Source organism: Mesorhizobium sp. LMG17149 (assembly GCF_024518695.1).
Lineage (GTDB): Bacteria > Pseudomonadota > Alphaproteobacteria > Rhizobiales > Rhizobiaceae > Mesorhizobium.
This window is the reverse complement of record NZ_JANIFL010000002.1, coordinates 559,772-616,500: the sequence shown is the minus strand read 5'-3', so window position 1 is coordinate 616,500 and position 56,729 is coordinate 559,772. Positions and strand designations below refer to the sequence as shown.

The following is a 56,729-nucleotide window of genomic DNA, read 5'->3' as shown; positions in this document are numbered from 1 at the left end:
GGCCGTCCGCTTCGATCTCGGCGCGCGCGCCACCGGTCAGCGAGACCGCGATTTTCCTGACGCCATCCTTGCCGCCATCGACCCCGCTGACGGAACCATGCAGCACCGGGAAGCCACCCTTGGAGGCCAGCGAACGATGCGCCGGCGACACTTCGGACCGTGCGTCGATGACCGCCGCGATCTGCAGGCCGGCCCCGAGTGCCGTCTCGACCGTACGCCAGCCATCCTCATTGTTGGTGAACAGCGCGAGGCGCTTTGCCGGTGTCGCCGCATAGCGCGCGACATAGGTGCGCATGGCGGACGCCATCATAACACCGGGCGTGTCGTTGCCGGCAAAGACGATCGGCCGTTCGATGGCGCCGGCCGCGACAACGCAGCGCTTCGCCACGATCCGCCACAGCCGCTGGCGCACCTGATGCTGAGGCGGCGAGGGCAGGTGGTCGTTGACCCGCTCGATCGCGCCATAGGTACCGCCATCATAGACCCCGAACAATGTCGTGCGGGTCATGATGCGGACATCGGGCATATCGGCCAATTCAGCCAGCGTCCGCGACAGCCATTCGGCTGCCGGCACACCATCGATCGTGCCGCCATCCGACAGCAGGCGGCCGCCGGGGACAACATCCTCTTCGCACAGGATGACGCGGGCGCCAGCGCGGCCGGCTGCCAATGCCGCGGCCAAACCGGCCGGACCTGAACCGGCGATCAGCACATCGCAATGCGCCCATGCCTTGTCGTAGTGATCGGGATCGGCGATGCCTGAGGCACGGCCGAGGCCGGCGGCGCGGCGGATCGCCGGCTCGTAGATCGCTTCCCAGAATTTCGCCGGCCACATGAAAGTCTTGTAGTAGAAGCCGGCAACGAAGATCGGCGCGAACAGCTGGTTCACCGACATCAAATCGTGGCGCAGCGACGGCCAACGGTTCTGGCTGGCGGCCTCGAGCCCGTCATAGAGTTCGGCTGTCGTCGCCTTGGTGTTCGGCTCGCGCCGTGCGCCGGTGCGCAGCTCGACCAGCGCGTTGGGTTCTTCCGAACCAGCGGTGAGAATACCGCGCGGGCGATGGTATTTGAATGAGCGGCCGACCAGCTTGACGCCGTTGGCGATCAGCGCGGAGGCGAGCGTATCGCCCTGGAAGCCGGAGAAAGCCTTGCCGTCGAAACGGAAGTTCAGTGGCACCGAGCGGTCGATGAGACCGCCGGAGGTGAGACGGTGGGATTGGGAGGATTTCACGATTGCCGGCCCCCACGCAGGAGCGCCGCGCTGCCCCTCATCGCCCTGCCGGGCACTTCTCCCCGTATAGTGACGGGGAGAAGGACGCTTTCATCCACGATTCCGCCAATCATCAACTTTGCAGGAATAGCGGTCAGGTTGCGGCCAGCCCCCCTCTCCCCGTCACTATACGGGGAGAGGATGCCGGCAGGCAGGTGAGGGGCGGCGCTGACTTGCACGAGAAAATTCATTTCGCGACCTGCCTCGCACCCACGCCAGCCGCCGGCTCAACGGCGGAAATCTCATGCGTCAGCGTGTTGCGGGTGACCTTCAGCCAGGCCCGGCAACCGCCGCCATGGTACCAGTATTCGCTGGTCGCGCCGGCGACATTGTCGCGCAGATAGACATAGTCGAAGACCTCGTCTTCCGAGGCGCCGGCCTCGGGCCGCACAGGTTTGGCATCGCCGAGATAGGTGAACTCGCCGAGTTCGCGTTCGCCGCAGAAGGGACAGACAATGCGCATGCTGTTCTACACCGCCTTCAATGCAGGTTCGGTTGGGCGCCCTGGCCCTTTTCGTCGATCATGGCGCCAGTCCGGAACCGGTCGAGGCGGAACCGTGCAGCCTCTTCGTGCGATTCGTCGCGAGCCAGGAGGTGTGCAAAGACGAAGCCGGAGCCTGGTGTCGCCTTGAAGCCGCCATAGCACCAGCCGGCGTTGAGATAGAGCCCGTCGACCGGCGTCTTGTCGATGATCGGCGAACCGTCCATCGACATGTCCATGATGCCGCCCCACTGGCGCAGCAGGCGCACGCGGCCGATCATCGGCATCAGCGCCATGCCGCCCTCGCAGACGTCCTCCATGACAGGCATGTTGCCGCGCTGGGCGTAGGAATTGTAGCCGTCTATATCGCCGCCGAAGACGAGGCCGCCCTTGTCGGACTGGCTGACGTAGAAATGGCCGGCGCCGAAGGTCATGACGCCAGGGATGAGCGGCTTGATCGCTTCGGAGACGAAGGCCTGCAGCACATGGCTCTCAATCGGCAGGCGCAGGCCGGCCATCGCCGCGACGCGCGACGAACTTCCGGCAACAGCCATGCCGACCTTGCCGGCGCCGATCTTGCCGCGCGACGTCTCGACACCAGTCACCTTGCCGTTGGCATCCCTGACGAAGCCGGTGACTTCGCAATTCTGGATAATGTCGACGCCGAGTTCGCTCGCGGCATGGGCATAGCCCCAGACCACCGCATCGTGCCGCGCCGTGCCGCCGCGCCGCTGCAGCAGCCCGCCTTGCACGGGAAAGCGCGCATTGTCGAAGTTCAGGAACGGTATCATCTTCCTGACCGCGGCGAGGTCGAGCAGTTCGGCGTCGATGCCGTTGATGCGCATGGTGTTGCCGCGCCGCGCATAGGCGTCGCGCTGTGCGTCGGAGTGGTAGAGGTTGATGACGCCGCGCTGGCTGACCATCGCATTGTAGTTGAGGTCCTGCTCCATCCGCTCCCACAGCTTCATCGACAATTCGTAGAAGCCGGTGTTGCCGGGCAGGCCGTAATTGGAGCGGATGATGGTGGTGTTGCGGCCGGCATTGCCGGAGCCGATCCAGCCTTTTTCGAGCACGGCGACATTCTTGATGCCGTACTCGCTGGCGAGGAACCAAGCGGTGGCAAGCCCGTGGCCGCCGCCGCCGATGATCACCACGTCGTAGCGGTCCTTCGGCGTGGCGTCGCGCCAGGTGCGCTGCCAGTTCTTGTGGCCGGACAGGGCGGCGCGGGCGAGCGAGAAGATAGAATATTTCATCAGTTCATTCCGAGGTCGCTCGCGTCACGCTGGATCTTCCTCGACGCATCGGATTCGTCCGAAAACCGCTACGCACTTTTCGGTCCGATGCTCTAGATATCCAGCGTGTGGTCGCGCTCCCATTGCGTGAAGTGCGAAGCATAGGAATTCCATTCCTGGTGCTTCAGCTTTAGGTAGGCCGACGAGAATTCCTCACCCAGCGCCGCCTTGAGCGATTTGTCCTTGTCGAACTCGCGCAACGCGTCGAGCAGGTTGAGCGGCAACTTCGGCGCGCCCTTCACCGTGTGCCCATGCTGGTACATGTCGATGTCGTAGCGCTTGCCGGGATCGGCCTTCGAGCGGATGCCGTCGAGGCCGGCGGCGATGATGACAGCCTGCAGGAGATAGGGGTTGGCCGCACCATCCGGCAGGCGCAGCTCGAAGCGGCCGGGGCCGGGCACGCGCACCATGTGGGTGCGGTTGTTGCCGGTCCAGGTCACTGTGTTCGGCGCCCATGTCGCGCCCGAAATGGTGCGTGGCGCGTTGATGCGCTTGTAGGAATTCACCGTCGGGTTGGTGATCGCGGCAAGCGCGGAAGCATGCTTCATGATGCCGCCGAGGAAATTCCGGCCCTTGGCCGACAGGCCGAGCTCCATCGCTTTGTCGGCGAAAACGTTGGTCTTGCCCGATTTGTCCCAGACCGAGATATGGGCATGGCAGCCATTGCCGGTCAGGCCCTGGAAGGGTTTGGGCATGAAAGTCGCGCGCAGGCCGTGCTTCTCGGCGATCGACTTGACCATGAACTTGAAGAACGAGTGCTTGTCGGCGGTCGCCAGCGCGTCGTCGAAGGCCCAGTTCATCTCGAATTGGCCGTTGGCATCCTCGTGGTCGTTCTGGTAGGCGCCCCAGCCGAGCGCCAGCATGTGGTCGCAGATCTCGGCGATGACGTCATAGCGGCGCATCACCGCTTGCTGGTCGTAGCAGGGCTTTGAGGCCGTGTCGTATTCGTCGGAAATCGTCTTGCCATCCGGCGAGATCAGGAAGAACTCGGCCTCGACGCCGGTCTTGACGTGCATGCCGTCGCTGGCGGCCTCTGCGATCAGCCGCTTCAGCGTGTTGCGCGGCGCCTGGTCGACCTCCTTGTCGTCCATGATGCAGTTGGCCGCGACCCAGGCGACCTCAGGCTTCCACGGCAGCTGGATCACCGAATCCGGATCCGGCACCGCCAGCATGTCGGGATGTGCCGGCGTCAGGTCCAGCCAGGTGGCGAACCCGGCAAAGCCGGCGCCGTCCTTCTGCATGTCGGCGATTGCCTGCGCCGGCACCAGCTTGGCACGCTGGCCACTGAACAGGTCAGTGTAGGAAATCATGAAATATTTGACGTTTTTCGCCCTTGCGAATTCTGCAAGATCAGTTGCCACGCTAGTTCCCCATTTTTATCGATTGTTGTTCCCGAGTATGCGGGAGTCGGCCCTTCGTTGATCAGAAGCCGTTCTTCCCCGGTATCCAGTTGGTGCCGGCCAGCGGCACGCCGGCCATGGCGGCTGCCTCGATCGTCAGCGCGACGAGGTCCTCGGGTTCGAGATTGTGCAGGCTGTTCTTGCCGCAGGCACGCGCGATGGTCTGCGCTTCCAGCGTCATCACCTTGAGGTAGTTCGCCAGCCGGCGTCCCGCGGCGATCGGGTCGACCCGCTTCATCAATTCGGGATCCTGCGTGGTGATGCCGGCGGGGTCGCGCCCCTCGTGCCAGTCGTCATAGGCGCCGGCCGTGGTGCCGAGCTCGTTATACTCCGCCTCCCAGCGGGGATCGTTGTCGCCGAGCGCGACAAGGGCAGCCGTACCGATCGAGACCGCGTCGACGCCGAGCGCCAGCGCTTTGGCGACATCGGCGCCGTTGCGGATACCACCGGAGACGATCAGCTGCACTTTGCGGTGCATGCCCAGATCCTGCAGCGCCTGCACCGCCGGCCTGATGCAGGCAAGCGTCGGCATACCGACATTTTCGATGAACACTTCCTGGGTGGCGGCGGTGCCGCCCTGCATGCCGTCGACGACAACGACATCGGCGCCGGCCTTCACGGCAAGCGCGGTGTCGTAGTAGGGCCGGGCGCCGCCGACCTTGACGTAGATCGGCTTTTCCCAGTCGGTGATTTCGCGCAGTTCGAGGATCTTGATCTCGAGATCGTCGGGTCCGGTCCAGTCGGGATGGCGCGAGGCCGAGCGCTGGTCGATGCCCTTGGGCAGCGTGCGCATCTCGGCGACGCGGTCGGAAATCTTCTGGCCAAGCAGCATGCCGCCGCCGCCCGGCTTGGCGCCCTGGCCGACGACGACTTCGATCGCATCGGCGCGGCGCAAATCGCGCGGGTTCATGCCGTAGCGCGACGGCAGATATTGATAGACCAGCTGCTTTGAATGGCCGCGCTCTTCCTCGGTCATGCCGCCGTCGCCCGTCGTGGTCGAGGTGCCCGACAGGGTCGCGCCGCGCCCGAGTGCCTCCTTGGCGGGGCCTGACAGTGAGCCGAAGCTCATGCCGGCGATGGTGATCGGGATCTTTAGCTCGATCGGCTTCTTGGCATGGCGAGAGCCGAGCACGACCGATGTGTCGCAGCGCTCGCGATAGCCTTCGAGCGGATAGCGCGAGATCGATGCGCCGAGGAACAAGAGGTCGTCGAAATGCGGCAGCTTGCGCTTGGCGCCGGCGCCGCGGATGTCATAGATGCCGGTCGCCGCGGCACGGCGGATTTCGGAAAGCGTATAGTCGTCGAAGGTCGCGGATTTGCGCGGCGTCGTCGGCGGGTTCCTGTAGGTCATGCTGCCTCAATACGCGTCGGCGTTGTCGATATTGAAATTGTAGAGGGTGCGCGCCGAGCCGTAGCGCTTGAACTCCGACGGCTTGACGCCGGTGACGCCGGCGCGGTCGAGCAGGCCTTGCAGCAATTCCAGATGCTCAGCCCGCATCTCCTTGGCGATGCAGTCGGCACCCAGGCTGTCGACCTTGCCGCGCACGAAGAGCCGCGCCTCGTAGATGGAGTCGCCCAGCGCGTCGCCGGCATCGCCCAGCACCACCAGATTGCCCGACTGCGCCATGAAGGCCGACATGTGGCCGATATTGCCGTGCACGACGATGTCAATGCCCTTCATCGAGATGCCGCAGCGCGACGAGGCATTGCCTTCGATGACCAGCAGGCCGCCCTTGCCGGTGGCGCCGGCATACTGGCTGGCGTCGCCTTTGATGGTGATCGAGCCCGACATCATGTTCTCGCCGACGCCGGGACCCGCCGAGCCATGCACGGTGATGGTGCTGCCGGAATTCATGCCGCCGCAATAATAGCCGACGCTGCCACGCACATCGATGGCAACAGGCTGGTCGACGCCAACGGCGACCGAATGGCTGCCTTTCGGGTTCAGCACTTCCCAGGCCGTTTCATTCGAGCCGGGCGACAGATTGTGCAGCGCCTGGTTGAGTTCGCGCAGCGACGATTGGTCAAGATCGAAGACCCGAGGGTCATGTGCTGCGGTCTTTGAAAGCGTGGTTGCCGGCATGAATTCAATGCTCCCAGAAATAGACGGTTGCGGGCTCGGGTTCCCAGACCCTCGCATTGTCTATGCCGGGTAGTTTGGTCAGCGCGCGATATTCCGAGCCGAAGGCGACATACTGGTCGGTTTCGGCCATCACGGCAGGCTTGCAGGCGATCGGATCGCGCACCACGCCAAAACCGTTCTTGGTGCCGACGACGAAGGTGAAGAAGCCGTCGAGGTCGGAGAGCGTGCCTTCCAGCGCCTCGCCGAGATTCTTGCCATGCGCCATCTGCGACGAAAGATAGGCGGCGGCCACTTCAGTGTCGTTCTCGGTCTCGAAGGTCATGCCTTCACGGATCAGCTCGCGGCGGACGTTGTTGTGGTTCGACAGCGAGCCATTGTGCACCAGGCACTGGTCGGCGCCGGTCGAGAACGGATGCGCGCCCATCGTCGTCACCGCCGATTCCGTTGCCATGCGGGTATGGCCGATGCCATGCGTGCCGGTCATCTTGCGGACGTCGAAGCGATCGACGACGGCCTCCGGCAGGCCGACTTCCTTGTAGATCTCGACAACGTCGCCGGCGCCCATGATGCGGATGTCGGGGCGCAGCGCCTGGATGGTTTCGCGCGCTTCATCGATCTTGGCCGGCGTGGTCCTGACGACCGCATGGGTGGATTTCACCGCGATCGTCACCGGCGTGCCGATGGCCTTGGCGAGCTCCGCCTCGAGGCCGCGGAAATCGCGGTCGGGCTTGGCGGACTGGATGGTGATCTTGGCCTCATTCTTGGAAGGCGCGCCATAGATGGCGATACCGGCGCTGTCGGGACCGCGATCGCTGAGGGAGATCAGCATCTGCGACAGCATCGCACCAAGCTGGGGTTCCAGCGACTTGTCCTTCAAAAACAGTCCGACAATTCCACACATGTCAGCCTCCCGATGTTTGTAGCTAAGAGATCGTTTGTAGCTAAGAGAGGATGTACCGAATGAGCCGCACAAATTCAATCGTATGAAAAAAATATTCCTCTAGTTACCTATGCGGCTCAATGCCGCTCTGCGCACTGTCGCCGTCTCGCCGGGCATTGTGAACCCATTTGGCGGTGCGGATGCGGGCGAGCTTGTAGGCGTCGAGAATCGACAAGGCATAGATCAGGAAGCCGCCGGCGTGACGGCCGACAAAGCTGGCATCCGACGGTGCGATCTTGGCCGTCGCCCATGCCAGGATCACCATGAAGAAAAGGAACTGAAGGCCGCGCACCGGCACGCCGAGAATGACGTGCCCGCTTCCCGGCAGCACGATTGCGGCGCCGAGAACCAGATAGGGATTGGTGGGTGCCGTGGTGGGACTGGTCATGCGGCTTGCCGTTCGCTTTTGTTGATGGCGTCGCGAAGCGCCGACACCGACACCAGCAGTCTTTCGATCAGCGCGGGATCGAGTGTGGCGTCGCCAAACTCGGCCTGCCGGAACACACCGTAGCGCGCCCGTTCGGCTTCGGCCAGCAGCCACACGATGCGTACCCCTTTCGGGGTGATCAGCAGTTCCTTGGCGCGCCCTTCGGAAAAAATCCCGAGGTGGCCGGCGATGGTCTCCAGTGGGAAGTGGACGCCCCTGCGATCCGTCCGCAACACGGCCTCGGCCGGAAATGCCGAACTCTTCGGCAGCGTGTGGTCGAGATGATCGAAATTGGAGAAGGTCGTCGGCGACCCCGGCCGCATCATCATGTCGAAGGTGCCGGGCACGGCCACCGGCTCGGTGATCGAAACACTGAGCCAGCGCGCCGGCAGTTTCCGCGTCGCCAGTGTGTCGACGATGGTGCGCACCTGGACACGTTTGCTGTTCCAGGACCCTTCCCAGGTGATGACACCGGCGGTGCCGTCCGAGACATTGGCTGCGTCGGCGATGGCTGTGCGGATGCGGTCCTGCTCGACGGCAAGCGCCATCGATGCCCTGTTGCGGCTGGCACGCGCCTGCCAGGCAAGGTGGAGAACGATAGCCAGGACAACGGCTCCGGCCAGCAGTGCTGATGTCAGCTCGGACATTTTCTCATGCCACGCCCATCCAGGATGCGGACGGGCCTACTCCCATCAATAACCCTGCGGCTTTGGCCACGGCATGGTGAACTGATCGCCGCGCCGCACGAATTTGTAGCGATAGAAATGGAACCACAGCGAGATCAGGAAATAGAAGGCGACCATGGCGATCAACTGCGAGCCGAAGCCGAGGAAGATGGCGAAGAAGGTCACCACGCACAGGCAAAACAGCACGATGGCCGGGATCGGATGGAAGGGGTGCGTGTAGCCGCGCCGGATCGAGCCGAGTGGCCACTTCTTGCGGAACATGATGATGTTGATGCTCATGAACGTGTATTGCAGCACGCCCGACAGGATCGAGAAGGTGATCGCCTGGTTGAGGTCGGCGATGAAGGCGAAGGCCAGCGCGATCGGCAGCAGGAACAGGATCGAACGATAGGGCGTGCGATATCTCGGATGCACGGCCGAGAACCATGTCGGCAGATAGCGGTCGCGGCCGAGCGAGAACCAGGCGCGCGCCGCATCGTTGATGCAGCCATTGGCGGAGGCCATTGCAGCAAGCAGCGTGGCGACGAACAACAGGTTCTCGAGCAGCGGGCTGCCAGTCAGCTTGCCGGCGTCCCACAGTGGATAATAGGTGATGCCGAGATATTCCCATGGCATCATCGAGGCGCAGACATACCAGGTCATGGCGGCGGCGATCAAAAGCGTGATCATGCCGGCCATGGTGCCGTAAGGCAGCGAGCGGGCCGGCGAGCGCACTTCCTCGGCGGCCTGTGTGGTGCCCTCGATCCCGAGATAGTACCAGATGCCGAACTGGAAGGCGGCGATGACGCCGATCCAGCCATAGGGGAGTGCATTGCCTGGCGTGACCAGCTCGTTCAGCTTCAGCACGGCGCCTTGCGTCCACGGGCTGACCGAAAAGAACAGGATGACGATCGAGATATAGGCGACCGCTGTGATGACGAAGTTGACATTGAGCGTCATCAGCACGCCGCGATAGTTCAGCCACGCCAGCACGACGATGGTCGCGGCGATGAAGGAATTGTGGGTGAGCCCTTCGACGCCGGCCTTGGCGACGATGGTGTCGCCGAGCAGGATGGCGTCGGATACTTCGAGCATGGTGTAGGCAAAGACCAGGAACAGCGCGACGTTGAACGCCATCAGCGGTCCGACGATGTGCTTTGCCTGCGCATACTGGCCGCCGGCGGCGGCCACGGTCGATGTCACCTCGGAATCGATCATGGCGACCGAGGTGTAGAGCAATCCCACGACCCAGCAGACGATCAGCGCAGCCAGTGCGCCACCCTTGTCCGCCGAGAAATTCCAGCCGGTGAATTCGCCGACCAGGACGATGCCGACGCCGAGCGCCCAGACATGGGCCGGTCCGAGCACGCGCAGGAGTGAAACTCTGTCCCCTTGGGCAGCCGGGGCAGCCGGTTCAAGTGCGATCGTCATTGTTCAATCCTCACTCAGATCCGGTGTTTTTCGGAAGTGGCTTCCAGTTCGCCCTCGCGCGAGGAGGTCAGCACCTCTTCGGAGAAAGTCGTGTCAACCTTGAACCAGTCGTAGAGCATCCACAAAGCGAGCACGATCGAGATGCCCCAGCATGCGTAAGAGAGTGCCACCCACATGATCGTGTCCCCCGAATTAAATCGTCCTCAGAACTCTTACTTGTCGTCGAATTTTTCGTTGATGACGTCGCGATATTCGCGGTCTGATGCACGAAACAGGAAGACGAAATAACCGATCAGCACCGCCGCCATGATGATCAGCGTCGGCCAGTCGATGACATAGTGGAAGCGGTTCTGGATGATGTCGTGCGCGGTCTCGGGCGTATAGCCGAGCTTTTCCCAGATAGACGCCATGGTCGGGTTCTGGCCTAGCGCTTCCCAGGTCTTGGCGTCGAGCGCGTCGATGGATTTCGCCGCGCCGGCGAGGCCCAGCTTGAGCGGTAGCCACAGTGCCACGAAAATGGCGACGACGACGACGGCGATGTCGAAAACCTGCCCGGCCTTGCTTTGTTCCGGCGGCGTGTAGCGGGACATCTCTTCTACCCCTCAGGACTTGCGGTTGCGGAACGCGTCGGCGTTCTTGATATCGAGCCCGTAGATGAATTCCTTGTCTTCCTTGTAGTGCTTGACCATCGCCAGGATGGCGGCCGTGTTGAAGATCAGCACGGCGGCGGCGGCGATCGCGACCACGGCCTTGATGCCGCTGTGCGGGATGTAGGGCCATGTCATGAGGAGGACGAAGAGGATCGTCGCCCACAGGCAGACGATCAGGAGCGCGGCTCCGCGCACGTCGGAACGGTACAGCGCTTCGATGCGCTGCTGCATGTCTGACATCGGTTTCTCCCCTTTTTCCGCCGTCCGGTTCCGAATCTCCCGTCCGCCGTCCTCTTTCAACAGAGTGAAATTTTTTTCATAAGTTCTGTCTGAATCCCGCAATTGTCAAGCGCGATCTACGTGGGGTTAACCGTTTGGTTTGCGCGGCGGATTTTGCCTGACAATGAAATTAATTGCTTATGGGTATTGCGGCGCCCGGAGGTTTGCGATCAATATTCGGCCAAAGCTCCCGCCGCTGCGCAGGGGGCAGGGAACAGCAGAGCATTATCGAAACGGAGGACGAGCGGATGACGGCATCCTGGAGATTTTCGACCCTGGCGGATCGCCACCGAGCGCTCGGTTCGAAGCTCGAAGACTGGAGCGGCATGGGAACCGCCTGGACCTACGACAAGGATGCCGACGAGGAGTACATCGCCATCCGCACCAAGGCTGGTCTGATGGATGTCTCCGGTCTCAAGAAGGTCCACATATCAGGGCCGCACGCCTCGCATCTCATCGACCTCGCCACCACACGCGATGTCGAAAAGATCTATCCCGGCAAGTCGGCCTATGCCTGCATGCTGAATGAGGCGGGCAAATTCACCGACGATTGCATCCTCTACCGCACCGGCCCCAACGCTTGGATGGTCGTGCATGGTTCGGGCACCGGCCATGAGGAGTTGCAGCGGGCAGCTATGGGCCGTGACGTCTCGCTGCGCTTCGACGACAATCTGCACGATCTGTCGCTGCAGGGCCCGACAGCAGTCGATTATCTGGCCAAGCATGTGCCGGGCATTCGCGACCTCAACTATTTCCATCACATGCAGACGCAGCTGTTCGGCTTGCCCGTCATGATTTCGCGCACCGGCTATACCGGCGAGCGCGGCTACGAGATCTTCTGCCGCGGCCAAGATGCCGGCACGATCTGGGACAGGATCCTCGACGAGGGCAAGAGCGCCGGCATCATTCCGTGCCGCTTCACCACGCTCGACATGCTGCGCGTCGAAAGTTATCTGCTCTTCTACCCCTACGACAATTCGCAGAAGTATCCGTTTGAGAACGAAGGTCCGGGCGACACGCTGTGGGAACTCGGCCTCGACTTCACCGTCAGCCCCGGCAAGACCGGCTTTCGCGGCGCCGAGGAGCACTATCGCCTGAAGGGCAAGGAGCGCTTCAAGATCTATGGCGTGCTGCTCGACGGCAAGGAGCCGGCCGATGAAGGAGCGCCGGTCTATCGCGACGGCAAAAAGGTCGGCGTGGTGACCTGCGCCATGTATTCGCCGCTGGTCGAGAAATCGATGGGCATCGCCCGGCTCGACGTCGACTGCGCGGTCAAGGACACCAAGCTCGAAATCCGCAACAAGAGCGGTGCCATCAAGGCCACCGCCCAGCCATTGCCATTCGACGATCCCAAGAAGACCAAGCGCACGGCGAAAGGTTGAGGCATAGTCAACACCGAGGGGTTCGAGCAATTCCAGGAAAAGTGTGAAACGGTTTTCCGTCCGGAATTGCGTCAAAGCAAAGAGATAGAGCGGTCCGCCGTTTCTATGAAACGGTGAAGCGCTCGAAGGCACGAAGACATAAATGGCAGCCAAAAGCATCATCAGCCGGCCCGTTTACGGAACCTTGTCTCCGCAACCCGGCAAGCATCATCTTTTCATCGCGGATGCAGAAGGGGCGCTGGCGATAGCGGAGATGGCCGGGAGGGCGCCGCCCGGGTTTTTCGACGACGCCGAAATCGTCTTCATTCCCGGGCTTGACGGCAAACATGCCGTCGCGCTCGAAGCGTTGAAGCCGGCGCAGCTCCATCTGGCGCCGTCCTTCGCCAGCCTGCTGCCACGGCTCCGGCAGACACTGGCCAACGCGCATATGGGCTTGCGCCTCTACCTCGCTGGCACCGAGGGTCTGATCGGCCAGGCCATGCAGGTGGCGCTTGAAGCCGGCATCGACCACACTTCGATCCAGACCGAGCACCGCGGCTCGCTGGCGCGGCGCATGCAATGTGTCCATTGCAAGGGCATCACCGAGAATGTGACGACGCAGCCGGCGACCTGCGCGCATTGCGGCCTGCTGCTTCTGGTGCGCGACCATTATTCCAGGCGCATCGCAGCCTTCCAGGGCGTCTGCATCAATGCGGAAGATCGCTCGGAGATTCCTCCGATGGAGGAGATTTTTCGATGAGCACCGGAACAACAAAACTCGATGTCGTTGTCAGCGACGTCGTCCCGGTCAACGACCTCGTCACCCGCTTCCATTTTCGCCGGCGCGACGGGCAGCTTTTGCCGACTTTTTCCGGCGGCGCCCATGTCGTGGTCGAGATGCGCGACGGCGAACGCACCAGGCTCAATCCCTATTCGCTGATGGGCTCGCCGCTCGATACGCGCGAATACACGATCTCGGTGCGGCGCGACGATGTCGGCCGTGGCGGCTCGCTGTTCATGCACCGGAGCGTCAAGCCGGGCATGGAGATGGTGGTCAGCTACCCCGTCAACCTGTTCTCGCTCGACCTGCGCGCCAAAAAGCATCTGATGCTGGCCGGCGGCATCGGCATCACGCCGTTCATGGCGCAGACCGCTCAGCTTGCGGCGGAAGGCGGCAATTTCGAACTGCACTACACCTGCCGCACCGCATCGCTCGGCACCTATGCCGATGTGCTGCGCGAGCGCTACGACCGCCGGGTCAGGCTCTATCATGACGACCTCGACGAGCGCATCGAACTCGACCGCTTGCTGTCGACGCAGCCGCTCGGCACGCATCTCTATGTCTGCGGCCCGGCCGGCATGATCAACTGGGTGCGCGATCGCGCGGCAAGCCTCGGCTGGCCGGCGGAAACCGTGCATTTCGAGCATTTCGCGGCACCCCAGCCCGGACTGCCTTTCGACGTGACGCTTGCCGTCAGCGGCAAGTCGATCCGCGTCGACGAACAGCAGAGCCTCTTGGAAGCGATTGAGGCGGCCGGCGTCGATCCGCCCTATCTCTGCCGCGGCGGCGTCTGCGGCCAGTGCGAGACCAACGTCATTTCTTGCGACGGCAAGTTCATTCACAACGACCACTGGCTGAGCGAGGAAGAGCACCGTTCGGGCAAGAAGATCATGCCGTGCGTGTCGCGCTTCGAAGGCCGTTCGCTGGTCCTGGAACGGTAGAGCATTTTGCAGCCAAGTGGATACACTTGGCGTCGCAGAAATGCGGCTAAAACAAAGAGATAGAGCGGGCAGCCCGCTCTAGGAGAAAATCATGGGCATCACCTTTCGCAAGGAAACGTTCCGCGACGACTTCACCTTCAAGAACAGCCCTGAGCACATCAGGCGCTTCCCGTTCCCGTTCCACGAAGACGCCTACATGTATGCGGTCAACATCGAGCCGCATGTCGTCGGACCCAGGGGCAGCGTGCTGGAAAACCTGATCGACGTCGATGAGCACTATGTCGCCGAGATGCAGGACCGCGCACTGGTGCTGGCCGAGGATCCGCTGCGCTGCCAGTCGCTGCCGCACATGACGCTGGCCGGCTGGGATCTGCTCGAGCTTTTGATGGAGCAGCAGGCGCTGGGCTATCCCGAGCATTTCACGCTGACCCGCGACGGCGATCGCTGGCGCTGGGTCAACCGGCCGCTTGGCATCGACGACACCTTCACTTTCGGCGACACCTCGACGCTGCCTTACGGGCCGATGGAGTACATCACGCGGCAGAGCCAGGGCGATTTCTGCATCCTCGACCAGCGCGACGGCAATCTGTGGATGGATGCCGGCATGGTCACCACCCAGGCCGACTGGTCGCTCGATTTCGACATCGGCATGAACTTCTTCGAATGGCACGCTCCGGTGCCGCTGGCGCATGAGAAGGGGATTTTCGTCAGGGCGCTGAAATTCCTCACCAACATCCAGCAAGGCAAGCCGGCTCGACGCCTGAACTGGACGATGACCATCAATCCGCGCCTCGACACCAGCCCCGAGAACTACCACAAATGGGGGCCGGACCGGGCGACGGTGACGCCGGAGAATGTCGGCGACAAGGTGCATCTGCGGGTCGAACTGCAGAGCTTCTGGCGGCTGCCGCGCTCCAACGGCATCGTCTTCCCGATCCGCTGCTATCTGATCAAAATGGATGAACTGGTGACGCAGCCAAAATGGGCCCGGCGCCTGCACCGCGTCATCCGCGACCTGCCTGACGAACTCGCCAACTACAAGGGCCTGACACGCTATCGCCCGGCGTTGGTCGAGTGGCTGTCGAAGCTGGACGATGGGAGCGCGACGAGCCCAGGGTTTGGGCCGGATTGAATAGCTGATGTTGGCGCTGCCCCCAAAGCAGCCAATCTCCCCCCAAGAGGGGGAGATGCCCGGCAGGGCAGAGGGGGGCGCCGTGGAGCGCCTGCCTTGCCCAATCTCCACCTCCGCGCTTACGACGCGTCGCCCAGCCCAGCCACAATCACGACATGCTGGCAGACATTGTCGATATCGCGAATGACATCGTCGTTCCAGAAGCGCAGGACCGTCCAGCCCAGCGCTTCGAATTTGGCGGTTCTTGCAGCGTCCGATTCCGACGTTTCGGCCCGGCCATGCTGGGAACCATCAAGCTCGACGATCAGCTTTTTGTCCGGGCATGCAAAATCGACGATATGGCCGGCGATAGGCATCTGGCGCCGAAACCCCAGTCCCATCAGCCTGTGTGCCCTGATCTCATTCCAAAGCTTGAGTTCGGCATCGGTCATCACCTTGCGCATCGTGCGCGCATTGCGGCGGCTGTTGGCGGATACCAGATTGTGCGTCATCGCGGTTCGCCCCCCTCTGTCCTGCCGGACATCTCCCCCTCCAGGGGGGAGATCGAATGTCACTTCAGCTTTCGCCAATCACCAGTGCAAAAGAGGAGCCGTCGCGAAGCCGATCTCCTCACGAGAGACCAAGGGGAGATCGAGTCCCGCTTAACCCGCGCTCTGCGGATAGCAAATAATCGACAGATAGCGCATCGGCAGTTTCGTCAGTTGCTCCGGCCCGTGCGGCGCGTCGGCGTCGAAGAACAGGCTGTCGCCGGGCTTCATCGGGTAGAGGTTGCTGCCGTGCCGGTAAACGACCTCGCCTTCGAGCATGTAGAGGAACTCCATGCCCTCATGCTGGAAGGTCGGGAACACATCGGAATCCTCGGTCAGCGTGATCAGATAGGGCTCGACGACGACGCCGCTGGTGTTGGATCCGATATGGCCGAGCAGGTTGTACTGATGACCGGCACGGGTGCCGCGGCGCTCGACATCGAGACCTTGGCCGGCCTTGACGAAGACGGCGCTGCGCTCTTCCTCGAAGCGGCGGAAGAAGGCGGTGACCGGAACGCCGAGCGCGCGCGACAGCGCCTGCAAAGTGGTCAGCGACGGCGAGGTGATGCCGTTCTCGATCTTCGACAGCATGCCGAGCGAAATGTCGGTGGCGACCGCGAGATCGGCGACAGTGATGCCGAGCTTCTTGCGGAAGGCGCGCACCTCGCGGCCGATCGCCACCTCCAGCACTTTCTCGCGCGTGTCGCGAATGGCATGCGGGTTCTGCGTCAGCGGCGCGCGGATGGTCTTGCCATCGGCCGAAACCTTTGGCGCCGGCTTGGCCTTTGCATCGCCGGGACCAGCCTTGGAATCGGAAACCTTCTTCGCCATGTCGCCCCCGGCACTCCTGCGGATTTATTTCACTCTAGGTGAACATGTCAGGTGCCGATACAGCAGCGCAACTGCGACGGCAAGTCGCCTGAAAGCGCATGCGCGCGATCCGGCGTTTGGCCGCGTCCGGTTTTTCTCAGGAAATCCACCGCGGCGGAACCCAGTTTCAGCACCGGACTGTTGACAGCACGAAAGGGCCAATTACTGTCCCTGTGAGTGAAATTTGTTTCGTAAGAGCAATTCCGGGAAAAGCGCATAGCCCCTTGGGAATTGCGTCAAGACAAAAGTCGAAACCAGATCGGGAGGCCTGCCATGAAAAGTCGCGTTGCCGTCATCGGAGCCGGCCCGTCCGGCCTGGCACAGCTCAGGGCCTTCAAGTCGGCGGCCGACAAGGGCGCCGACATTCCCGAAATCGTCTGCTTCGAAAAGCAGTCGGACTGGGGCGGCCTGTGGAATTACACCTGGCGCACCGGTCTCGACGAGCATGGCGATCCGGTGCATGGCTCGATGTACCGCTACCTCTGGTCGAACGGACCGAAGGAGTGCCTGGAATTCGCCGACTACACCTTCGAGGAGCATTTCGGCCGGCCGATCGGCTCCTATCCGCCGCGCGCCGTGCTGTGGGACTACATCAAGGGCCGCGTCGAAAAATCCGGTCTTCGCAAATGGGTGCGCTTCAACAGCCCGGTGCGCATGGTCACCTTTTCCGACGCGACGAAGAAATTCACTGTCACCGCGCATGACCGCACCAACGACGTCACCTATTCCGAAGAGTTCGACAATGTCGTCGTTGCCTCCGGCCACTTCTCGGTGCCCAACGTACCCTATTTCGAGGGCTTTTCGACCTTCAACGGCCGCATCCTGCACAGCCATGATTTCCGCGACGCGATGGAGTTCAAGGGCAAGGACATATTGATCATCGGCCGCTCCTATTCGGCCGAGGACATCGGCTCGCAATGCTACAAATATGGCGCCAAATCCATCACCTCCAGCTACCGCTCGAAGCCGATGGGCTTCAAATGGCCGGAGAATTGGCAGGAAGTGCCGCTGCTGCAGAAGGTCGTAGGCAAGACAGCCCACTTCAAGGACGGCACCACTAGGGATGTCGACGCCATCATCCTGTGCACCGGCTATCTGCATTCCTTCCCCTTCCTCACCGACGATCTGAAGCTCAAGACCGCCAACCGCATGTGGCCTCTCGATCTCTATGAAGGCGTCGTCTGGGAGAAGAACCCGCAGCTTTCCTATATCGGCATGCAGGACCAGTTCTACACCTTCAACATGTTCGACGCGCAGGCCTGGTTCGCCCGCGACGTCATCATGGGCCGCATCGAACTGCCCTCGGCCGAGGCGATGGCTGCGCACGGCGCGAAATGGCGCGCACGCGAGGAAACGCTCGAAGACGCCGAGCAGATGATCTGGTTCCAGGGCGACTACACCAAGGAATTGATGGACCAGACCGACTATCCGGGCTTCGACGTCGAGGCGGTCAACCAGACCTTCATGGAATGGGAACACCACAAGGCGGAGAACATCATGGGCTTCCGCGACCACGCCTACCGCTCGCTGATGACCGGCACCATGGCGCCGCTGCATCATACGCCGTGGCTGCAGGCGCTGGACGATTCGATGGAGAGCTATCTCGAGGTGAAGGGCGTCGCGGCGGAGTAGGGCGGCGCCTGCTACCCCAGCCTTGCCCTGGCCTTCGCCGTCCAGGCGCCGAACAGCCGGTCGGCGACAATGCCGATGAAGGCGATGGCCAGACCCGCGACGATGCCGCGACCGGAATCGGCCTTGGACAGCGCGATGAACACTTCCTGGCCGAGATCGCGCGTGCCGACCATGGCGCAGATGATGATCATCGCCAGCGCCATCAGGATCGTCTGGTTGACGCCCAGCATGATTTCGGGAAGCGCCAGCGGCAGTTGCACGCGAAAGAAGGTCTGGCGCGGCGTGCAGCCCGAAACCTTCGCCGCCTCGATCAGCGCCGGCGGCACCTGCCTGATGCCGTGATTGGTGTAGCGGATGGCAGGCACCACGGCGAAGGCTATCGTTGCGATCATCGCCGTGACGTCGCCGACCCGAAACAGCATCACCACCGGGATGATGAAGCAGAAGGACGGCAGCACCTGCAGCGTGTCGATGACCGGCGTGACGATCTTCTCGAAGCGGTCGCTGCGCGAAGCCATCAGCCCGATCGGGATGCCGACCAGGCAGGCGATGAAGGCCGAGATACCGCAGAGATAGACGGTTGCCATGGTCTTTTCCCACAGGCCGGTGATGGCGCAGAAGGCAGTCAGCGCTGCCACCAGCGCGGCCAGCCGCAGGCCGGAGAGCTGATAGCCGGCAAGGCCGAGCAGGAACACCGCGCCCAGCCAGGGAAACCCTTCGCAAAAGGCACGCAGCGGGTTCAGCAGATTAAGGATCAGCGTCACGCGGAACGCTTCGATCGTGTCGAAGAAATTGATCGTCACCCAGTTCACCGCTGCTTTCCACAGCGGCGCGGTGGTGAAGGTGATCGCTTTTGGCACTCCCGCGAAGGCTGGCACGAACAGACCGAGCAGCGTTGTCACGACAAGGATGGCGATGGCCAGCGTCAGATTGGGGTAGCGCCGCCAGAGGCTCGGGCGCATCTCCTGATGGACATGGCCCTCTGCCTGCTTGTGCGCGATGGCCTGGCTCAGCCGGTCGAGCGCGATGGCGAGCGCCACGATGGCAAGGCCGGCTTCCATCGCCTCGCCAACCTTCAGCGCGCGCAGTGCCAGGAGCACGTCGTAGCCGAGGCCGCCGGCGCCGATCATCGAGGCTATGATCACCATGTTCAGCGCCAGCATGATCACCTGGTTGACGCCGACCATCAGTGTCGGCCGTGCCGAGGGCAGCAGCACTCGCCACAGTTTCTGCCGCGCCGTGCAGCCTGCCATCTCGCTGAAATCGTCGATTTCCGATGGTACCCGCGACAGGCCCAGCATCGTCGCCCGCACCATCGGCGGGGTGGCGAAAATGGCGGTCGCGATCATCGCCGAGACCGGGCTGTTGCCGAACAGCAGCAGCATCGGGATGAGATAGGCGAAGGTCGGAATCGTCTGCATCAGGTCGAGGGCAGGGGAGACGATAAGCCTTTCGGCCCATGGCCTGCGCCACGCCCAGATGCCGGCGAACAGCCCGGTGACGATACAGAACGGCACGGCGATGGAGATCAGCGCCAGCGTCAGCATGGCGCTGGTCCATTGGCCGAACAGGGCGATGTAGAGGAAGCAGCCGCCGACCAGCAGGCTGAGTTTTCTGCCGCCAGCGGCATGACCGGCGAGGAAGGCGGCGGCGCAGACGCCGACCCAGGACAGGCGCGGCAGGATATAGGCGTCAGCGCCGTGGCCGATCTTGAAATTCTTGGCCAGTAGATTGAGCGCGAAATCGAGGGGAACGCCGAGCACAGCGGTGATCGAGCGGGTCAACCAGGACAGGTTCGACTTGATCCAGCGCATCAGCGCGCTGACCCAATCGGCGACCGGCACGACGGCGCTTGCCGGATAGTTGACGGCCCAGGGCAGGCGGTCCTGCAGCAAGAACACGACAAGCACGGCGGCAAGCGCGAACACCCAGACCAGCAGCCAGACCTGAATCGGTCGCGACCGCGTCTCGCTGGCGCTTGCTGTCACCGTCATGCGCCGACCCTTGAGCGATCGATGCCGGCCAGCAAATCAATCACCGCTTGCGGCGTCACCTCGCCGATCGGCTTGCCGGTGCCGTTGACCACCGCGAACGGCTTGTTGGCGGCAACGATACCGGCCGAGAAGCTGGCGATCTTGGCATCTGGGGCAACGGTGCCGCCATGCTCCGAGCCGTCGCAGGCGCGCATTAGGCTGCGTGCCGAGATCACCTTGGCGCGGTCGACGTCGCGGGTGAACTCGGCGACATAGTCGGTCGCCGGATTGACCACCAACTCCTCCGGCGTGCCGATCTGGATGACCTCGCCATCCTTCATGATGGCGATGCGGTCGGCCAATCGGATGGCCTCGTCGAAATCATGGGTGATGAAGACGATGGTCTTGTGCAGCATGGTTTGCAGCCGCATCAGCTCATCCTGCATTTCGCGGCGGATCAGCGGGTCGAGCGCCGAGAACGGCTCGTCGAGGAACCAGATTTCCGGTTTTGTCGCGAGGCTTCGGGCGATGCCGACCCGCTGCTGCTGGCCGCCGGACAATTCGCGCGGATAGAAATGCTCGCGGCCACGGAGCCCAACGAGTTCGATCACCTCGCGCGCCCGTGCCTCGCGTGTCGGCCGGTCCTGCCCCTGGATGCTGAGCGGGAAGGCGATGTTCTCCAGCACGTTGAGGTGCGGCAGCAGGGCAAAATTCTGGAACACCATGCCCATGCGGTGTCGTCGCAACTCGATCAGCGCTGCATCCGAAATCTTCAGCAGATCCTTGCCTTCGAATTCGACCTTGCCGTGGGTCGGCTCGACCAGCCTCGACATGCAGCGCACCAGCGTCGACTTGCCGGAGCCCGACAGGCCCATGATGATGAAGATCTCGCCCTGGCGGATTTCGAGGTCGACGGCGCGCACCGCGCCGACCAGCCCGGCGGCTGTGACGTCGGCCATGCTGGCCTTGCCGTCGCGTTCGCGGATGAAATTGGCCGCGTTCGATCCGAACAGCTTCCAGACATTGCGGCAGGCAAGCTTTATCGGGCGGGCATCTTTTGGCGTGCCCGCCCCCTTGGCGCCCTGTTCAGTCTTGTCCGTCATTCAAACGTCCTTCTGGAGCACAAGAACCGAGGCCCGCCTGATCAACTGCCGGGTCTCATCTTCCAGTCGGAACGATCACTGCGCCCAGGCTTTCCAGTCGGCCTCGTGGGCGGCGATCCAGGCGGCCGCGACGTCTTCCGGCGTCTTGCCGCCGAGATCGATCTCGCCGCTCATCTTGTTGAGCTCGTCGGTGTCGACCGTGTAGGCCTTGGCCACCTTGTAGGCGACCGGCCATTTGTCCTTCATGCCGGCCCAGGAGTACTTCCAGATCTCGCCATGCGGCTTGCCGCAATCATATTTGGCGTCGGGGTTGGTGCCCCATTTCGGGTCGTTGTAGCACTCGGCCGTGTATTCGGGGAATTCAACCCATTCGCCCTTGTATTTGGCCGGCGCCCAATGCGGCGAATAGATCCACAGCATGATCGGCGCTTTGCGCTGATAGGCCGAGTCCAACTCGGCGAACATCGCCGCGTCGGTGCCGGCATGGATGACGGTGAAGGGCAGTTTCAGCGCTTCGACGCGCTCGTCGTCAAAGCCTTCCCATGTTACCGGGCCGCCGAGATAGCGCCCCTTCGGTGCGGTCTCCGCCGTCGAGAAGGCTTCGGCGCATTTCGGATCCTTCAGCGCTTCCCAATTGGGCAGGCCGGGGCACTTCTCCTTCATGTATTCGGGAAACCACCATTCTTCCTTGGCCTTGGGGCCGAGCTTGCCCAGCCGTTCGGTCTGGCCTGTCGCATCGGAGGCCTTCATGGCCTCGCCGGCGGTCGTGTCCCAGAATTCCATGCCGACATCGAGATCGCCATTGGTGAGGCCTGTGGTCAGGCTGGAAAGATAGTCGGCGGTCGGATACTCGACTGTGTAGCCGAGCTTTTCCAGGATGCCGCCGAGGATCTTGGCGTTCAGATTGACGCTGGTCCAATCGAACAGCGCGATCTTGATCGGATCGTTGGATTCCGGTGCGGCGGCTTGGGCGAAAGGTGTCAGTGCACTCGCCGCGGCGAGTGCGAAGGCTCCCATTGTTAAGTTCGAAATCACACTGCGAAGTGACATGCTTGTTCTCCTTCAAGCTGTGAAAATTATCGTTCGTTCCCTTCTTGCGGCTTTTTCTTGATTGTGTTGGAAAGACTGGTCTTTGCGCAAGACCGTCGGCGCCAAATTATTGCCCCGGCTTTGGCCAGTGCAGGCAAGATGGTGCTCAGTTCTGGTGATAATGGAACAGGATCGGAGTGTCGGCGTCATGACTGCCGACGGATCGCTGAGGGAGCGGTCATCTGCGGATCGATTGCCAGTCCTGCGGCGCCCTGCAAGGTGCGAGCCATCAAGGTCGTATGATCTCGGCTACCCGCCTGGTAAGCCCCATCTCGCCAAGGCCGTTTCATAGGATGAAATTATATATACCAAGGTTCATGTCGCGCAACGACTAACGCTTCGCGAGACGTACAAATTCAGACTGCAGGCGAAGCTGAGCTCTTACCAGCAGACGTAGCCGCCATCGACAATCAGGTCGAGGCCGGTGACGAAGCTCGCTGCGCGGCTGGCGAGGAACACCGTCGGCCCGACCATTTCCTCCGGCGCCGCCATGCGCCCCATCGGCGTGTCGCGCTTGAAGATCTTCACCTCTTCCGCCACCTCTGGCCGCTTGTTCATCGGCGTCAGCGTGTAACCGGGACTAACCACATTGACGCGCAGGCCGCGATCGGCCCACTCCATGGCGAGGCTCCTGGACATGTGGATGACGGCAGCCTTCGAAGAGTTGTAGTGCGCCTGCGTCAGGCCGCGGTTGACGATGGTGCCCGACATCGAGGCGATGTTGATGATCGAGCCCTTGCCTCGCGCCAGCATCTTGCGCGCTTCGGCCTGACAGGACAGGAACACGCCGGCGACATTGACGTCGTGAACCTTCTGCCACGTCTCCAGCGGCATCGTCTCGGCGGGCTCGGAGCCGGCAATGCCGGCATTGTTGACGGCGACGGTCAGCGCACCGAGTTCGCTCTCGACGCGATCGATCGCCGCCGCGAGATCGCTCTGCGATGTCACTGTACCGGTCAGCACCAGCGCTTTGCGGCCGAGCGCCGTGATCCGGTGCGCGGTTTCGTCCAGCCCACCCTTCGATGCATGGCCGAAACAGGCGACGTCAGCGCCTGCCTCGGCGAGCCCGATCGCGATTGCCTGGCCGATGCCGCTGCCGGCGCCGGTGACCAGCGCGACATCGCCGTTCAGTTTGAAAAGATCCATCGAGTGCCCTCCCTGGCCCAGGGAGGGTATGCGCTGAGCCGTGCTTCGATCAAGCGCCCGCGCGCAAATGGCTCAAGCGGCGTCGATACTCAGAAATAACCGCTCGACGCGGCCGTGGCTTCCTTCGGGATTTCGACGCCGTCGACCAGGATCTTGTCGACCAGTTCGTGGTGGAAGCAGACCAGCCCCTTGATGCGCTCCGCCTCGTGCACCGGCTCGGGATAATACCAGACCAGGTTCTCGTGACGCTTGGCCTTGGTCGTCACGTGATAATAGTTGGAGATGCCCTTGTAAGGACAGCGCGAAATGTAGCGGCTGGGCGCGAACATATCGAGCCGCGTGTCGGCGATCGGCAGATAGTGGCGCACCGGATGGCCGGTCTCGAACAGGAACACGCCGCGGCGTGAATCGGCGACCTGTTCGCCGTCGAGAATGACCTGCACGCGCCGCGACGACGGGAGGCAGTCGACCCGGCGGAACGGATCGCGGGCGTGGACGAAGATCTCCTCGTCCTCCTCGAACCAGTGTCCCATCTTGCTCCAGGTGAACGACATGTAGTCGGATATTGGCGGACAGCCCTTGACCGGATCGAGATAGCGCCAGGCCGCGTCCTCGACCAGCGTGATGCCGGTGTTGAGTGAATAGTGGGTGGCTGTGCCCTTGAACGGGTCCTCTGTCGTCGTCTTGCTCGGCAGCAGGAATTCCTCGCGAACGTCGCCGATCGGGAAGTAGTAGACCGGCAGGTGATCGGATTCGTAGAACACCAAGGCATTGGTCGTATCGGCCACGGTCATCGATCCCACCTGCACACGCAGGCGCTTCTGCGTCGGCATGGTGAAGGCTATGTAGCCCGGCTCGAATTCATACTGCACGATGGTGTCGAGCAGCGGAAAATGCGGCCCACGGCCGCGCAGATGGGGCTTGCGAATGGTAGTCTCCCGTTTTGTTTCTTTTGTCATCGGGCGCTGGCGCACGATCAGCTCAACGACACGCGGTCGAGCAGCAGGCCGGCCGCGATCGGCGGAAGGCCGCTGACATTCTTGCGCACCGGCACCAGCAGATCGGGGAAATAGCTGAAGATGACAGGCGTCTCGTCGAGCAGCAATTTCTGGATGTCAGAGGCGGCAGCGCGCTGCGCGCCGGCATCGAGCGCCTTGAGATAGCTGGTGACCATGCCATCATAGGCCGGGCTCTTGAAATGCGCCGCGTTCCAAGGGCCGTCGCTGACCAACGGGCTCTTGAGGAAGACGTTTGGCACGCTGCGATGCGCGTAGTCGGTGATGCCGAGCGGGCTGTCCAGCCAGTCCGACTGGCCGAACACCGCTTTGCCGTAATATTTGTCCTGGTCCTCGATGTTGAGCGAGATGCGCGCACCGATCTCCTTGGCGAAATTCTGGAACAATTGCGCATAGCCCGGAATGTCGGAATAGCGCAGCGTGGTCAGCGTGATGTCGAAGCCTTCGGCGAGACCCGCCGCCTCGAGCAACTGCTTGGCCTTGGCGATGTCCTGGACGCGTTGCGGCACCGACTTGTCGGTCGCCGGGAAGGCCGGCGCGAACGGGCTGTCATTGCCAGTCGCCGCCATGCCGCGGCACAAGCCGTCGACCAGCTTGGCGCGGTCGATGCACAGCGCCAGCGCCTGGCGCACGCGCTTGTCGGTGAAGGGGCCGGTGTCGCAGCGCATGTGCAACTGGCGGTGCGCGGTCGAAGCGACACGCAAGACGGTGATATCAGGACTGTTCAGCACGACCTGGCTGACATCGAGCGGGACGGCATCGAGAATGTCGACCTCGCCGGCCTGCAGCGCCAGGATGCGCGGCTGCACATCGCCGTAGAACTTGAATTCGAGCCGGTCGGGCAGCGCCTTCTCACCCCAATAGTCGGGGTTGCGGATGAAGGTCGCGCCGACCTTTGGCGTGTAGCTTTCCAACCGGAACGGTCCGGTGCCTTCGAACGTCTTTTCGTAATCGCCCTTGTAGCTCGCCGGCAGGATGACGGCGTTGTAATTGTCGATCGACACTGAATAGGGAAAGCTGCCATTCGGCGCATCGAGATGGAAGGCGACGGTGTGGTCGTCGACCTTCCGGGTGCCGCCCTTCGAAAGAAGGCCTTTGAACACCGAAAGCGCGTTGGAAGCGCCGTTGGGATCGGCCAGCCGGTCGAAGGTCGCGACGACGTCGTCGGCCTTGAAATCCTCGCCATTGTGGAATTTCACGCCCTTGCGCAGCTTGAAGGTCCACACGCTGCCATCCTCGTTCGGCGCCCAGCTCTCTGCCAGCACAGGCTTCAAAGTGAGGTCCGGCTGCGTGATGCAGAGAAACTCGGCGGTTTGGAAAACCAGCTGGTAGCTGCCGCTGTCATAGTAGGTGACGGGATCGATGGCGCCGCCCGGCGTCGCCACGCCGGCGCGCACCGTGCCGCCCGGCTTGCCCTCGGCGCGGGCCTGCTGGGTGCCGAGGCCGGCGGCCGCGACAAGGCTGCCCAGGAACGGCAAGGAAAGCCCAAGCACGCTGCCATGGCGCAGGAAGTCACGGCGGTCCATCCTGCCGGCCAGCAATTCGTCAACAGCGGAATTTTCGATTGCAGTGAGTGTTCTGCGAGCGTTGTCGATCATCCGGAAATGCTTGGGCATGGCTGGATTCCTCGCTTGTCTTGGGGTTCAGCCATCTAGTTCATTGTTGACTGCCGCCGGAAAGCGATATTTTTTGATAGGAGTCATCGAAATTTTCGATGCAGGAGGTGGGCATGGACACTGAGAATCTGCGCAGCTTTCTCGAAGTCGCCACCCATGGCAGCTTCACCGTCGCGGCCAGCCGGCTCAACCTCGCCCAGTCCACCGTCAGTGCGCGGATCAGGGGGCTGGAGGAGCAGTTGGGCCGCCGGCTTTTCGTGCGCGACCGCGATGGCGTCACGCTGACGCCGGCCGGCCGGCAGTTCCTGCCGCATGCCTCGTCGATCACCCGCACCTGGGAGCAATCGCGGCAGGACATCGCCGTTCCCGATGGTTACGAGACCTTGCTGCGGCTGACCGCGCCGGCCTATCTGTGGGATCGCATCACCTCGCCATGGGTCGAGTGGATGCGCGCCAGGCGGCCGAACGTGGCGCTGCGGCTGGAGGGCAGCTTTCCGGACTCGGCGATCGACCAGCTGGCGGAAGGCCTGCTCGACATCTGCATCCTCTATCTGCCGCGACCGCATCCCGGCATTGTCTACGAGACGCTGGCCGTCGATCAGGTCGTGCTCGTCCAGCACGCCGCACAGACCAAGCCATGGACCGAAAACTATATCCTGATGGACTGGGGACTGGAGTTCCGCATCGAGCACGACCGCGCCTTTGCCGGCATGGTCAAGCCGGCGATTTCGGCCGGGCTGGTCTTCATCGGACTGCAGCACGTGCAGTCGCAGCAGGCCGCCGCCTATCTGCCGCTCAGTGCCGTCAGCGGTCATATCGAGCGTGGCGAGATGCGGCGCATCGACAACGCTCCGGTATTCCAACGGCCGATCTACCTCGCCTATCCCTCGAATCCCGTGTCTTCGGATGTTCTGGATGTCGCGCTCACAGGCCTGCGCACGCTGGCCAGGGACTGGGCCGAAGGGCAGGGCTTTTCAGAAGGTGACCGTGCTCTCAGCATGGCCGGCCAGATCTGACAGGCCAAGCCACGCGAGCGAGAGCGCTATGCCGGCTCGGTCACGACCGCTCTCTGCAGCCTGGCCAGTTCGGCGTAAGGAATGTGGCAGCGGATGGAATGGCCGGGCTGGGCCTCGCCGAGTGGCGGCTCCTGCTGCTCGCAGATCGGGCCGATCTTGCGCGGGCAGCGCGTGTGGAACACACAGCCCGAGGGCGGATTGGTGGCGCTGGGGATTTCGCCGTCGAGACGAATGCGCGCCGTCTCGGTCTGGTCGAGTTTGGGCACGGCCGACAAAAGCGCCTCGGTATAGGGGTGATGCGGACCGGAAAAGACGTCTTCCGACGGTCCGAGCTCCATGATGCGGCCGAGATAGAGCACGGCGATCTTGTCGGAGAGGTAACGCACCACGGCAAGATCATGCGAGATGAAGATGTAGCTGACGTCTTCCTTTGACTGCAGGTCGGCGAGCAGATTGAGGATGGCAGCCTGCACCGAGACGTCGAGCGCCGAGGTCGGCTCGTCGCAGACGACGATGCGCGGGTCGCCGGCGAAGGCACGCGCGATGGCGACGCGCTGCTTCAGGCCGCCGGAGAGCTGGCGCGGCTTGACGGCCAGATGCCGGTCGGTGAGCCGCACCGAGCGGACGAGGTCGTTGAGACGAGCCTCCAGCGCCTTGCCGGAGAGGCCGGCCAGCCGCTTCAGCGCGCGGCCGATCAGATGGCGGATCGAATGTGAGCGGTTGAGTGCGGAGTCCGGGTTCTGGAAGACGATCTGCATCGCCTTGATCTGGTCGTCGCTGCGGTTCTCCAGTCGTGGCGCCAGCGCTTTGCCCTCGAGTTCGATGGTGCCGCCTTCGTCGGGCGGTACCAGGCCGAGCAGCAGCCTGGCGAAGGTCGTCTTGCCGCTGCCGGACTCGCCGACCAGCCCGAGCGTTTCGCCGGGTCGCAAATCGAGCGAGACATCCTTGACGGCGCGCAGTGCATGACCGTGGCTGGAATAGGTCTTGTTCAACCCGGCGACGCGCAGCACCGGTGCTGCCGCCGGCTTTGGGGCGGGCGCCACATCGCTCGGTGTGGCACGCGGCAGCGCTTGCGCCTTGTCGTGATGGAAGCAGCGCGACAGCCGGCCGCCCAGATCATAGAGCGGCGGCAATTCGCTGCGGCAGCGATCGTCGGCGAGCGCGCAGCGATCGGCGAAGGCGCAGCCCTTGATGTCGGCCCCGATGCCGGGCAGGAAACCCGGAATGGTGTCGAGCCGGCCCTGATCCTTGCGTTGGCCGCCGCGCGGCAGGCAACGCAGCAGGGCGACCGTGTAGGGATGGCGCGGATCGTTGAACACGACCTCCGTCGGCCCTTCCTCGACCAGCATGCCGGCATAGAGCACGCCGACCCGGTCGCACATGTTGGAAACGACGGCGAGGTTGTGGCTGATGAACAGGATCGAGGCCGACAGTTCCTGCCTGAGCTGTGCGATCAGGTCGAGCACTTCGGCCTCCACCGTCGCATCGAGGCCGGTGGTCGGCTCGTCGAGGATCAGCATCGACGGATCGTTGGCCAGCGCCATGGCAATCGCCACGCGTTGCTGCATGCCGCCGGAAAGCTGGTGCGGGTAGCGCTGCATGACGCTGACGGGGTCGGAGATGCGCACTCGGTTCAGCATCGCAATCGCCCGGTCAGTGGCCGCTCGTCCCGAAACGCCGCCGAGTTCAAAAATCTCGGTCAGCTGACGGCCAACGCGAATCGATGGGTTCAGCGCCTTGCCCGGGTCCTGATAGACCATGGAGACGCTTTCCGCGCGCGCCCGCCTGAGCGCTTCGGCGTCAAGTTTCATCACATTCTGGCCGTCGAGCGAGATCGCGCCGCCGGTGATCGAGCCATTTCTCGGCAGATAGCGCACGACGGTGAGCGCCACGGTGGATTTGCCGCAGCCGGATTCGCCGACCAGCCCATAGGCTTCGCCCTGGCCGATGGTGAGGCTGAGGTTGCGCAGCACGGCGCGATTGCGGCCGGCGACGCGGTAGGCAACCGAAAGATCGGTGAGTTCGAGTGCGTTTTCGGCCTTGGCGGAGTTAGTCATTGAGCGCTCCGTGAACGCCGTCGGCCGCCAGATTGACGCCGATCACCAGCGTGGCGATGGCGAGCGCATCGAACAGCACCGTCCACCAGAAGCCGCCGCCGATCATGCCGTAATTGTTGGAGATCGAGAGCCCCCAGTCGGGTGAGGGCGGCTGGATGCCGAAACCCATGAAGGAGAGCGTGGCGACCGCGAAAATGGCGTAGCCGAGCCGCACGGTGGTTTCGACCAGGATCGGCGGGATGACGTTGGGCAGGATCTCGACGAACATCGTATGCAGGGCACTTTCATGCCTGAGTTGTGCGGCGGCGACATAGTCGAGCTCGCGCTCGGCCAGCACCGCCGAGCGCACGGTGCGCGCGATGATCGGCGCGAAGCTCAGGCCGATGACGACGATGACCGTCGTCTTGGAGGTGCCGAGCGCAACGATGGCCAACAGCGCAACGATGACCACCGGGATCGCCATGAAGGCTTCGAGGATGCGGCTGACGACATCGTCGACGAGACCGCGAAAATAGCCGGTAAGGAGGCCAAGCGCCGTGCCGGCTACCGTCGCCAGCAAGGTTGCCAGCGGTGCGACGGTCAGGATGTCGCGCGAACCGACGATGACGCGCGAGAAGACGTCGCGGCCGATCTGGTCGGTGCCGAACCAGTGTTCGGAAGAGGGCGGCGCCAGCGCGTTGATGATGTCGTCGGCGAGCGGATCGTAAGGTGCGAAATGCTCGCCCAACAGCGCACAGGCAACCCAGAACAGCACGATGGCGAAACCGACAAGGAATGTGCGCGAGCGCAGCAGCGAGTAAAAGACCTCCGCCAGCGGGCCGCGCCGGCGCGTGTCGTCTGGTGTCGGAGAGCTGGTTTGGACGGCGCTCATTGATCTGACCCCAGACGGATACGCGGATTGAGCACGGAATAGAGGAAGTCGGCGACAAGGGTGGCCACGGCATAGACAATGCCGATGGTGAGGATGCCCGACTCCAGCATCGGGAAATCCTTGCCGCGCGCGGCAGTGAAGATCAGCGACCCGATGCCCTGGTAGCGAAACAGCGTTTCGATGACGACAAGGCCGCCGATGAGGTAGCCGGTCTGCGTCGCGATGACGGTGATGGTCGGCAGCAGCGCGTTGCGCAGCACATGCCGCCAGATCACCGTGCGCCAGGGCAGGCCCTTGAGCACGGCCGTTCGCGTGTAATCGGAATCGAGCGCCTCGATCATGCCGGAGCGTGCCATGCGGGCGATGTAGCCGAACAGCACCAGGAACAGCGGCAGCGAGGGCAGGATCAGGTAATAGAGCTGGGTGAAAAAGCCGGCGTCGCGCGGCCATGCGGCTGAGATCGGCAGCCAGCGCAGCCACACGCCGAAGATCAGGATCAGGATGATGCCGGTGACGAACTCGGGCAGCACGGTCACCGACAGGCCGCCTAGGCTGATGATGCGGTCGAGCGGCCGGTTGAGGTTGAGTGCGGCAGCGACGCCGCCGAGGATGCCGATCGGCACCACCAGCACGAAGGCGACCGCCGCCAGCTTCATCGAATTGCCCAGCGCATCGATGACGAAAGGCGCGACCGGCGAGCGGAAGATGTAGGACGTACCCATGTCGCCCTGGACGAAGTTGGAGATCCAGCTCCAGTATTGCGTTAGCAGCGGGCGATCGACGCCGAGCGTGTGATTGAGCGCGTCGACCGCGCGCTGGTCGGCGAACGGGCCCAATATGGCGCGCCCGACATTGCCGGGCAGCACCTGGCCGCCCAGGAACACCATGATGCTGAGCAGGAACAGCGTGACGAGCGACAGCGAGACACGCCGGACAAGGAAGGAGAGAATGGCTAGGACTCCTTGTGGAGCCAGCCCCCATGCGGGAGCTGGCTGTTAGAGGATTGGCTTTCCCTTCCGTTCAGGCCTTCGATGCCTTGTCGAGGAACAGCTGCGACATGGCGGTCGGCTGCACGCCGGCCACACCCTTCGCCGTCGCCGTCAGATAGTCGTAGAAATAGCCGAAGATGACAGGCGTTTCCTCGAGCAGCAGCTTCTGGATCTTGCCGGCGTCGGCCTTCTGTGCCTCGAGGTCGAGGGCTGCGATGTAGCTGGTCGCCAGCGCGTCATAGTCCTTGTTCTTGAAGTGTGCCGCGTTCCAGGTGCCTTCACTCTTCAGCGGTGCCGCGAGATAGACGTTCGGCACGCCGCGGTGACCATAGTCGGTGATGCCCATCACCGAATCCAGCCAGTTCGATTTGCCGAACACCGCGTCTCCGTAATAGCCGCTCTGGTCGAGGATGTTGAGGTCGAGTTGGACACCGATCTCCTTGACCCAGTTTTGGATGAGCTGGGCGTATTCAGGGATTTCCAGGTAGCGTTCGGTGGTCAGGGTTATCTTGAAGCCCTGGCCAAGGCCGGCTGCTTCCATGAGCTGCTTGGCCTGGGCGATATCCTGCTTGCGTTGCGGCACGCTCGTATCGGTCGAAGGGTAGACGGCAGCGAACGGGCTGTCATTGCCCAGAGCGGAGCGTCCCTTCATCAGGCCGGCGGCCAGCTTGTCGCGATCGAGGCAGAGCGCAATGGCACGGCGCACGCGCGCATCCTTCAACGGGCCCTCGTCGCAGCGCATGTGCAGTTGCTGATGGGCCGACGACTTCAGGCTGATGATGTCGACGTTCGGATCGTTGAGCAGAGCGACGCCGGCCAGCACGGGCATCTGGTTGATGATGTCGACCTGTCCGCCCTGCAGCGCCAGGATCTGCGGCTGCATATCGGTGAAGAAGGTGAATTCGGTGCGTTCCGGCAGTGCCTTCGGACCCCAATAGTCTTCGTTGCGGACGAAGGAGGCGCCGACCTTTGCCGTGTATTTCTCTATTCTGAACGGCCCGGTGCCGTCGAAGCTCTTCTCGTAGTCGCCCTTGTAACTCGCCGGGATGATGACGGCGTTGTAGTTGTCGGACGACAGCATGTAGGGGAAGTTGCCGTTCGGCGCATCGAGGTGGAATTCCACCGTGTAGTCGTCGACCTTCTTGGAGGCGCCCTTCTGCAGGATGCCGTTGAACACCGACAGCGCGTTGGACGAGTTTGCCGGATCGGCAAGGCGGTCGATGCTGGCCACGACGTCCTCGGCCTTCATCTCGCCGCCGCTGTGGAATTTTACGCCCTTGCGCAGCTTGAAGGTCCAAACCGTGCCGTTGTCGTTCGGCTTCCAGCTCTCGGCCAGCGCCGGCTGCAGCACCAGATCGGGACCGTCGACGCAGAGAAACTCGGCAACCTGCTGCATGACAAGCAAGCCGCCGGCGTCGGCAATGGTGACCGGGTCGATCGTCGCTGCCGGCACGCTGCTGGCGACACGGATGGTGGCGCCGGGCGCGCCCTGGGCGCGCGCCAGCGACGGCATGCCGCCGAGGCCGGCTGCCATGCCGATACGGCCCAGCAGCGGCAGCGACAGGCCGAGCAGGCTGCCGTGACGGACGAAGTCGCGGCGGCTGACACGACCGTCGACAAGGCCGTCGATCAGGTGATTTTCAAGCGGCGTGCGATTGCGCCGGATCAGGTCGAGAATGCTGTAGTTCTTGCTCATGGGTTTTTACCCTTCCCCTATTTCTTATGGTTGACGAAATTTCGTGGATTGCTCCATTTTCCCGCCGCCAGAGAGGTCTGTCGACCGAAACTTTAGCATGCGGTTTGTCCGGTCCATCCAGTCGTGACGTGGACGTGCCGGATTCCTGGCTGCACTGCTGCCGCCGTCTAGTTCAGCGGCAAACGGCGATAGGTTCTGGGCTTTGCCGGGTCATGATACTTGTTGCACGGTCCTTTCTCGGTAAAGTCTCTGTGACAGGCAGCGAGGTTCTCGCGCGACAAGGTGACGCCGAGACCGGGACCTTCCGGAACGCGCACGAAATTGTTCCTTGGCGAAAACGGCCCTTCCTCGGTGACATCCATCGGCAGCATGCGAAACAGCGACTGGTTCGGCTCCCTGATCCAACCAAGTGCCGCGCACAGGTGCAGATAGGCGGCACTGCCGATGCCGCTGTCGCCGCTGTAGCACCAGAAATCGATGCCGGCATGCTCGCAGGCGCCGACGAAGCGCAGCAGCCGGCCGATGCCGCCATGCGTCGTCGGGTTGCCGACGAAGGCGTCCGGCACCTTGGTCTCCATGGCGCGCGCAATGTCGATGTTGTGGGTCGAAAACGGGATCGAGCAATGGCGCCGCAATTCGCGCATCTCCTCGATCGTCGCCACCGGATCCTCCCAGTTGCGCACGCCCAACTCTTCCAGCGGGCGCGCCAGCCGCCGCGCGGTGCTGAGTGAATAAGCCTGGTTGGAATCGATACGGATCATCGCATCGTCGCCGAGTTTCTTGCGGATCAGCTCGACCATCCTGAGCGAGACTTTCGGATCTTCGGTCGAGAACTTGCCTTCGAAGAAGGTCGTTCCATGCGTCTCGTGCAATTCGACGCAATAGTCGGCGACTTCCTCGGGCGTCGTCTCGCCCTTCACCTTCGGCCCGTCACCGCGCAGCGAAAAATAGTCGGTGAACGGGATGTCCTTGCGCACGGCGCCGCCAAGCAACTGGTAGAGCGGCTGGTTCCACGCCTTCCCGCGCAGGTCCCACAACGCCATCTCGATGGCGCCGAAGGCCATGATGCGGGTGCGGTCGTTGATCGACTGCACGCCGGTCCAAAAGGGCAGGCAGACATGCTCGGCGCCGGCGATGTCGAAGGCATCGCGGCCGACCAGCCGTGGCGCCAGGACATCGTTGATAATCGCGGCCGCCGCTGGCGTCGGCGCTTCGCCAAGGCCAATCAAGCCATCCTCGGTCTCAACCTCGACAATCGTCGGCGAAAATCCGTCGAGCTCGCCGAACACCCAGGCATAGGGCGCTTCGAGGCGCAAATTGATCGGCGTGGCTTTGATGCTGCGGATCTTCATCTCAGCGGCCGACCTCGAAGAAAGGCTTGCCCAGCAGGTCGGGAACGACGTCGATGCCGAGGCCCGGTCCGTCCGGAATGCCCATGCGGCTGCCGGTGACCGGCGGCATGTTCGACGCCGTGCGCACCGTCACCCATTCATGGAAGGCGATGGCATGCAGCCGGCGCTCTTCCGGCGTCGACAACGACAGATGCGCCATGGCCGCGGTGTCGATCTCGGCGCCGCCCGTGTCCTCGACCGTGATCATGAAGCCGAGGTCGACGGCAACGTCGCGGATCTGGCGCGTCTTCGTCACCCCGCCAAGGCGCGAGATCTTCAGGGTCAGCCCGTCGGCCGCACCCAGGCGATGAATTTCCAGCATCGCCTCGAGCGAGGTGACGGATTCGTCGAGCACCATCGGCTTGTCGAGCATGCGGCGCACCGACATGTTTTCATCGATCGTGGTGCAGGGCTGCTCGAACGTGTAGTCGATGCTGCGCGTCGCGTCGGCGAACTGGCGAGCCTGATAGGGCGTCCAGCCGGCATTGGCGTCGCAGAAGATGACCGTGCCTTTCGGCACTGAGGCGGCGACCGCGGTGACACGTTCGATGTCGTCATGCACATTGCCGCCGACCTTGACCTGTAGCCGGTGGAAGCCGTCCTTGACGATGCGCTTGGCCAGCGCGGCCATGGCGTCGACGCTGCCGTGCGTGACGACCTTGTAGAGTTCTGCGGTGTCGCTTTCCTTGCCGCCGAGCAGCGTGACCAGCGGCACGTCGGCGGCGCGCCCCGCCAGATCCCAGCAGGCCATGTCGAGCGCCGACTTGATGTAGGGATGACCCTTGAACACCGTGTCCATCAGCCGGCCGATGCTGGCTAGTCCGCGCGGATCATGGCCGATCAGATGCGGCGCGATCTCGACCACGCCGGCGCGAACGCCGGCCGGGAAGGCTGCCGAGTAAAAATTGCCGAGCGGCGCCATCTCGCCCCAGCCGGTGATGCCGCTGTCTGATGCAATGGACACGATCACCGCGTCGAAAGCGTCGGCCTCGCGCCCCTTCGACATGCGGTATGGCCCGTCCACGAAGGGCTGCACGACATGGTAGGCCTTGATGGTTTCGATCTGCACGTGTCTTGTCCGCTGTCTGTGATGGTGGGGAACGGGTCAGGCGCCCCTCGACGGGCGTTGTTCGAGGCCGCGCGCGTAGGCAAGCAACTCCTCGAAATCGTGATCGATGTGCTCCCTGGCATGGCGCTGGGCTGCACGCATGTCCTTGCCCTTCAGCAACCGCACATAGGTTTCGTGAACGTCTTCGGCCGGCACCGGCTCATTGCGGGCATGCTGGTGGAGCGCAAAATACATCTGCAGCCGGCTGGTCAGCCGCTGCCAGGTTTCCAGCAGCACCGAATTGTCCGCCCATTCGTAGATCAGGCCATGCAGTTGCAGCGCGGTTTCGATTTGGCGTGTCGTGTCCAACGCACGGGTCGCCTGCTTCACGGCTTCGTGGCGCCGGTCGAGCTCGTCGAAGAAGCGCTGGTCGCGCAGCGGCCACGCCCGCTCGATGGCCAGCTCGTCCATAACCTTGTTGAACGAATAGGCATCGTCGATGTCCTTGGCTGTGACCTCGATGACGAAGGTGCCGGCATAGGGGATGCTGGTCAGGATGCCTTCCTGGACCAGTTCGCGCATTGCCTCGCGCAACGGCGCGCGGCTGACCCGCATCTGTTCGGAAATCCGCAGCTCGTTGAGCTTCTGGCCGGGTGCGAGCTGCCCGGTCAGGATCGCGCGCCGCAACAGCGCGACGATCTCGGCGCGTCGCGTCGTGTCCGCAATCGGACTGAAATCCGCTTTCGCCATTCGGCCACTCCCAGGGAAATCGAAAGCAAGACAAGCAGATTGTCGACAATCTAACAAGAGGTCATCTTCGGATTCTTGGGGGCCGTTGGCATGTCGGCCTTTCGGTCTCAGGCGGCACGGCCGTAGAAGCCGACCCGCTCCTCGGGGCTGAACATCACGCCGGGCTTTTCATAGTAGGAAAACACCGCGATCATGCGCTCGCGCTCGCCTTCGACCGTGGTGACGCGATGCGCGGTGTTTTTGCCGCGGAAGACATTCAGCGTGCCGGGCTTCATGCGCAGGATCTTTGCATCGGGGTCGCGCCCCTCCAGCAGCCTTGCGACGCCGTCATAGTTGGGATTGCCGTCAGATCGCAGATCGGTGCGGTATTCGAGGTCGCCGCCGTATTCCGCTGCCTGCAGCAGCAGCGTCGTCGTGAATTCGGAGCGATCGAAATGCCAGTTCAAAGCCTCGCCGGCGCGATAGGCCATGACATTGGTTCGCGCCAACGGATCCTGCATGACATGCAGCCTGGTCTTGCCCATCGTCGCCGCCAGGAAGCGCAGCAGCGGTTCGTATTCGTAGATGGCGAGCACGACGCTGGCCGGAATCTGGTCGGCACAGACGGTGTGGCTGATGGTCTCCACCTTGCGCAGCGCCGGATGGTCGGGTGCAAGCTCGGGAATGTCAGGCTTGAAGTAGATGTTGTGCATCCGCTTGTGCACATGCGAGCGCGCGGCCATCACCGGCTGGATTTCGCGCACGGCTTGTTCCGCCACGCCGGGGCGCAAAAACCCTTCCAGATTGAACATGCCGTCGGCTTCGAGCGCGGCGACGGATTGTTCGACAAGGCGCTGCCATTCGGCGCTGCCTTCGCGGTCGAGCGGATAGCGGTCGAGATCGAGGATGTCTTTCATCGTCATGGCTCCGAAGGTTTCGAGCCTATGAGACGGCAAAAAAATCTTTCTCTCAACGTCGAAAATAATTAGGATTGAGCAAGAAAAACTTATGGATCTGTTGTGGAACGGTTACCGCCGCTGAATGCGATCAGAGCTTTTGAAGTTGCCGCCCGTGCCGGCAGCTTCACCTTGGCCGCTTCTGAACTCGGCGTGTCCTCTGCAGCGGTCAGCCAGCAGATACGCAATCTTGAGAACTGGTTCGGCAAGCAATTGTTCGTGCGCAGCGGCAACCGCATCGCGCTGACCGACGCCGGCCACGCCATATATCCGCAGACCGCCAAGGCGCTAGGAGACATCGCCGCCATAGGCCAGCGCATGCTGGAGGGCGGGATGCGGACGCGCCTGGTCGTCAGCGTGCCGTTCTCGCTGGCCGAACTGTGGCTGGCGCCGAGGCTGGCGGTACTTCTCGATGCCTTTCCGCAGATGGCGATCGACGTTCGGGTCGAGGACGATCCGGTCGACCTGATGCGCCAGAACATCGACCTGCGCATCAGCTATGGCGATTATCACTATCCCGGATTGAAACTCGTCCGTCTCGTCCATGACGACGTCCTGCCTGTCTGCGCACCGGAATTCTGGCACCGGCACGGCAATGGCGATACCAGTCTGGCGGATTTGCACGAGAGCCAGTTCATCCACACCAATTGGGGGCCGAACTATGCCTCGCACCCGACCTGGGCTGACTGGTTTGCGGCCTCCGGCGGCAGCCGCTCACCCGACCCGTCGCACGGGCGGCGCGTCGGCCTGTCCAGCCTTGCGATCGCCTCGGCAAGGCTGGGCCTGGGTATCGCGCTTGGCCAGCGGGTCATGGCGCGCGCCGATCTGGAGGCCGGTCGGCTGATTGCGCTCTCCTCCGTCTCCGTGCGCCTCGGGCATCCCTACTGTGCATTCATGCCGGTGGCCAAGGCCGACCGCGCCGATGTTGCCGGTCTGGTGGAACTGCTCAGTCGAGCGGCGCCCGCGACCTGTGGGAAGGTCGGGGCGCCGCGCTGAAGCCGGGTCCTGACGGGGGTGTTCAGGTGGCCGGCTTTTCCGGTATCGGCGATACAGGCGCTCCGGGTCCGATCTTCTGCAGATTGCCCGTGATCACCTGGTCGCCCTCGGCGACGCCGCTGAGGATGGCGACCTGACCGCCGCTCGTCGGTCCGAGCGAAACCAGCCGCTGGTCGACCGTGTTGTCCTTGCCGACGACATAGAGATATTTGCCGAGCTGGCTCGAGCCCAGCGCCGTCTGCGGCACCATCAGCGCGTCGGCCTGCTCTCTCACATGCAGCCGGACACGAACATATTGGCCGGGCAGCAGCGTGAACTTGCCGTTACCGATCGTTGCGCGCGCCGTGATCGTGCCGGTCGAGCGGTCGACCGAATTGTCGATGAAGGTAAGCTCGCCCTTCTGGCTGGCCTCGGTCTGGCCGGGGAGCAGCACCTCCACTTCGATCGGGCCGTTCGCACGGGCTTGCTCGATCTCGGCCAGATCCGTCTCGCTCGGGTTGAAGGTGACGTAGATCGGATCGAGTTGCACCAGCGTGTTGAGCACGGTGCCGGCAACGCTGACCAGCGTTCCGACCGAAGCCTGGTTGCGGCCGAGACGCCCGGCAAACGGCGCCCGGATTTCGGCGTAGCTCAGATTGAGCTCTGCCGTGCGGACCGCCGCTTGGTTGACCGCCAGCGACGCCTGTGCCTCGCGCAAGGTGCTGGTGCGCTGGTCGAAGCCGTCCTTGGCGAGGTAGCCGCTCTTGGCGAGTTCGGTGCCGCGACCGAGGTTGGAGCGGGCATAGTCGAGCGTCGCCGTATCGCGCTGCACTTGCGCCTTGGCCTGGTCGAGAGCCGCCTGGAAGTCGTCAGGCGAGATTTTGTAGAGAAGGTCGCCTTGCCGGACGTCGACGCCGTCGGCTGCGGTCTGCTCCTGCAGATAGCCCGGAATCCTGGCCTGCAAGGTGATGCTGCGGATCGGTTCCGTCCGCGCGGCATAGTCCAGGTAGATCGGGATCGTCTTCTTGACGACACTAACCACCGGCACCGGCATGACGAATGCCGCCGGAGCAGGCGTCGCCGCGGCCGTGCCGGCATTGAGGCTGAGGTTGCCCATGTCGAGCAGGTGGACGCTGGCCACCGAGATCGCTCCCAGCGCGACGGCCGTTCCCAACGCGATTTTCCATTTACGCATGATCAGTCTCCAATCTTATTCGGCCGCTTCCGCCAGGGGACGCAAGGCGGGCTCAGTCGTTGGTTCATTGTCTTGAAAGGCGGGCTCGTCATTGCCGCGGCGTTCGCGCAGCTGCTCGATGACCGCGTAGAACACCGGCACGAACACCAGCGACAGGATGGTCGCTGCGACCATGCCGCCGAACACTGTGGTGCCGATCGACTGCCGGCTTGCCGCGCCGGCACCGGTGGCAAACATCAGCGGCAGCACGCCGAGGATGAAGGCGAAAGCCGTCATCAGGATCGGCCGCAGCCGGAGCCGTGCCGCCTCCATCGCCGCGTCGACGATGCTGAGGCCTTCTTCGCGCCGTCGCCTTGCGAATTCGACGATCAGGATCGCGTTCTTGGCCGCCAGGCCGATCAGCATGACGAAGCCTATCTGCGAGTAGACGTCGATCTGCATGCCACGCAGCAACAGGGCCACGAAGGCGCCGAACAGGGCCAGTGGCACCGCCAACAGCACCATGAACGGCATCGCCCAGCTCTCATACTGCATCGCCAAGATCAGGAAGACGAAGACGATGGCGAGGCCGAAGACGACGGACGCGATCGATCCTGCCTTGAGCTCCTGGAAGGTGATGCCGGTCCATTCGAAACCGAAATCCCTTGGCAGCGCAATGGCGGCGGCCCGTTCCATCGCGGCAACCGCCTGGCCCGAGGAAAAGCCGGGTGCGGCACCGCCATTGATCGAGGCCGAGGCATTGTTGTTGTAATGCGGCACCGTCTCCGGGCCGACGAAGGGCACGAGTTTGCCCAGCGTCGAGAGCGGCACCATGCCGCCGGAGGCATTGCGCACATAGAGCCGCGAAATGTCGGCGGCACCCGCACGTGCATCCTTGTCGGCCTGGATGGTCACCCGGAAGGTGCGGCCGAACAGGTTGAAGTCGTTGACGTAGAGCGAGCCGAGATAGATCTGCAGCGTGTTGAAGACATCGGGCAGATTGAGGCCGAGCAGTTTGGCCTTGCTGCGGTCGAGGTCGTAGTTGAACTGCGGCGTCGAGGTCGAGAATGGCGAGAACAGCTGCTGCGGGTTGATTTCGGGCTGCTTGCGCGCCTCGGCGATCACGGCTTGCGTCGCATCGTTGAGGGCTGAACTGCCGCGGCCGGTCAGATCCTCGACGACGAATTCGAAGCCGCCTGTGGTGCCGATACCCGGGATAGAAGGCGGATCGAAGCTCAGCGCGAAGGCTTCTGGAATCTGCATCAGCTTGCCGCGCACATCGGCGACGAGCTTCGATGCGCTCTGGTCGGGGCCGCGCTCCTCCCACGGCTTCAGGATGGCGAATTCAACCGCCGAATTCGACTGCGCCGCACTGGTCAGGAAATTCAGGCCGCTGATCGAGCCGACAATCTCGACGCCGGGCGTCGCCTGCAGGATGTCGCGCGCCTTCTGCGCCACCGCGTCGGTGCGTTCCAGCGACGCGCCGTCGGGCAACTGGATAACGACGAAGAAATAGCCCTGGTCCTCGACCGGAAGGAAGGTCGAGGGCAGGCGCTGCCAGACGAAGTAGGTGGCGACCAGTCCGGCCGCGAACAGGCCGAGCATGATCCAGCGCAAGCGGATGAGAATGCGTACGCCATTGGCGTAGGCGTGCGACAGCCTGTCGAAGCCGGTGTTGAACCAGCGGAACGGAGCGAACTGCGTCTCGCCGCGATGCCGCAGGAAGGCCGCGCTGAGCGCGGGACTGAGCGTCAATGAGTTGAAGGCGGAGATGCCGACGGAGATCGCCACCGTCAGCGCGAACTGGTTGTAGAGCTTGCCGGAGACGCCGGGAATGAAGGCGACCGGCACGAACACCGCCATCAGCACCGCGGTGGTGGCGATGATCGGTCCGGTGACCTCGCGCATTGCGGCCTTGGTCGCCGCAAGCGGCTTGAGTCCGGCCTCCAGCTGTCGTTCGACATTCTCGACCACGACGATGGCGTCGTCGACGACGAGGCCGATCGCCAGCACCATGCCGAGCAGGGAGAGCATGTTGAGCGAGAAGCCGAGCATCTCCATGACGACCAGCGTCGCCACCAGCGACACCGGAATGGCGATGGTCGGGATGATCGTCGTGCGCCAGCTTTGCAGGAAGAGGAACACCACGGCGACGACCAGCACCAGCGCTTCGCCGAGCGTGATCAGCACGTCATGCATCGACGCCGAGACGAAGCGCGTCGTGTCGTAGTGCATTGCATAGGACACGCCCTTCGGGAAGCGGCCCGACAGCTCCTGCATCTTGTCCTTGACGCGCTGCTGCAGATCGAGCGCGTTGGAGCCGGGCATCTGGTAGACGGCGAGCACCACGGTCGGGTCCTTGCCGAAGAAGGCCGACGACGAATATTGCAGTGCGCCGAGCTCGATGCGGGCGACGTCGCGCAGCCTGACCAGCGAGCCGGTGTCGGTGTTGGCGCGCACGACGATGTCGCCGAATTCCTTTGGATCGCTCAACCGGCCGACGGCGTTGACCTGCATCTCGAAGGCGGTGCCGGCGGGTGCCGGCGATTGGCCGATCTTGCCGGCCGCCACCTGGACATTCTGCTCGGCGATGGCGTTCTGCACATCGACCGCGGTGATGCCGAGATTGGCGAGCTTGTCGGGATCGAGCCAGACGCGCATCGAATAGCGCCGCTCGCCGAAGATCTGCACATCGCCGACGCCGGGCAGGCGCTTCAGCGGATCGACCACCTGCAGATAGGCAAGGTTGCTCAGCGCCACCGGATCGACCGAACTGTCGGGCGAAGTCAGGTTGACGATGAGGACGAAGTTCGGGTTCTGCTTCTTGATCGTCACGCCGCCCTGGTTGACGATCGCCGGCAGCGACGAGGCGGCCTGCGAGACGCGGTTCTGCACGTCGACGGCGGCGGTGCTCAGCGAATAGCCGACATCGAAGGTGATGGTGATGGTCGAGGAGCCGTCATTGGAGCTCGTCGACGACATGTAGGTCATCCCTTGCACGCCGTTGATCTGCTGCTCCAGCGGCGTCGTCACCGTATCGGCCACCACTTGCGCGCTGGCGCCTGGATAGTGGGCGCTGACCACGACCTGCGGCGGCGTGATGTCGGGAAACTGCGAGACGGGCAGCAGGAAATAACAAATCGACCCGGCGAGCACCATGATGATGGCGATCGCCGAGGCGAAGATCGGACGGTGGATGAAAAAGTTTACCACGAGACGCAAGCCTCCCCGGCTGCTCTTGCCCGCCCGAAGGCGCTGGCGACGCTGGACAGTCTTTGACCGCGCTTGTCACCGAGGTCGTCCCGCGAATGCAGCAACGGCACCTCGTTGCGCTGCGCATCGGCAAGCGAGCGCAGCATCGTCTCGAAGGCGCGCGGGTCGACGCCATCGGCTCTCATGACCAGCCGGATCATCGGATCCCGGACGGCTTCATCTATGGTAAGATCGCGGCGCTGTGGCATTGGCCGGCTCCTTGTCTGTCGATTCGCAGCACGTGCTCGCGAACCGTTTTCATCTTTTCACCGGCCGAGGCCGCATGATTGGCAGTTTCTTGTCCCTCTCGTCGGCAGGGCCAGTTCACGGCCTTGTTATTGACGGTGGACGATATAGGTGTTACCAGTAAGTAACATTCTGGAAGTTACAGACCGGTAACACCCTAGTCAAGAGGTGGCCGAGGGTTTTTTGGAAACGAAAGGAGATCATGATGGCAGACGGCATCGTGGAGCGCTCTCGTCCCCGGGATCGGATCCTGGAGACGGCACGCGACATGTTCCACAAGCATGGCATCAAGGGTGTCGGCGTCGACGCCATCACCGAAGCTGCCGGCACGAACAAGATGACGCTCTATCGTCACTTCGAATCCAAGGACGAACTGATCGTCGAATGCCTGCGCGCCAATGCGGCCAAGGCGGGCGCTATGTGGGATGCGTTCGAGGCCGAATTTCCTGGTGACAAGCTTGCCCAGCTGCATGCCTGGGTTCGCAAGGCGGCTGCCATGCTCAATGCGGATGGGCGCGGCTGCGACATGGCCAACGCCGCCGCTGAGCTGACCGAGCCGGACCATCCGGCCAGGCTGGTGATCAAGGAGCTCAAGGAAGCCCAGCGCGAGCGCCTTGTGACGCTATGTCGGGATGCGGGCATCGGCCAGGCTGAACTGCTCGCCGATACGCTGTCGCTTCTGCTCGAGGGCGCGCGGGTTAGCGTGCAGACCGTGGGGTCGGAAGGTCCGAGCACGCAGTTCGTGCGCATGGCTGAAGGATTGATCGTTTCTTTCAGGGGCGCCGCCGCCGGTTGAGGTGACCTGTCGCCTGTCCATGTGCGCCATTCATCGCGTGATGACTGGGCGCGCTTTGGTGTCGCTGTGCCGTCATCCCTGTCGGCCAAACGAAAAAAGCCCGCTGCCGGGAGGAGGTGGCAGCGGGCTCGATTTTCGAATGTGGCGCGGGAGGAGGTGCACCCCATTCAGCGTCGGCATCGCATCTGGGAGGAGTAGATGGCCGACAACCAGAACCTACGAGTTGCCCAACGATTCGGCAACAAAGAAACTTGCATAGCTGCTGTGCAGATTTGCCGTGCCAATTATCGTACAAATCCGGAAACCCGGTTTAGCCAAGCCATTTCGCATTACTGCCCCGGGACGTTTTCCCTGAAGATCAAGCGCGGTTCGATGAACTTGCGCGTCAGATAGGGTGCCGAGGAGGCGATCGAGCCGAGCAGGCGGATGACCGACTGCTCCGCGATCAGCCGTGCATTCTGGTCGATGACGATATCGAGCAGGTCGTCGACGAGATGACCGCGCGTGTCCTTGGTCAGATCGTGGCAGATGAACACCGGCTTGCGGTTCGGCCTGGCCTCGCGGATCGCCTTTGCAACGCCCGAATGTCCAGCTCCGACGCAATAGATGCCAAGCAGTTCCGGCTCGTCGTGCAGCGCCTTCATGGTCTCGGTGTAGCTGGCATCGGGCTCGTCGTTGACCTCAACGGCGCTGCTGACGGTCAGATTGGGAAACTCCTCACTGAGCACCGAGCGGAAACCCATCTCGCGTTCCTCGTGGCCACGATAGGAACGTGAGCCGACGACCATCGCCAGATGGCCGGTGCGGCCGCCAAGGAAGCGTCCCATCAGCAGCGCCGCCGTTCGTCCCGCCACCCGGTTGTCGATGCCGACATAGGCCGCGCGCGGTGCCGCCGGAACATCGGACACCAGCGTCACCAGACGCATCCCGGCATCGACGATGTCGCGCAGGATGTTGCGCGTACGCGGATGATCGACGGCGATCACGCCGACGCCATTGGCCCTGAGCGACAGGTTTTCGACAGCGCTCTGCAGCGCGTTCGGCGAGATACCGGCGAGGTTGTGGATCCGGCACGAGGCGACAAGCGGCAGGCGCGCGGCGTAGTCCTCGATATGCCCGGCGAGATCGCGCATGAAGGCATTGCTGCCGATCGGCAGCAGGAATTCAAGGTGGGCGGGCCGCGAGGGTAGCGTTACCTGATCGGCGACCGGCAGATAGCCGAGCTGCTTGGCCGCCTCCATGACGCGCTGGCGGTTGGCCGCACTCGCACCCGGCCGGTTGTTGAGCACCCGGTCGACCGTTGCGGTCGATAGCCCGCAGCTACGAGCGATATCGGAGACAGTGGCTTTCATGCCGTAACCCACAGCCCGCAGTTGCGTGCGGTATCCGAAACTGTGGCTTTCATGCTGCAATCCTGTTCGCCATGCGATGGCGCGTCAGACAAGCGAATGCGATCTGAGGTGACGGGTGATTGCCGCCCATCACCATTCTCAGTGCGATGGCTTGCCATCGGCGATGGCATCGCGGATTTCCTTATCCGACATGCCGGTGATGATCCGTTCGACCTCCGCCACGCTGGTCTTCTTGGGGTCTATGTCGTCAGCAACCACCTTGCCCCGGCGCATGACGACGATGCGGTCGACCACCTGAAAGACATGGTGGATATTGTGGGCGATGAAAATGCAGGAATGGCCGGAATCGCGGGCGCTGCGCACGAAGCTCAGCACACCCTGTGTTTCCGCGACGCCGAGATTGTTGGTCGGCTCGTCCAAGATGATCAGGTCGCTGTCGAAATGCATGGCGCGCGCGATCGCCACCGCCTGGCGCTCGCCGCCGGAGAGCGAGCCGATCGGCGTCGTCGGCGGGATGTTCTTCGAGATGCCGACCTGCTTGAGCAAGTCGCGGGCAACCGTGTTCATCGCGTCCTGGTCCATCCGGTTGAGAAAGAGCGGCGGCTTGATCGGCTCGCGTCCGAGGAACAGATTGCGGGCGATCGACAGTTGCGTGACCAGCGCCGAGTCCTGGTAGATGGTCTCGATGCCGTGGGCGATGGCGTCGCTGGTGCTGCGCAGGCTCACCTTTTTGCCGCGGATGAAGATATCGCCGCTGGTCAGCGGAACGGCACCCGAGAGCACCTTGATCAGCGTCGACTTGCCGGCGCCATTGTCGCCGAGCAAGCCGACGATCTCCCGTTCATTGACATGGAAATTGGCATCCTCCAGCGCCTGCACGCGGCCGTAGGACTTGCGGATGCTCGTCATGCGGATCAGTGGCTCGGCCATGGTTCAAGTCCCCGCCTGGTGCCGGCGTTCCAGCCATGAATGCAGCGCCATCATGCCAAGGATGATAGCGCCGATGAAGATGTTGTAGGCAAGGCCGGGCACGCCGATCAGCACGATGCCGTTGCGCATCACGCGCAGGATCAGGATGCCGAGCACGGTGCCGATGATCGTGCCGCGCCCGCCGGTCAGCGCGGTTCCGCCGATCACCACCATGGCGATGACTTCCAGTTCATAGCCGGTGCCGCTGTTGGGGTTGGCGGCGGAAGTGCGCAGCGAAGAGATGACGCCGGCAAGCGAGGCCATGACCGACGACAGCACGAACAGGCCGATCTTGACGCCGCTGACATTGACGCCGCGCGCCCTTGCAGCACTCGGGTTGCCGCCGGCCGCCTGGATCCAGTTGCCGGTGCGGCTTTGCGTCAGCACATAGCCGAGCCCGATCGCCGCGGCGATGAACCAGAACAGCGACATGTAGATGCGGAACGGGCCGATGAAGAAATCTCCGACCAGCACTTCCGCCAGCCAGCTGCCTTCGGCGCTCCAGGTGCGTTGGGGAAAACCATCGGTGACGAAAAGAGCGGTACCGCGCACCACCAGCAGCATGCCGAGCGTCACCAGGAAGGATGGGATCTTGAGCTGCGTCACGAACCAGCCATTGACCAGCCCGATGAAGGCGGCGACCAGCAGCGCGGCGACAAAGCCGACCTCGAGCGAGGTCAGGCCGCTGTTGAACAGGGTCCACATCAAGACCGGCGAGAAGCCAAACAGGGAGCCGACCGAGAGGTCGAACTCGCCCGATGTCATCAACAGCGTCATCGCCAGCGCGATCAGGCCGAGCTCGACCGTGAAGGCCAGCGTGTTGGAGATGTTCTGCGGCGACAGGAAGTCGTGGTTGAAACTCCAGAAAACGGCGATCTCGACGACGAGCAGCACCAGCGGGCCGAATTCCGGCCGTGCGATCAGGCGTTGGACGAGCGAATGATTTTCCACAGGCAATCCGCGACATGAGTGGAAGGCTGAGCGTTGCACATCGCGTGCGAAGGGCTCGGCGAAATGGAGAGCCAGTCGCGACCGTTGGGCGGCCGCGACTGCTAGGATTGGATGTTACTTGCCGGACAGGATGTCATCGTAGATTTGCGCGGTGTCTTTTTCGTAGAGCGCGCCGGTGATGACGTTGAAGCCCGGAGGAATGCCGCCGGCGGCCATATTGGCCAGCGAAAGCGCGACATAGCTGGTCGCCTGCGGGTCCTGCCACTGGCCGGCATTGACATAGCCGTTCAGCACTTCCTGGGTGGTGTCGAGCGAATTGCCCCAGCCGACGACCGGGATTTCGCCCGGCTTGATGCCGACCTGGTCGAACACCCGCTTGATCGAGCCGGTGACGAGATCGCCCAGGCCGATGATCGCCTTCACCTTGGCCTTGTTGGCCGTGAGGTAGTCGACCATGCGGTTGATCACTTCAGCCTGATCAAGCGTGGCTTCCGTGATTTCATAGGTGATGCCGAGCGGCTCGAAGACGCTCTTGATGCCTTCTTCTTCCTGCACGCCATAGGTGGCGCCGGGGATTTCGACCGGCATCCAGACGAAGTCGCCTTTCTTCACCAGGCCTTTGTCGACCAGATACTGCGCCCAATGCTTGCCGAAGGTGACATTGTCGCCGCCGACATAGGCGTTGAAGTCGGCCTTCGGATCAGGCGTGTTGAAATTGATGATCGGCACTTTCGCCGCACGCGCTTCCTTGACGATCTCGATCAGGCTGCCCGGATCGGGGCTCGTCGTGACGATACCGTCGGCCTTGGCGGAGAGGGCGGCGCGAACCGCTTCCTGCTGCGAGGCGACATCGCCATTGTGGAACGAGGTGTTGACGGTGTTGCCGGTGTCCTTGGCCCATTGCTTGGCGCCGGCCAGGAAATAGGTCCAGACCGGATCGGCCGGACCGCCGTGCGAAATCCAGTAGAACGTCTTGGCCTGTGCCGCTGCTGGTACCACCATCAGCGCCACCAACAGGCCGTATAGAACGAGTCTTAGCCGTGTCAGCATTTGATTTCCTCCCGTTTGTAGATCGTCAGTTCAAAATCCGTCCCTTGTTCCGCGTCTTTTTGCCAGCGCCGGTTGAAGGCGTCAGAGCATCCCCTTTTTCGACGGATGGCAAGCCTCCATCTGCCAAGCCTCCATCTGCAGGTGTAGTGGGCGCCTGACGGGGCGTCATCAGCGGTCCCATCAGATTGCATCAGCTGAGGTGATTTTCCGACTGTCGGATAATTGGCGTGATTGTTTAGGGTCGCGCGAACGCGGCCTGCGCCGACAAGGGTCACGCCGGCGACCATCCTACGCCCACGGGACCAGGTCCGCAGCGCTTGGCAGGGCGTCGACGACACCAGTTGCTAGATCAGATCGGCTCTGGCCAGCTCCCGCATCAGATGGCTGGCGCCATAGGTCCAGTGCGGACAGTCGGGCGAGAGCCGCACCCGGTTGACCAGCGCACCGAATTTCTCCGACGAGATGGTGACGATGTCGCCGACCTTGTGGGTAAATCCCTTGCCCTTCTCGCCGCGATCCTTGGACGGAACGAACATGGTACCGAGATAGAGCGCCAGCCCGTCCGGATACTGGTGGTGCGGCCCCATGGCCGCGGCGACCAGTTCCTCCGGCGAGCGGCTGATCTCGGCCATCGAGCTTGCGCCCTCCAGCGAGAACCCGTCCTCGCCCTCGACTTTCAGGCGCACGACGGCGCGCTTGACGTCATCGATGGAGAATTTGTCGTCGAACAGGCGGATGAAGGGGCCGAGTGAGGCCGAGGCATTGTTGTCCTTGGCCTTGCCGAGCAGCAGCGCCGAACGCCCTTCGACGTCGCGCAGATTGACGTCGTTGCCGATAGTGGCGCCGACGATCCGGCCGCTGGAGGCGGCGATCATGGCGATCTCGGGTTCCGGATTGTTCCAGGTCGACACCGGGTGCAGCCCGACATCGGCGCCGAAGCCCACCGAGGCCATCGGCTGGCACTTGGTGAAGATCTCGGCATCGGGGCCGATGCCCACTTCCAGATATTGCGACCAGGCGCCGCGCGAAATCAGCTTGGCCTTGATCTCCATCGCTTCGGGCGAACCGGGCTTCAGCTTCGACAGGTCGTGGCCGATCAGTCCGGCAATGTCGGCGCGGATGGCATCGGCTTTTTCAGCCGAACCACGCGCCTGTTCCTCGATCACCCGTTCCAGCAGGCTGACGACGAAGGTGACGCCCGATGCCTTGACCGCCTGCAGGTCGACCGGGGAGAGCAGGTAGGGTTTTGCTGGATCGCGCCCGGTTTCAAAACTGTTGGCGGCGATGTCATCGAGCGATCCGATCGGTCTGCCTTCGGCCGAGCGGACATGCCCAGCCGGGTCGGCCATCTCGCAAAGGTCGCGCATGGTTGGTGCCGCACGCGAGGTGATGTCGAAGACCGTGCCATCGCGCACCGCGACGACCAGCGGGTATGCGGCATCGCTGCTTCTGGCGCGTCCGACAAAAAGGCCCTCTGTGGGCAGGTGGGTCGGGTTCGTCATAGCGCTCTGTCCTCTGAGTGATCGACAATGTGGCAAAGTGATCGTCAATGTGGGTTGGCCGGATCGGCGCGTCACTTTCACCGGATTCCCGGCAAAGGTCTATCCCGTCGCGGGCGATCGGAACTCTGGGTCTCCGATCGTCTTCGGCGGCAGTCCACAGACGAAAGCCACGGCGCTCTTTCAAAATTGTGAAATTCTGACTAGGATTTTCACCAATCGCAGCGCAGTCAGGTGACCTTTGGCGACAGCATTCTCCGATCCGATCTGGCGCAAGCCACAGACAGCTTCCACGTTTCAATCGCTTCCCAATGGCGAACGTGTCGATCTCGCCATTGTTGGCGGTGGCATCATGGGCTTGTCGACCGCCTTGCATGCCGCCCGGCTTGGCCTGTCGGTGCAGGTGCTGGACGCCGGCGAGATCGGCCAGGGCGCATCGGGCTTGAATGGCGGTCAGGTCATTCCCGGCCTGAAATACGATCCGGAATGGCTGCTGGAGCATTTTGGCCCGGAGCGCGGCGAGGCGCTCGTCAATTTCGCGGCGTCGACCGCCGATGCGGTGTTCGAGCTGATCCGCGACGAGAAGCTGGCGGTGCCGTTCGTCCGCAATGGCTGGATCCAGGCGGCGCACACGGAGGCCGCGCTGAAGGCGGCGGCGAACCGCGACCGGCAATGGCACGCGCGTGGTGCCGACGTCCGGTTGCTCGATGCAGCGGAGATCGCGGCCAAGACCGGTGCACAGGGCTATCTCGGCGGCTGGCTCGACCGCCGCGCCGGTGTCATCGATCCGCTTGCCTACACGTTGGAATTTGCCCGGGTCGCGACCGCGGCTGGAGTGAGGATAGCCGGACACCAGAAGGTGGTTCGGCTAGACAACAGCGCCGGCGTTTGGCGTGTTTCAACTGAAAACGGGGTGCAATTGCAGGCAAAGGCGGTCGTGCTGGCGACAAACGCTTATACGGACGGTCTGATCCCCGGTCTCGCTCAGACGATCGTGCCGCTGCATTCCTTTCAGATCGCCACAGCGCCGCTGTCGCCCGATCTGGCGGCCACGATCCTGCCGGAAGGGCAGGCGGTGTCGGACTCCAGGCGCATCCTCGTCTACTACCGCAAGAGCGCCGACGGCCGGCTGGTGCTTGGCGGCCGGGGTCGCATGGCGCTGCCGACGAGCGCCGGCGACTGGGCGCATCTCGAGCGGGCGCTGCGGCGGCTCTATCCCGTGCTGTCCGGTGTCGCCATCGAGAAGCGCTGGTTCGGCCGCGTGGCGATGACGCCGGACCACCTGCCGCACATCCATGAGCCGGAGCAGGGCCTGCTGGCCGTGGCCGGCTGCCAGGGTCGTGGTGTCGGCCTGATGACCGCTCTTGGCGAGCGCATCGCCGGCTATCTCCAGAGTGGCGACGCCAGGCAATTGCCTTTCCCGGTCTCGCCGATCCGGCCGATCCCGTTTCACGCCTTCCGCCAGGTCGGCGTCGCCGCGACCATCGCCTGGTACCGGCTGCTCGATGCGTTGGAGCGCTGACCCGGGCGCTTCATCTCCTTGGGGTTCTGTTAGGGGATTCTACTTGACAGTTTCATGAATATGAAAAACTCTAAGCTAATTTCAAATTCCGATAGGCAGGTCGATGTCGACCCTAGTTGCAACATCAGCGCCAGAGGCCCGGTCTTCTCAGGGCTTCCGGTTCGCCATGCTGCTGCCGGGCGCTCTGGTCACCTTCCTGCTGATCCTGTTTTCCCTCGGCCTCGTGCTTTTCCTCGCCTTCCGCGGCAATGACGGCTCGCTGCTCGGCTCCGGCTTCACCGTGGCGAATTTTGTCACCGTGGCGTCCGATCCGCTGTACTGGACGGTGACGCTGCGCTCGCTGATCATTGCCGCTCTGGTCACGCTGGCGACGGTCATCACCGCCTATCCCGTCGCCTACTACCTCGCTTTCCACGCCGGCCGGCGGCGTGGCCTGCTGCTGTTCCTGGTGACGCTGCCGTTCTGGACCAGTTATCTCCTGCGCGTCTTCGCCTGGAAGATCGTGCTCGCCTACAATGGCGTTTTGAACTCGGCACTGATCGAAAGCGGGATCTGGTCCGAGCCGACATTGGCCTTTCTCAACACGCCGGCCGCCGTTGTCGTCACGCTCGCGCACGCCTATGCACCGTTTGCCATCCTGCCGATCTATGTGGCGCTGGACACCATCCCGAAATCGCTGATCGAGGCCGCTTCGGACCTCGGCGCGCGGCCATTCACCTCGTTCCGCCGTGTCGTGCTGCCCAATTCGATGCCGGGCGTGCTGGCGGCAGCCCTTGTCGTCTTCGTGCCGACGGTGGGGGACTATGTCACGCCGGCTCTGGTCGGCGGCCCGGCCAGCACCATGATCGGCTCGCTGATCCAGGCGCAGTTCGGCAAGGCCAATGACTGGCCGTTTGGCGCCGCACTCTCCGTCGCCGTCATGCTGGTCATCCTTGCCGTGGTGCTGGTCGCGCGTTTCGCCGACCGCAGATTTGGCAGCCGCACATGAGCACTGCACGCGCGCAGGGAGGCGGCCGCTGGCTCGGCGTCTACGTCGTCGCCTATCTGGTCTTTCTCTATCTGCCAGTGCTGCTGATCCCGCTGTTTTCCTTCAACAACTCGATCCAGGCAGCGTTTCCGCTGCAAGGCTTCACCTTGCAATGGTACGCGACTTTGTTCGGCAATTCGGCGCTGACCGGTGCACTCTTGAACAGCCTCGCCATTGGCGCCATCGCCGCCACGGGTGCGACGCTGTGCGGCATCACCGTATCCTACATGGACCTCTATGGCCGCTCGCCGCTGGCCGCCACCATTAGCGCCATCGCCCGGCTGCCGATCCTGATCCCGGGCGTCATCGTCGGCATATCGCTGCTGATCCTCATCAACCTCATCGGTCTGGGGCCATCACGCATCGCCATCGTTCTCGGCCACATATTGGTGGCGCTGCCGACGACCGTGGTGATCATGCGCAGCCGCTTCGCCGCCATCCCGAAAACCATTCGCGAGGCTGCCCTTGATCTCGGCGCCTCCGACTGGACGACATTCCGGCGGGTCATGCTGCCGCTCAGCCTGCCGGCCATCATTTCGGCCTTCATGCTGGCCTTCCTGATCTCCTTCGACGAATTCATCGTCGTCTTCTTCCTCGCCGGCACCGAGCCGACGCTGCCGCTCTACATCTGGAGCCAGCTGCGTTTTCCCCGGTCGCTGCCGACGGTGATGGCGCTGGGCACGTCGATTCTGGCGGTGTCCTTCGTCATTGCTGCAGCAGCTGAAATCCTGCGCCATCGCGGCTTGTCCGCCACGGCGCCAAAGCCCGCGGATCCATCACAACCAAAACAAACCAAGAGAGGAGAACTGCAATGGCATTCGACCTGAAATCGATCTCTGCAAAGACTGTTTGCGCTGGATTGACGGCGTTCGCGATGGCGCTGTCGTCGACCGTCGCTTTCGCCGGCGACAAGCTGCAATATTTCACCTGGTCGGGCTATGAACTGCCCGATTTCAACAAGAGCTTCCTCGCCGCACACCCCGATGGCGTCGAGGCCTCCATCTTCGGTGACGACGATGACGCCTTCACCAAGGTCAAGGCCGGCTTCCGCCCCGACATCGCGCATCCCTGCTATGACAAGGTGGCGCGCTGGAACAAGGAAGGCCTGCTGCAGCCGATCGACACCAAGCGCATCAAGAACTGGGATTCGATCTTCCCGGTGTTCAAGAACCTGCCCGACCTGCAGGCCGGCGACGGCAAGGTCTGGATGGTGCCATGGGACTGGGGCAACACCTCGATCCTCTACCGAACCGATCTGGTGAAGAACCCGGAAGCGAGCTGGAACCTGCTGTGGGACAAGCAGTATGCCGGTCGCATGGCGACGATCGACGCCGTGCACGACACGCCGGTCGTTGCCGCACTGCTGGCCGGCGTCAATCCGTTCGACATGACGCCGGAGCAAATGGACAAGGTGGCCGAGAAGCTGCGCGAGCAGCGCCCGCTGCTCTCCAACTACACCACCGACATGACCTCCGTCGAACAGGCGTTGGCCAGCGGCCAATTGGTCGCCGCCATGACTTGGAACGCGTCCGCCACGTCGCTGAAGAAGCAGGGCGTGCCGGTCGAGTTCATGAAGCCGAAGGAGGGCATGCTGACCTGGGCCTGCGGCTTCGTCATGCTCAAGGACGCCAAGAATGTCGATCTTGCCTATGACTTCATCAACAGTCGGCTGGAGACGGATTCCGGCAAATACCTGATCGAGGCCTACGGCTATGGCAGCTCGACCAGTTCGACCTTCGCTGCGGTGCCGAAGGAGGAGCTGGAGAAATTGCAACTGCCATCCGACCCGGAAGTGATGCTCAAGACCACCATCTTCACCGGTCCGATGAAACAGAATGACGACCTCGCCAAGATGTTCGAAAAGGTCAAGGCGGGCGGGTGAGTTTCAACCGTATTCGAGGCGACCAATTGCCGAAGTTTGCGCTGCCCCTCACCTGCCTGCCGGCATCCTCTCCCCGTATAGTGACGGGGAGAGGGACGCTGTCATCGCCCATTTCGCCAATCATCAGCGTTGCAAGGATGGCGCCGGCGTTGCGGCCAGCCACTTCTCCCCGTCACTATACGGGGAGAAGTGCCCGGCAGGGCGATGAGGGGCAGCACTGACGCCCGATAGCTATCCAACCCTGAAGCCGGCCTTGGTCGCCACCGGCCCTAAGCACTGCAATAAGGACTAACAAATGGACATGCTGGACGAACCGGCTGAGAAGCCAAAGGACGATGCCGACATTCGGGTCGGCCGGCGCGTACGGGCGCTGCGGCTGGAACGCAACCTGTCGCTGGCCGATCTTGCGGCAAAAGCCGGTGTGTCGATCGGTGCTTTGAGCCAGATCGAGCGCGGTATGTCCTCACTGCGCGTCAAGGTGATCTGGCCGCTCGCCGCCGCTCTCGACATCGAGCCGTCGGCGCTGATCGCCGACGGCAACGATGCCGTCAGCGATCTCTATTGTGTGCGTGCCGACAAGCGGCGGCAGATCCCGGTGAAATCGGAAGGCATTGCCAAGGCGCTGCTGTCGCCCCCGGGCGCGACGCTGACCGGCATGCTGGTGACGGTGGAAGCCAGCGGCGGCACGGCCGAGGCCTATGCCCATGCCGGCCACGAATTCGGCTTCGTGCTGGCCGGCGAGGTCGAACTGGTGGTGGATTCGACAAATTACGTGCTGAAGGCCGGCGACAGTTTTGCGTTCAAGAGCACGCTTTTGCATGCCTTCCGCAATCCGGGCGCCGAGCGTTGCCAGATCCTCTGGGTCAACACCACGAAGCCGTCCGAGGTTCGCGATGGCGCCTGATCCACTTGTGCGGCTGCAGGCGGTCTCGAAGATTTTTCCTGGCGGCATCGTCGGGCTCGACGCCGTCGACCTCGACATTATCAGCGGCGAGTTTGTCACGCTGCTCGGGCCGTCGGGTTGCGGCAAGACCACCAGCCTGCGCGTCATCGCCGGTTTCGAAAGCCCGTCGAGCGGCAAGGTGTTGCTCGATGGTCGCGATATCACGGCCCTTCGGCCCTTCGACCGGCCGGTCAACACCGTGTTCCAGGATTATGCGCTGTTCCCGCACATGAATGTCGCCGAAAATGTCGGCTTCGGTCTGTCACTGCGCAAACTGTCTGGAACCGAACAGGCAAAGCGCACCGGCGAAGCACTCGACATGGTCGGTCTCGCCGACAAGCTTGGCGCCCGCGTCTCCGAACTGTCGGGCGGCCAGCGCCAGCGCGTCGCGCTGGCGCGTGCCATCGTCTGCGAACCACGCGTGCTGCTGCTCGACGAGCCGCTGTCGGCGCTCGATGCGCATCTGCGCGAACAGATGCAGGTTGAACTGAAGCGGCTGCAGTCGCGGCTCGGCACCACCTTCGTCATGGTCACCCACGACCAGACCGAAGCGCTGTCGATCTCCGACCGCATCGTCGTCATGAACAAGGGCCGCATCGAGCAGATCGCGCCGCCGGCCACCCTTTACGACCGGCCCGCCACGAAGTTTGTGGCGAGCTTCATCGGCACCATGAATCTCCTGCAATCGCGCTTCGTCGGCCGAGACGGCGATCGCCTGCGCTTCGCCGCCGGCGCCCTGCCGCTGGAGGCTATTTCTGAAACTAGCGAGGCACCTGCCGAGGGCGCCACCCGCACCATCGGCGTGCGTCCGGAGGATTTGCTGGCGATGACCGAGGCCGCGCCCGGCACCGCGCCGGCGCGCGTCAACAGCGTCGTCTTTCACGGTCGCACGCTGCGCCTTCATGCCGAACTCGGGCAGGGCGCGCCTGTTGTCATCGATGCGCCGCGCCAGGCCGAGGGTTCCCAATTCAGCGTCGGAGACGTGGCGCATATCAGCCTGCGCCGTGGTGCCAACTGCCCGGTGCTACCAAGCTAATTTTGTCGACGTTAAATAACCGGAGCACACGCCGCGCGGTGGCTACAAGCCGTCGGTCAACGGCCGGGGGTATGTCGACTGGTCGATCCACGATTTTCGGGAGGTCAGGGCATCATCGGCTACGGATCGTAGGGTTCGGCCCCTGCTCGAAAATGCTTGCTCCGCCGTTAAGCTTGCGGGCGCTGATGCGGAAACCATTAGCGCCGGTTTTGTTTTCACTTGATTCGTTCCCTTTTTGTTCTAAGCTTCTCGGCTTGATACAATCTGCCGGACGAGATCGGTTGTGAGTGGGAAATTTTCATACGGAACCGCGAAGAACGGTCAGACCTTTTTCCGATTTGAAGGACAGAGCCCGATCCGGGAGCCGCATCTGTTTTACGGATTTCTCGTTGAAGACCCGGTCAATGCCATGCTGCGGCGCAGGGCTGAGCACTACAATCAGGAACTGAGATTGCGGGGATGGCTGACGCCAACCGATCAAATGCACATATCCCTGATCGGCCTTGGCGACGGCAAACAGAAGCGTGTGGTGGAGATCGCCCGCCATGTCGGCTTGCTGATGCAAGCCACACCATTCGATGTTTGCTTCGACCGCCTGTCGGCTTTCGGCGGCGGGGCGCTGGTGCTTCGCAGCAGCGACCATTCGCCGACTTTGCAAGCCTTCTGGCGCAAGCTCTCTGCCGTAATTGACGACAGCCCGCTAAAGCCATTCATCACGACCTCGCTGGAGCCACATGTCACGCTGCTTCGCGACAGGAGGGGCGTTCCAAAAGTGCGGGAACGGATCGTTGAGCCGATATCCTGGACAGTGCGGAGTTTTTCGCTGATCCGTAGCCACCAGGGTGAATACAAATGTCCGGCGACCTGGCAATTGACCGGTCAGGACGATTCCCTAGCCGGCATGTGAGAAATCGTCGTCATACAGCCGCTATATCAATCGTCCTGACACGGCTTGTCAGCTGTAGTGCCGGCAATGGTGGCAGGCCAGCAAGCTGTTCCCCATTTGCAGTGCGTCTGACAGGAGGAACACAAATGACCATCGCGGAAATTGCCAAAGATTTCACCGAACTGCTCAAGCAGGGCGATAACGAAGCTGCTGCCGAGAAGTACAATGCCGATGATATCGTCAGTCTCGAAGCCATGGCGGGGCCGATGGCCATCTCCCATGGCAAGGAGGCTCTCAAGCAGAAGGGCCAG

The 56,729-nt window shown here is 63.0% G+C and carries 53 protein-coding genes (2 of these 53 running past the window's edge); 16 read left to right on the top strand and 37 right to left on the bottom strand.

Going from position 1 to position 56,729, the window contains the following annotated elements:
• From NP945_RS06265 to NP945_RS06205, 13 genes are all read right to left on the bottom strand, one after another.
• Positions 1–1,231, bottom strand: the 5' end (the start) of a protein-coding gene (locus NP945_RS06265; RefSeq protein WP_256745842.1) for a sarcosine oxidase subunit alpha. The gene continues 1,751 nt to the left of window position 1, outside the view; 1,231 of the gene's 2,982 nt are visible here — the first part of the coding sequence; its start codon is at positions 1,229–1,231; the stop codon falls past the left edge of the window.
• Between the two features lie 226 nt (positions 1,232–1,457).
• Positions 1,458–1,733 carry a sarcosine oxidase subunit delta gene (locus tag NP945_RS06260; protein WP_128307685.1) on the bottom strand — a complete coding sequence of 92 codons (276 nt, stop codon included), beginning with the start codon at positions 1,731–1,733 and terminating at the stop codon, positions 1,458–1,460.
• Between the two features lie 17 nt (positions 1,734–1,750).
• Positions 1,751–3,004: a sarcosine oxidase subunit beta family protein gene (locus NP945_RS06255; RefSeq protein ID WP_013532907.1), complete on the bottom strand. Its 1,254-nt coding sequence runs from the start codon at positions 3,002–3,004 to the stop codon at positions 1,751–1,753.
• Positions 3,005–3,096: 92 nt separating this feature from the next.
• Entirely contained in the window at positions 3,097–4,404 is a 1,308-nt protein-coding gene (gene glnT, locus NP945_RS06250; protein WP_127811057.1) for a type III glutamate--ammonia ligase, read from the bottom strand.
• Positions 4,405–4,465: 61 nt separating this feature from the next.
• Positions 4,466–5,794 carry an FMN-binding glutamate synthase family protein gene (locus NP945_RS06245; RefSeq protein ID WP_127328489.1) on the bottom strand — a complete coding sequence of 443 codons (1,329 nt, stop codon included), beginning with the start codon at positions 5,792–5,794 and terminating at the stop codon, positions 4,466–4,468.
• Between the two features lie 6 nt (positions 5,795–5,800).
• The gene (locus NP945_RS06240; protein WP_256745841.1) at positions 5,801–6,526 is read right to left on the bottom strand and encodes a GXGXG domain-containing protein; all 726 of its coding nucleotides are present in this window, start codon (positions 6,524–6,526) and stop codon (positions 5,801–5,803) included.
• 4 nt (positions 6,527–6,530) lie between these two features.
• Positions 6,531–7,427, bottom strand: coding sequence for a glutamine amidotransferase family protein (locus tag NP945_RS06235; protein WP_063167616.1), 897 nt, complete (start codon positions 7,425–7,427; stop codon positions 6,531–6,533).
• 103 nt (positions 7,428–7,530) lie between these two features.
• Positions 7,531–7,854: a hypothetical protein gene (locus tag NP945_RS06230; RefSeq protein ID WP_256745840.1), complete on the bottom strand. Its 324-nt coding sequence runs from the start codon at positions 7,852–7,854 to the stop codon at positions 7,531–7,533.
• Positions 7,851–8,540, bottom strand: a complete 690-nt coding sequence (locus NP945_RS06225) for a hypothetical protein (protein WP_256745839.1) — start codon at positions 8,538–8,540, stop codon at positions 7,851–7,853. Before NP945_RS06225 ends, NP945_RS06230 begins: the two co-directional genes overlap by 4 nt.
• A 45-nt stretch (positions 8,541–8,585) precedes the next feature.
• Complete coding sequence (locus NP945_RS06220) at positions 8,586–9,989, bottom strand: APC family permease (protein ID WP_023808735.1); 1,404 nt, start codon at positions 9,987–9,989, stop codon at positions 8,586–8,588.
• Between the two features lie 14 nt (positions 9,990–10,003).
• The gene (locus NP945_RS06215) at positions 10,004–10,165 is read right to left on the bottom strand and encodes a hypothetical protein (RefSeq protein WP_013532900.1); all 162 of its coding nucleotides are present in this window, start codon (positions 10,163–10,165) and stop codon (positions 10,004–10,006) included.
• Between the two features lie 36 nt (positions 10,166–10,201).
• On the bottom strand, positions 10,202–10,579 hold the full coding sequence (locus NP945_RS06210) for a hypothetical protein (RefSeq protein WP_013532899.1): 378 nt from the start codon (positions 10,577–10,579) through the stop codon (positions 10,202–10,204).
• Positions 10,580–10,591: 12 nt separating this feature from the next.
• Positions 10,592–10,879 (bottom strand): hypothetical protein, encoded by a 288-nt coding sequence (locus tag NP945_RS06205; RefSeq protein ID WP_027036059.1) that lies wholly within the window; start codon positions 10,877–10,879, stop codon positions 10,592–10,594.
• 287 nt (positions 10,880–11,166) lie between these two features.
• On the opposite strand from NP945_RS06205, the gene NP945_RS06200 reads away from it, so the two are divergent.
• The 4 genes from NP945_RS06200 (at position 11,167) to NP945_RS06185 (ending at position 15,133) form a co-directional block, all read left to right on the top strand.
• Entirely contained in the window at positions 11,167–12,300 is a 1,134-nt protein-coding gene (locus NP945_RS06200; protein ID WP_256745838.1) for an aminomethyltransferase family protein, read from the top strand.
• Between the two features lie 142 nt (positions 12,301–12,442).
• Positions 12,443–13,039: a dimethylamine monooxygenase subunit DmmA family protein gene (locus NP945_RS06195; protein WP_256745837.1), complete on the top strand. Its 597-nt coding sequence runs from the start codon at positions 12,443–12,445 to the stop codon at positions 13,037–13,039.
• Entirely contained in the window at positions 13,036–14,001 is a 966-nt protein-coding gene (locus NP945_RS06190; RefSeq protein WP_256745836.1) for a PDR/VanB family oxidoreductase, read from the top strand. The genes NP945_RS06195 and NP945_RS06190 overlap by 4 nt, the downstream gene beginning before the upstream one ends.
• A gap of 91 nt (positions 14,002–14,092) precedes the next feature.
• On the top strand, positions 14,093–15,133 hold the full coding sequence (locus NP945_RS06185) for a DUF3445 domain-containing protein (RefSeq protein WP_256745835.1): 1,041 nt from the start codon (positions 14,093–14,095) through the stop codon (positions 15,131–15,133).
• Positions 15,134–15,252: 119 nt separating this feature from the next.
• On the opposite strand, the gene NP945_RS06180 is transcribed toward NP945_RS06185, so the two are convergent.
• Both NP945_RS06180 and NP945_RS06175 read right to left on the bottom strand, forming a co-directional pair.
• Complete coding sequence (locus tag NP945_RS06180) at positions 15,253–15,624, bottom strand: endonuclease domain-containing protein (RefSeq protein ID WP_127320072.1); 372 nt, start codon at positions 15,622–15,624, stop codon at positions 15,253–15,255.
• A 150-nt stretch (positions 15,625–15,774) separates the two neighbouring features.
• Entirely contained in the window at positions 15,775–16,491 is a 717-nt protein-coding gene (locus NP945_RS06175; RefSeq protein WP_127811053.1) for an XRE family transcriptional regulator, read from the bottom strand.
• Positions 16,492–16,803: 312 nt separating this feature from the next.
• On the opposite strand from NP945_RS06175, the gene NP945_RS06170 reads away from it, so the two are divergent.
• Entirely contained in the window at positions 16,804–18,162 is a 1,359-nt protein-coding gene (locus NP945_RS06170; protein WP_256745834.1) for an NAD(P)-binding domain-containing protein, read from the top strand.
• A gap of 11 nt (positions 18,163–18,173) precedes the next feature.
• Here NP945_RS06170 and NP945_RS06165 read toward each other — a convergent pair whose 3' ends face one another.
• The 6 genes from NP945_RS06165 to NP945_RS06140 form a co-directional block, all read right to left on the bottom strand.
• Positions 18,174–20,156 (bottom strand): proline/glycine betaine ABC transporter permease, encoded by a 1,983-nt coding sequence (locus tag NP945_RS06165; protein WP_256745833.1) that lies wholly within the window; start codon positions 20,154–20,156, stop codon positions 18,174–18,176.
• Positions 20,153–21,238 (bottom strand): glycine betaine/L-proline ABC transporter ATP-binding protein, encoded by a 1,086-nt coding sequence (locus tag NP945_RS06160; protein ID WP_256745832.1) that lies wholly within the window; start codon positions 21,236–21,238, stop codon positions 20,153–20,155. The genes NP945_RS06165 and NP945_RS06160 overlap by 4 nt, the downstream gene beginning before the upstream one ends.
• A gap of 75 nt (positions 21,239–21,313) precedes the next feature.
• Positions 21,314–22,288: an ABC transporter substrate-binding protein gene (locus NP945_RS06155; protein WP_256745831.1), complete on the bottom strand. Its 975-nt coding sequence runs from the start codon at positions 22,286–22,288 to the stop codon at positions 21,314–21,316.
• 420 nt (positions 22,289–22,708) lie between these two features.
• A complete protein-coding gene (locus NP945_RS06150) occupies positions 22,709–23,473 on the bottom strand; it encodes an SDR family oxidoreductase (RefSeq protein WP_128288793.1) in 765 nt (254 codons plus the stop codon).
• An 89-nt stretch (positions 23,474–23,562) separates the two neighbouring features.
• Entirely contained in the window at positions 23,563–24,432 is an 870-nt protein-coding gene (locus NP945_RS06145; protein ID WP_127397595.1) for a DUF427 domain-containing protein, read from the bottom strand.
• A gap of 17 nt (positions 24,433–24,449) precedes the next feature.
• A complete protein-coding gene (locus NP945_RS06140) occupies positions 24,450–26,105 on the bottom strand; it encodes an ABC transporter substrate-binding protein (RefSeq protein WP_127811050.1) in 1,656 nt (551 codons plus the stop codon).
• 113 nt (positions 26,106–26,218) lie between these two features.
• On the opposite strand from NP945_RS06140, the gene NP945_RS06135 reads away from it, so the two are divergent.
• A complete protein-coding gene (locus NP945_RS06135) occupies positions 26,219–27,121 on the top strand; it encodes a LysR family transcriptional regulator (RefSeq protein ID WP_127270260.1) in 903 nt (300 codons plus the stop codon).
• A 26-nt stretch (positions 27,122–27,147) separates the two neighbouring features.
• Here NP945_RS06135 and NP945_RS06130 read toward each other — a convergent pair whose 3' ends face one another.
• From NP945_RS06130 to NP945_RS06095, 8 genes are all read right to left on the bottom strand, one after another.
• Positions 27,148–29,178 (bottom strand): ABC transporter ATP-binding protein, encoded by a 2,031-nt coding sequence (locus NP945_RS06130; protein ID WP_256745830.1) that lies wholly within the window; start codon positions 29,176–29,178, stop codon positions 27,148–27,150.
• Positions 29,171–30,049 (bottom strand): ABC transporter permease, encoded by an 879-nt coding sequence (locus NP945_RS06125; RefSeq protein ID WP_256745829.1) that lies wholly within the window; start codon positions 30,047–30,049, stop codon positions 29,171–29,173. Before NP945_RS06125 ends, NP945_RS06130 begins: the two co-directional genes overlap by 8 nt.
• Positions 30,046–30,999 (bottom strand): ABC transporter permease, encoded by a 954-nt coding sequence (locus NP945_RS06120; RefSeq protein WP_127328474.1) that lies wholly within the window; start codon positions 30,997–30,999, stop codon positions 30,046–30,048. Before NP945_RS06120 ends, NP945_RS06125 begins: the two co-directional genes overlap by 4 nt.
• A 70-nt stretch (positions 31,000–31,069) precedes the next feature.
• Positions 31,070–32,734, bottom strand: a complete 1,665-nt coding sequence (locus NP945_RS06115) for an ABC transporter substrate-binding protein (protein ID WP_127811046.1) — start codon at positions 32,732–32,734, stop codon at positions 31,070–31,072.
• A gap of 167 nt (positions 32,735–32,901) precedes the next feature.
• Positions 32,902–34,086 (bottom strand): mandelate racemase/muconate lactonizing enzyme family protein, encoded by a 1,185-nt coding sequence (locus tag NP945_RS06110; RefSeq protein ID WP_256745828.1) that lies wholly within the window; start codon positions 34,084–34,086, stop codon positions 32,902–32,904.
• A 1-nt stretch (position 34,087) separates the two neighbouring features.
• A complete protein-coding gene (locus NP945_RS06105; protein ID WP_256745827.1) occupies positions 34,088–35,194 on the bottom strand; it encodes a mandelate racemase/muconate lactonizing enzyme family protein in 1,107 nt (368 codons plus the stop codon).
• Positions 35,195–35,230: 36 nt separating this feature from the next.
• Positions 35,231–35,923 carry a GntR family transcriptional regulator gene (locus NP945_RS06100; protein ID WP_256745826.1) on the bottom strand — a complete coding sequence of 231 codons (693 nt, stop codon included), beginning with the start codon at positions 35,921–35,923 and terminating at the stop codon, positions 35,231–35,233.
• 107 nt (positions 35,924–36,030) lie between these two features.
• Positions 36,031–36,819 (bottom strand): 2OG-Fe(II) oxygenase, encoded by a 789-nt coding sequence (locus NP945_RS06095; protein ID WP_256745825.1) that lies wholly within the window; start codon positions 36,817–36,819, stop codon positions 36,031–36,033.
• Positions 36,820–36,921: 102 nt separating this feature from the next.
• Between NP945_RS06095 and NP945_RS06090 the strand changes: the two genes are divergently transcribed.
• Complete coding sequence (locus NP945_RS06090) at positions 36,922–37,854, top strand: LysR substrate-binding domain-containing protein (protein ID WP_256745824.1); 933 nt, start codon at positions 36,922–36,924, stop codon at positions 37,852–37,854.
• A 22-nt stretch (positions 37,855–37,876) separates the two neighbouring features.
• Here NP945_RS06090 and NP945_RS06085 read toward each other — a convergent pair whose 3' ends face one another.
• The 3 genes from NP945_RS06085 to NP945_RS06075 are packed head-to-tail and all read right to left on the bottom strand — an operon-like array spanning position 37,877 to position 42,468.
• Positions 37,877–39,028, bottom strand: a complete 1,152-nt coding sequence (locus NP945_RS06085) for an efflux RND transporter periplasmic adaptor subunit (protein ID WP_127320305.1) — start codon at positions 39,026–39,028, stop codon at positions 37,877–37,879.
• A 15-nt stretch (positions 39,029–39,043) separates the two neighbouring features.
• Positions 39,044–42,220, bottom strand: coding sequence for a multidrug efflux RND transporter permease subunit (locus NP945_RS06080; protein ID WP_256745823.1), 3,177 nt, complete (start codon positions 42,218–42,220; stop codon positions 39,044–39,046).
• Positions 42,214–42,468, bottom strand: a complete 255-nt coding sequence (locus tag NP945_RS06075) for a hypothetical protein (RefSeq protein WP_127270242.1) — start codon at positions 42,466–42,468, stop codon at positions 42,214–42,216. The genes NP945_RS06080 and NP945_RS06075 overlap by 7 nt, the downstream gene beginning before the upstream one ends.
• A 242-nt stretch (positions 42,469–42,710) precedes the next feature.
• Between NP945_RS06075 and NP945_RS06070 the strand changes: the two genes are divergently transcribed.
• Positions 42,711–43,301 carry a TetR/AcrR family transcriptional regulator gene (locus tag NP945_RS06070; protein WP_127270239.1) on the top strand — a complete coding sequence of 197 codons (591 nt, stop codon included), beginning with the start codon at positions 42,711–42,713 and terminating at the stop codon, positions 43,299–43,301.
• Positions 43,302–43,630: 329 nt separating this feature from the next.
• On the opposite strand, the gene NP945_RS06065 is transcribed toward NP945_RS06070, so the two are convergent.
• The 5 genes from NP945_RS06065 to NP945_RS06045 all read right to left on the bottom strand — a co-directional run bounded on the left by NP945_RS06065 (position 43,631) and on the right by NP945_RS06045 (position 49,125).
• Positions 43,631–44,653: a LacI family DNA-binding transcriptional regulator gene (locus tag NP945_RS06065; RefSeq protein WP_127270236.1), complete on the bottom strand. Its 1,023-nt coding sequence runs from the start codon at positions 44,651–44,653 to the stop codon at positions 43,631–43,633.
• Positions 44,654–44,791: 138 nt separating this feature from the next.
• A complete protein-coding gene (locus NP945_RS06060; protein ID WP_256745822.1) occupies positions 44,792–45,583 on the bottom strand; it encodes an ATP-binding cassette domain-containing protein in 792 nt (263 codons plus the stop codon).
• Positions 45,584–45,586: 3 nt separating this feature from the next.
• On the bottom strand, positions 45,587–46,573 hold the full coding sequence (locus tag NP945_RS06055) for an ABC transporter permease (protein WP_127396914.1): 987 nt from the start codon (positions 46,571–46,573) through the stop codon (positions 45,587–45,589).
• Positions 46,574–46,687: 114 nt separating this feature from the next.
• Positions 46,688–47,623, bottom strand: a complete 936-nt coding sequence (locus tag NP945_RS06050; RefSeq protein WP_013532868.1) for a substrate-binding domain-containing protein — start codon at positions 47,621–47,623, stop codon at positions 46,688–46,690.
• 344 nt (positions 47,624–47,967) lie between these two features.
• Positions 47,968–49,125, bottom strand: coding sequence for a fumarylacetoacetate hydrolase family protein (locus NP945_RS06045; protein WP_256745821.1), 1,158 nt, complete (start codon positions 49,123–49,125; stop codon positions 47,968–47,970).
• 238 nt (positions 49,126–49,363) lie between these two features.
• Here NP945_RS06045 and NP945_RS06040 point away from each other — a divergent pair, with 238 nt between their 5' ends.
• The 8 genes from NP945_RS06040 to NP945_RS06005 form a co-directional block, all read left to right on the top strand.
• Positions 49,364–50,644, top strand: a complete 1,281-nt coding sequence (locus NP945_RS06040; RefSeq protein WP_256745820.1) for an FAD-binding oxidoreductase — start codon at positions 49,364–49,366, stop codon at positions 50,642–50,644.
• A 103-nt stretch (positions 50,645–50,747) separates the two neighbouring features.
• On the top strand, positions 50,748–51,632 hold the full coding sequence (locus tag NP945_RS06035; RefSeq protein ID WP_256745819.1) for an ABC transporter permease: 885 nt from the start codon (positions 50,748–50,750) through the stop codon (positions 51,630–51,632).
• On the top strand, positions 51,629–52,498 hold the full coding sequence (locus tag NP945_RS06030; RefSeq protein WP_256745818.1) for an ABC transporter permease: 870 nt from the start codon (positions 51,629–51,631) through the stop codon (positions 52,496–52,498). The genes NP945_RS06035 and NP945_RS06030 overlap by 4 nt, the downstream gene beginning before the upstream one ends.
• A complete protein-coding gene (locus NP945_RS06025) occupies positions 52,483–53,553 on the top strand; it encodes an ABC transporter substrate-binding protein (RefSeq protein ID WP_256745817.1) in 1,071 nt (356 codons plus the stop codon). Before NP945_RS06030 ends, NP945_RS06025 begins: the two co-directional genes overlap by 16 nt.
• A 295-nt stretch (positions 53,554–53,848) precedes the next feature.
• The gene (locus tag NP945_RS06020) at positions 53,849–54,457 is read left to right on the top strand and encodes a cupin domain-containing protein (RefSeq protein WP_256745816.1); all 609 of its coding nucleotides are present in this window, start codon (positions 53,849–53,851) and stop codon (positions 54,455–54,457) included.
• On the top strand, positions 54,447–55,532 hold the full coding sequence (locus tag NP945_RS06015; RefSeq protein ID WP_256745815.1) for an ABC transporter ATP-binding protein: 1,086 nt from the start codon (positions 54,447–54,449) through the stop codon (positions 55,530–55,532). Before NP945_RS06020 ends, NP945_RS06015 begins: the two co-directional genes overlap by 11 nt.
• A 283-nt stretch (positions 55,533–55,815) precedes the next feature.
• On the top strand, positions 55,816–56,439 hold the full coding sequence (locus NP945_RS06010) for a 2'-5' RNA ligase family protein (RefSeq protein ID WP_256745814.1): 624 nt from the start codon (positions 55,816–55,818) through the stop codon (positions 56,437–56,439).
• A 125-nt stretch (positions 56,440–56,564) separates the two neighbouring features.
• On the top strand, positions 56,565–56,729 hold the 5' portion of the coding sequence (locus NP945_RS06005; RefSeq protein WP_127270215.1) for a nuclear transport factor 2 family protein. 189 nt of this gene lie beyond the right edge of the window; the window shows 165 of its 354 coding nt (coding positions 1–165); it begins with the start codon at positions 56,565–56,567; its stop codon lies beyond the right edge, outside the window.

What these genes read in the sequence shown, in the direction of transcription:
- NP945_RS06260 (WP_128307685.1), bottom strand. Translation starts at nt 1,733, where the DNA reads ATGCGCATTGTCTGTCCCTTCTGCGGCGAACGCGAACTCGGCGAGTTC.
- NP945_RS06255 (WP_013532907.1), bottom strand. Translation starts at nt 3,004, where the DNA reads ATGAAATATTCTATCTTCTCGCTCGCCCGCGCCGCCCTGTCCGGCCAC.
- NP945_RS06245 (WP_127328489.1), bottom strand. Translation starts at nt 5,794, where the DNA reads ATGACCTACAGGAACCCGCCGACGACGCCGCGCAAATCCGCGACCTTC.
- NP945_RS06240 (WP_256745841.1), bottom strand. Translation starts at nt 6,526, where the DNA reads ATGCCGGCAACCACGCTTTCAAAGACCGCAGCACATGACCCTCGGGTC.
- NP945_RS06235 (WP_063167616.1), bottom strand. Translation starts at nt 7,427, where the DNA reads ATGTGTGGAATTGTCGGACTGTTTTTGAAGGACAAGTCGCTGGAACCC.
- NP945_RS06230 (WP_256745840.1), bottom strand. Translation starts at nt 7,854, where the DNA reads ATGACCAGTCCCACCACGGCACCCACCAATCCCTATCTGGTTCTCGGC.
- NP945_RS06225 (WP_256745839.1), bottom strand. Translation starts at nt 8,540, where the DNA reads ATGTCCGAGCTGACATCAGCACTGCTGGCCGGAGCCGTTGTCCTGGCT.
- NP945_RS06220 (WP_023808735.1), bottom strand. Translation starts at nt 9,989, where the DNA reads ATGACGATCGCACTTGAACCGGCTGCCCCGGCTGCCCAAGGGGACAGA.
- NP945_RS06215 (WP_013532900.1), bottom strand. Translation starts at nt 10,165, where the DNA reads ATGTGGGTGGCACTCTCTTACGCATGCTGGGGCATCTCGATCGTGCTC.
- NP945_RS06210 (WP_013532899.1), bottom strand. Translation starts at nt 10,579, where the DNA reads ATGTCCCGCTACACGCCGCCGGAACAAAGCAAGGCCGGGCAGGTTTTC.
- NP945_RS06205 (WP_027036059.1), bottom strand. Translation starts at nt 10,879, where the DNA reads ATGTCAGACATGCAGCAGCGCATCGAAGCGCTGTACCGTTCCGACGTG.
- NP945_RS06200 (WP_256745838.1), top strand. Translation starts at nt 11,167, where the DNA reads ATGACGGCATCCTGGAGATTTTCGACCCTGGCGGATCGCCACCGAGCG.
- NP945_RS06195 (WP_256745837.1), top strand. Translation starts at nt 12,443, where the DNA reads ATGGCAGCCAAAAGCATCATCAGCCGGCCCGTTTACGGAACCTTGTCT.
- NP945_RS06190 (WP_256745836.1), top strand. Translation starts at nt 13,036, where the DNA reads ATGAGCACCGGAACAACAAAACTCGATGTCGTTGTCAGCGACGTCGTC.
- NP945_RS06185 (WP_256745835.1), top strand. Translation starts at nt 14,093, where the DNA reads ATGGGCATCACCTTTCGCAAGGAAACGTTCCGCGACGACTTCACCTTC.
- NP945_RS06180 (WP_127320072.1), bottom strand. Translation starts at nt 15,624, where the DNA reads ATGACGCACAATCTGGTATCCGCCAACAGCCGCCGCAATGCGCGCACG.
- NP945_RS06175 (WP_127811053.1), bottom strand. Translation starts at nt 16,491, where the DNA reads ATGGCGAAGAAGGTTTCCGATTCCAAGGCTGGTCCCGGCGATGCAAAG.
- NP945_RS06170 (WP_256745834.1), top strand. Translation starts at nt 16,804, where the DNA reads ATGAAAAGTCGCGTTGCCGTCATCGGAGCCGGCCCGTCCGGCCTGGCA.
- NP945_RS06165 (WP_256745833.1), bottom strand. Translation starts at nt 20,156, where the DNA reads ATGACGGTGACAGCAAGCGCCAGCGAGACGCGGTCGCGACCGATTCAG.
- NP945_RS06160 (WP_256745832.1), bottom strand. Translation starts at nt 21,238, where the DNA reads ATGACGGACAAGACTGAACAGGGCGCCAAGGGGGCGGGCACGCCAAAA.
- NP945_RS06155 (WP_256745831.1), bottom strand. Translation starts at nt 22,288, where the DNA reads ATGTCACTTCGCAGTGTGATTTCGAACTTAACAATGGGAGCCTTCGCA.
- NP945_RS06150 (WP_128288793.1), bottom strand. Translation starts at nt 23,473, where the DNA reads ATGGATCTTTTCAAACTGAACGGCGATGTCGCGCTGGTCACCGGCGCC.
- NP945_RS06145 (WP_127397595.1), bottom strand. Translation starts at nt 24,432, where the DNA reads ATGACAAAAGAAACAAAACGGGAGACTACCATTCGCAAGCCCCATCTG.
- NP945_RS06140 (WP_127811050.1), bottom strand. Translation starts at nt 26,105, where the DNA reads ATGCCCAAGCATTTCCGGATGATCGACAACGCTCGCAGAACACTCACT.
- NP945_RS06135 (WP_127270260.1), top strand. Translation starts at nt 26,219, where the DNA reads ATGGACACTGAGAATCTGCGCAGCTTTCTCGAAGTCGCCACCCATGGC.
- NP945_RS06130 (WP_256745830.1), bottom strand. Translation starts at nt 29,178, where the DNA reads ATGACTAACTCCGCCAAGGCCGAAAACGCACTCGAACTCACCGATCTT.
- NP945_RS06125 (WP_256745829.1), bottom strand. Translation starts at nt 30,049, where the DNA reads ATGAGCGCCGTCCAAACCAGCTCTCCGACACCAGACGACACGCGCCGG.
- NP945_RS06115 (WP_127811046.1), bottom strand. Translation starts at nt 32,734, where the DNA reads ATGAGCAAGAACTACAGCATTCTCGACCTGATCCGGCGCAATCGCACG.
- NP945_RS06110 (WP_256745828.1), bottom strand. Translation starts at nt 34,086, where the DNA reads ATGAAGATCCGCAGCATCAAAGCCACGCCGATCAATTTGCGCCTCGAA.
- NP945_RS06100 (WP_256745826.1), bottom strand. Translation starts at nt 35,923, where the DNA reads ATGGCGAAAGCGGATTTCAGTCCGATTGCGGACACGACGCGACGCGCC.
- NP945_RS06095 (WP_256745825.1), bottom strand. Translation starts at nt 36,819, where the DNA reads ATGAAAGACATCCTCGATCTCGACCGCTATCCGCTCGACCGCGAAGGC.
- NP945_RS06085 (WP_127320305.1), bottom strand. Translation starts at nt 39,028, where the DNA reads ATGCGTAAATGGAAAATCGCGTTGGGAACGGCCGTCGCGCTGGGAGCG.
- NP945_RS06075 (WP_127270242.1), bottom strand. Translation starts at nt 42,468, where the DNA reads ATGCCACAGCGCCGCGATCTTACCATAGATGAAGCCGTCCGGGATCCG.
- NP945_RS06070 (WP_127270239.1), top strand. Translation starts at nt 42,711, where the DNA reads ATGGCAGACGGCATCGTGGAGCGCTCTCGTCCCCGGGATCGGATCCTG.
- NP945_RS06065 (WP_127270236.1), bottom strand. Translation starts at nt 44,653, where the DNA reads ATGAAAGCCACTGTCTCCGATATCGCTCGTAGCTGCGGGCTATCGACC.
- NP945_RS06060 (WP_256745822.1), bottom strand. Translation starts at nt 45,583, where the DNA reads ATGGCCGAGCCACTGATCCGCATGACGAGCATCCGCAAGTCCTACGGC.
- NP945_RS06050 (WP_013532868.1), bottom strand. Translation starts at nt 47,623, where the DNA reads ATGCTGACACGGCTAAGACTCGTTCTATACGGCCTGTTGGTGGCGCTG.
- NP945_RS06045 (WP_256745821.1), bottom strand. Translation starts at nt 49,125, where the DNA reads ATGACGAACCCGACCCACCTGCCCACAGAGGGCCTTTTTGTCGGACGC.
- NP945_RS06035 (WP_256745819.1), top strand. Translation starts at nt 50,748, where the DNA reads ATGTCGACCCTAGTTGCAACATCAGCGCCAGAGGCCCGGTCTTCTCAG.
- NP945_RS06030 (WP_256745818.1), top strand. Translation starts at nt 51,629, where the DNA reads ATGAGCACTGCACGCGCGCAGGGAGGCGGCCGCTGGCTCGGCGTCTAC.
- NP945_RS06025 (WP_256745817.1), top strand. Translation starts at nt 52,483, where the DNA reads ATGGCATTCGACCTGAAATCGATCTCTGCAAAGACTGTTTGCGCTGGA.
- NP945_RS06020 (WP_256745816.1), top strand. Translation starts at nt 53,849, where the DNA reads ATGGACATGCTGGACGAACCGGCTGAGAAGCCAAAGGACGATGCCGAC.
- NP945_RS06015 (WP_256745815.1), top strand. Translation starts at nt 54,447, where the DNA reads ATGGCGCCTGATCCACTTGTGCGGCTGCAGGCGGTCTCGAAGATTTTT.